Consider the following 57,671-nt stretch of genomic DNA (forward strand, 5'->3'; position numbering starts at 1 on the left):
CGTCACGGACCCCGTCCACGTCCCAGTCCGCACGGCGCAGCAACCGCTGCATCCCGTCCGGGGACCGTTCACCGGCCCGTTCCGCCAGCGTCCACCCGTTCTTGCGGTCCAAACCGGCGACCAGCCCGGACACATACTCACTGGCCCGCCGGCGTGGCTCCGCCCGACCGAACCGGCCCCCGATCCGCCCACACAGCCCGTCCAGCTCGCCAGCCCACGCCTCCACCACCACAACGCAGATCATCCACCACGACCACCAAGTGCCGTTGCAGTACTAGGTACTCCCCTGGATCGGGAGCGGCCTTGTGTCTCTCGTGTGTACCCGGGTCATCGGAGGTTGTTTCTGCTCGTATGGTCGACAGAAGTCTGGTCGATCATGTCAAGGAGGTGGCGGTGAGTGCTTCGCCAGGCGCGGGAGAGACGGCTAGGCTGATCTCCATGGAGCGAGCGGTGCGGCTGACGGCTGTCGTCACGCACGAGGGCGACTGGTACGTGGCGCGGGCTCTGGAGGTCGAGGTGACCAGCCAGGGAGTCAGCGTCGAGGAGTCGCTGGCGAATCTTCGTGAGGCGCTGGAGCTGTACTTCGAGGACCAGCCCTTCCCTGTGACCGCGGCGGACGGCCCCATCGTTGCCCCGCTGGACATCCGCCTCTCGGCGTGACGCCCGCGCTGCCTCGGGTTTCCGGGGCGAAGGTGGTGAAGGCTTTGGGGTGTGCCGGCTTCGAGGAGGTCGCCACGCGTGGCTCGCACTGCAAGCTGCGGCATAAGGAGAACGCTCGGGTCGTGATCGTCCCACTTCATCGGGAGCTGGCGACGGGCACCCTCGCCTCGGTCCTCCGTCAGGCGGGCATCGACGCGGAGGAGCTTAGGACGTTGCTCACCTGAGCCTGACGCGATCCCGGGTGCAAGCTGGACAGGTGACTCTGTCGAAGCGTGCGTCCTGGTTCCTGATCGCGGTGGGTGTGTGGACCTGGGCGATCTGGCCAAATTTGTAGAACATTCACCTATGACCTAGGTACTGGTCGGGTGTCGTAGCCACTGGACGCGGCGGCCCGGTCGGGGGATGAACCCCGGCCGGGGCACCCCCGGTCAGCTCGCGAAGCTGGCGGCCATGCCGGGTTCGTAGCCACCCGCTGGGTTGCGCACGATCACGTTCATCCGATTGGCCGCGTTGATCAGGCCGAGGAGGCAGACGAGGGCCGCGATCTGGTCGTCGTCGTAGTGCTTGCGGATCTGGGCCCAGGTCTCGTCGGATACGCCGAGGTGGGCGTCGGCGAGCCGGGTTCCCTCTTCGGCGAGTGCCAGCGCGGCTCGCTCGGCCTCGGTGAATACGTCTGCCTCGCGCCAGGCGGCGACCAGGTTGAGTCGGGTGGAGGTCTCACCGGCAGCCGCGGCCTCCTTGGTGTGCATGTCGACGCAGAAGCCGCAGCCGTTGATCTGGCTGGCCCGCAGCGACACCAGCTCCTGGGTGGGCTTTGGCAGCGACGACTGGTGGATCACCAGGCTGGCGCTCGCGAACCGCTTGCCGAACCTGGTGGCGAGCTCGTTGCCGAACATGTTGAATCGGGCGTCCATGATGTCGTCCTCACTCGTGGTGTTGCGTGCTGCCGCACTGGACGAACACCAGATGCCAGCGACCCCAGTCCCCGTGACGACGTGGCCTTATGACCTGGACCACATATCACTCCGACCGTCGGCTCGCGATCGGTGGATCAGCTGCCATCGGCCGCGGTCGCGACCGGCCCAGTCGGACGTCCATCGGCGATATCCGGCCCCGCTGTCCACGCTGCCGTCCCGTCGTCGCGTGACGGGGCAGCCGACGGCGGAAGGGCTGCCTGGGTGTCACAAACCGGCGGGGTCTGGCGTCTCATGGCTGGTCCAGCCGCGCGTGAATAGGAGTTGTCCATGGCCGGTACTTCGCCGATGACGCCCGACGCTGTGAGGCCCATGAAGGAGGACGCCTGTCCAGACCCCGCTACCGAGGTGTTCCTCGCCCACCGCAACCTGCTGTTCACGGTCGCCTACGAGATGCTCGGCTCGGCCGTGGACGCGGAGGACATCCTCCAGGAGAGCTGGCTGCGCTGGGCAGGCGTCGATCTCGCCACCGTGCGGGACCAGCGGGCGTACCTGGTGCAGATCACCACTCGTCAGGCGCTGAATCGACTGCGCACGCTTGGCCGGCGCAGGGAGTCCTACGTCGGCCCCTGGCTGCCAGAGCCATTGCTGACCGCGCCCGACGTGGCCGAGGATGTCGCGTTGGCCGACAGCGTCTCCATGGCGATGCTGCTGGTGCTGGAAACGCTTCGGCCGACCGAGCGGGCCGTGTTTGTGCTGCGCGAGGTGTTCGACTTCGGGTACGACGAGATCGCGGCAGCCGTCGACAAGAGCCCGGCCACGGTCCGCCAGATCGCTCACCGGGCGCGGGCGCATGTCGCCGCGCGCCGTCCTTGTGCGGTCGTCTCCGCAGCCGAGACCCGAGGCGCGCTCGACGCGTTCCAGCGGGCGGTCGAGACCGGCGATCTGCAGAACCTGCTGGACATCCTCGCCCCGGACATCGTCCTGCTGGGTGACGGCGGCGGGGTCAAACAGGCCGTGTTGCGCCCGGTCGTCGGAGCGGGCAAGGTAGCCCGGCTGCTAGCCGCCGGGCTGGGCAGGATCGACGCTGTTATGTCGCTGCAGCAGGTACAGGTCAACGGCTACCCGGCGCTGATCCTCCGGCTCGACGGCGAGATCGACAGCGTCGTGGCGGTACGCATCGACGACGGCCTCATCACCGGGCTCTATGCCGTCCGCAACCCCGAGAAGCTGTCGCGCATCGAGCGGGAAACCGCCCTTCGCCGCTGAACGCGGCCAGCGAGTGCGGACAGGTCCAGCCTCACGCGCACTCGGCTTCGGCTGCGGATCCACTGTTCGACACCGCCGTCGAGGTGCCCGGCGACACGCAGTAGATCATGGTGGACAACGTGTCCGAACTCGCGCCCCACACGGAGACCATGGCTGGCGGCCGGTGCGAGGCTGGTGGGGTGACTCTGTCGAAGCGTGCGTCCTGGTTCCTGATCGCGGTGGGTGTGTGGACGTGGGCCATCTGGCCGAATTTCCTCCGGAACATATGGAAGGACGATCGTTCCTGGGATGGCGGCCCGACCGGCTTTTTCACGGTCCATCTGATCTTGACGGTCGTATCCATCGGGATCGGGTCGGCTGTCGGCTGGCTCGGCATCCGAGGGGTGCGCGCGGGCCGTCCCGGTTCTACGGATGATGTTGCCTCCGCCGGCCGGCTGATCAGCCCCGGTCGCTGAGGTCGCTGGCATCTTCCGGATGATCCGGGGGAGACGTCATGCGATTTCGAAGCGTTGTCGCGGGCGGGGTCGTGCTGCTGTGGCTGGCCGGATGCGGCTCGGACGAGAACGGGAAGGTTCCGCCACCCGTGGGGCCGACGTCCGCGGCGGGCCCGTTCGAGACGTTTCAGCGGCGGGCCGCGGTGGGCGCTTTCGTCGCCGCGTTCCGTACGGCGTTCCCCGCCCTGGCCGACGGCCGGTCCGACGAGGCCATCGCCTCGGACGTGACCCACGTCTGTCTGGACGATCTGCGTGACCCGTCCACCGGCGCGGCCGCGACCGACGGGGACGCGGTCGCCCTGCGGCGCATACCGGGCAGGTTCGAGCGGAACGGGATCACCCCGGACCGGACCACGTCGCGGACGATCCTCGCGGTGGCCAGGGGAACGGCGTGCGGCCCGGTGGAGGTCAACGGGAGTCAGCGTCCCGAGCCGCCGGTCGGCCTCGCCCCCCGACAGTCTGATGAATTGCCCGCGACCCTAGCATCAGGGGCGTGACCAGGGCGGGCGCGCGGCCGGTGGCGGCTGAGCTGCTGCCGCACCTGTGCCGGGTCCGTGATCATATCGATCGGCACTACCGGGAGCCGCTCGACCTCGACGTGCTCGCCAGGGTCGGTCGGGTGTCGAAGTTCCATCTGGTTCGCAGCTTCGAGGCGGCCTACGGGGAGACCCCGATCCGCTACGTCACGCGGCGCCGGATCGAGCGCGCGCAGGACCTGCTGCGGCACGCGAACCTCACGGTCACCGAGATCTGCGTGCTGGTCGGGTTCGCGAGCCTCGGGTCCTTCTCGGCTCGTTTCACCCAGCTCGTCGGCGAGAGCCCCACCGCGTACCGCAACCGCTGGGCGGCCCGCGGCGGCCCGCACGTGCCGGGGTGCTACCTGTTCATGCGCGGCCCGATGGACCTGCGGTGCACCTCCGACACGACCTCGGACGGCGCAATCTGAGAGAAGCGACGCCGTGGCCGCGCGGCATACGGTTCTCGCATGATCACAAACATCTCGCTGGTCACGATCTACTGTCTCGACCAGGACAAGGCCCGGGACTTCTACGTCGACGTGCTCGGTTTCGAGCCGCGCGCGGACGTCTCGATGGGCGGCGAGTTCCGCTGGGTCACGATCGGCCATCCCGGTCAGCCCGAGCTCCAGGCGACCCTGATGGTCCCGGGGCCGCCGCTGGATCCGGACGCCGCCGACTTCGTCCGCCGGCAGCTCGGCAAGGGACAGATGGGCGGGCTCGGGCTGCGGGTCGACGACTGCCGCAAGACCTTCGAGGAGTTGAGCGCGAAGGGCGTCGAGTTCCTGCAGGAGCCCGCCGACCGCCCATACGGGGTGGAGGCCGTGTTGCGTGACAACTCCGGCAACTGGCTGGTCCTGGTCGAGCCGAAGACGTTCAGCCCGGAGGACTTCGACTGACGGGTCGCGGACGTCCCGCGCCCGCCGCCGGGCCCACCGCCGGGCCCGCGCCGTGAGTGGCTCCGGCGGCGGCGGGTCGGGAGCTGTCGGTGGGGTCAGGTAGACAGAGGGCATGGTGGATCAGGCGACGGTCGGTGGGACGCTGCGCGATCGGGCGGAGGAGCTGCTCCGGGCGCTGGCCGGGCCGGGCGCGGTTCTGCGTGACGACCAGTGGCAGGCGATCGACGCGCTCGTCAGCGGGCGGCGGCGGGTGCTGCTCGTCCAGCGCACCGGCTGGGGGAAGTCCGCGGTGTACTTCCTCGCCACCGCGCTGCTGCGCGGCCTCGGTGGCCTGGGCCCGGCTGATGCTCAGGCTGGTGCTCCGGTCGATGGGCCGGTCGCCGGCCCGGGCGGGCTCGGCGGCGGGCGCCGGCCCGGCGGCGCCCGGGTGGGGCCCACCGTCATCGTCTCCCCGCTGCTGGCGCTGATCCGCAACCAGGCGGCGGCGGCGTCCCGGGTGGGCATCCGGGCCGGGGAGATCCATTCGGGGAACCTCACCGAGTGGGACGAGGTCTACGCCGCGCTGCGGGCGGGGGAGCTGGACCTGCTGCTCGTCGGCCCCGAACGGTTGAACAACCCGACCTTCCGCGACGAGTACCTTCCGGAGCTCGCGGCCACGACGGGGCTGCTCGTCGTCGACGAGGCGCACTGCATCTCCGACTGGGGCCACGACTTCCGTCCCGACTACCGCCGGCTGCGGTCACTGATCGGTGGGCTGCGGCCGGACGTGCCCGTGCTCGCCACGACCGCCACGGCCAACGCGCGGGTGGTGGAGGACGTCAGCGAGCAGCTCGGCGCCGGCTCCACGAACACGCAGACCGTGGTCCTGCGGGGGGCTCTCGACCGGGAGAGCCTGCGGCTGGCGGTCGTGTCGCTCCCCGCGGCCGAGCAGCGGTTCGGCTGGCTGGCCGACCACCTCGTCGAGCTGCCCGGCTCCGGGATCATCTACACGCTCACCAAGCCGGGCGCGGAGGAGCTGACCGCGTTCCTGCGCGGCCAGGGCCATGAGGTGACGACCTACCACGGTGGCACGGAAGCGGCCGAGCGCATCGCCGCCGAGGAGGACCTGCTCGGCAACCGGGTGAAGGCGCTGGTGGCGACCAGCGCGCTCGGGATGGGCTTCGACAAGCCCGATCTCGGCTTCGTCGTCCACGTCGGCGCGCCGAACTCGCCGATCGCCTACTACCAGCAGATCGGGCGGGCCGGGCGCGCGGTGGACTCCGCCGAGGTCGTCCTGCTGCCCGCCGCCGAGGACCGCGACATCTGGCGGTACTTCGCCGACACGTCGTTCCCACCGGAGCCGGTCGCCCGGCAGGTGCTGGACGTCCTGGCCCGGGCCGGGCGGACGATGTCGACCCAGGCCCTGCTCGCCGCCGTCGACCTGGGGCACTCCCGGCTCGAGCAGATGCTGAAGGTGCTGGACGCGGACGGCGTCGTCCGGCGGGTCAAGGGCGGCTGGGAGGCGACGGGGGAGCCGTGGGTGTACGACGCGGAGCGCTTCCGGCGGGTCGCCGCCGCGCGGGCCCGTGAGCAGCAGGCGATGCTCGACTACATCGCGACGCCGTCCTGCCGGATGGAGTTCCTGCGCCACGCGCTCGACGACCCGTACGCGGTGCCGTGCGGCCGGTGCGACCGGTGCACCGGCCGGGTGTGGTCCACCGAGGTCTCCTCCCGCTCACGGGACAGCGCCCGTGCGGAACTGCGCCGGACGGGCGTGCCCGTCGAGCCGCGTCGGATGTGGCCGACGGGCATGCGCACGCTGGGGATCACCGCGTCCGGTCGGATTCCCGCGTCGGCCGCCGCGGAGCCCGGCCGCGTGGTCGCCCGGCTCAACGATCTGGGGTGGGGCAACCGGCTGCGCCAGTTGCTCGCCCCTCCTCCCGCCGCCCTGGACGGCCCCGTCCCCGACGACCTGTTCGAGGCGGTGGTGCGAACCCTGACCGAGTGGCGGTGGGAGCGGCGCCCGGCGGCGGTGGTGACGGTGGCGTCCCGGACCCGCCCGCGGCTGGTGGCGGATCTCGGCGAACGGATCGCGGGTGTCGGGCGGCTGCCGTTGTTGGGGCGGCTTCCCCGCGTGGCCGGCGGGCCGGCGGCGGGGCCGGTGCACAACAGCGCGCACCGCCTCGCCGGCCTGTGGTCGGCCTTCGAGGTGCCACCATCTCTCACCGGCCCGCTCGCCGAACTGGCCGGGCCGGTGCTGCTGGTCGACGACCTGATCGTCACGGGCTGGACGATGACCGTCGCGGCCAGGGCGCTACGGCAGGCCGGCGCGCCCGGCGTGCTGCCGTTCGCCCTCGCGGTGGAGACCGGTTGAGCCCTCGCGGTAGGTGGAGACCGGTTGAACGGTCGGCACGGTCGGCGTGACCGCGCCCGGCGCATCCCACCGGTCGGCGGCGGGCCGCCTCCCCGCGGGTGGGCGTCGGTGCGGATCAGCTCTGTGGCTGGGCGTTCGGCCGCGAGTTGAGATACCCGGAACCGGCGACCCCCGAGGGGACCGTGGCGAGGGGAACCTCCAGTTCCTGGCGGTCGAGGACCGACGTGAGGATCTCGCCGGCCCGCACGGAGATGTTCGACAGCAGAGACGAGGAGATTCCATGGGAATACTCGCTCGCGCCGGGTACGTAAATGCCCGCGGTGGTTCCCGCGACCGTGTCGACGCTGTAATCGCGGCCGACCTGGAGCTGACCGTCGTCCGCGGTGAGACAGGCTTCTCCCAGCCCGCCGAGCAGGCGCCGGGGATCACGGGCGTGATATCCGGTCGCGAGCACGACGGTGTCCGTGTCGACGGTGCGCTTCTCGCCGGTCGGCAGATACCGGATGTGCACCCGGACGCCGTCCGACAGCTTCTCGAAGGATTCGGCTCGGGACGCGCGCAGGAAGTGCAGCCGCCGGGGGCCGCGCACCTTTTCCTGGTAGGCGCGGCGGTACAGCTCGTCGATGAGGTCCATGTCCACGGCCGAGTAGTTCGTGCCACGGTGATAGCCGAGCAGCATGGCGCGGACGTTCTCGGGCGCGTGGTAGAACTCGTCGACCGCGTCCGGGTCGAAGATCTGGTTGACGAAGCCGCTGTTGTCCGCCGGGCTGAACCCGTAGCGGGAGAACACCGAGAAGACCTCGGCCTGCGGGAATCGCGTGTGCAGGTGCTCGGTCACCTCGGCGGCGCTCTGGCCGGCCCCGACCACGACGAACCGGCCGCGTGGCGTCGAGGGCATCCGCGCGAGGCGGTGCAGCAGCTCGTGGTTGTGCCAGGTCCGGTCGTCGATCTCGACACCGTCGGGCAGCCTGGGTTCCAGCCCGGCCGCGATGACGACGTTGCGGGCCCGGCGCACGACCGTCCGGTCCGGGTTTCCCCGGTGCCGGCTGATCACGTCGACGTAGGCGATCTCGCCTTCGTGGGTCACCGGCCGAAGGTCGACCACCTCGGTGTCGTACTCGACGAGGTCGTCGAGCCGGCCCGCGGCCCATTCCAGATAGTCGTGGTATTCGGAGCGCAGCGGATACATCGTCTTGTGGTTGATGAAGTCCACCAGGCGGTTCCTGGAATGGAGGAACGCGAGAAAGGTGAAGCTGCTCGACGGATTGCGCAGGGTTACCAGGTCCTTCAGGTAGGACACCTGCATGGTCGCTCCGTCGAGGAGCATCCCCCGGTGCCACCCGAAACGAACCTGGCGTTCGAGGAAGACGGCGCGTAGCGCCGCACCGGCGGAGACACTGCTGTTGTGTTCCTCGATTGCGATCGCCAGAGCGATGTTCGAGGGCCCGAACCCGACTCCGATGATGTCGTGCACACCGAGTTCCGCGGTCGGCGGACGGTCTCCCACGGCTGCCCCTCTGGTCGGTCAATGTAACCGGGCTTTATTAAGGTTAACTTAACTTATGTTCTGGGTGGCGCGTCGAGCTGTCAAGAAGTTCCCCGAGGTCGGGCGGTTGGTGGCGGCTTCGCGGGTTGATCGCGCCGGGTTTGGCGCGGGCCCCTCGGGCTGTTCTTCGGGGTGCCCGGCCCGGTCCTGGAGTGGGTCCGGCGGGCCGCCGTGGATCCCGGCCTGCCGTGAGGTCGTGGACTGCCTGGCGGGGTGTTCCCGCGATGATCTTCTTGTGGACGATGGGGCGATGGGGCGATGGGCTGCCTGGCTTCGCCGTGGATGGGGAGCAAGTTAAGTGAGGCTAACTTAGGTTGGTTGGGGTTGGTGGTCAAGTGGATCCGATGCGTCGGTTCTGGCGCTCGACCGGCCTTGACCCGAAAGTCCGTTGCCTGATAAGGCAAACCTAACCTAACGGTCTGGACGGTGGCAACAGGTGATCCAGGGCGTCCGGGCGTGGTGGTCCCAGGTGCTCGCCCGGGTGAGGTGCCGGGCGGGTGGATGGCCCGTGATCTCGCCGTTCGATCACGGAGCGTGGCAATGATCGAAATTCATCGGGGAATCAGGCTTATCCGTACTCAAGAGGTCACGGAGCGGGCGGGTGGCGAGTAATCGGTCGTAACGGCTGACAGCGTCGCTCTATTTAAGCTAGCCTTACTTAACCACCGACTTGAGTGGGTCTTACCTGTAGGCGCGATCCGAGGAGACGGCAGTCATGTCGACGAATCCCTTCGACGACGAGAACGGCACCTTTTTCGTGCTGGTCAACTCGGAAGGTCAACACTCGCTGTGGCCGAGTTTCGCCGTGGTGCCGGCGGGCTGGACCGTCGTCCACGGCGAGGAGACCCGTCAGTCGTGCCTCGACTACGTCGAGGCCAACTGGACCGATCTGCGTCCGCGCAGCCTGGTCGAGCAGATGGAGAGGGGCGCGTCCGCCTCCGGCGTCTCCGCGCCGCGGTGAGCGTCCGGGGGAGTTGCCGCAGCGGGTCCGTCCCGTTCGACCGGCCGCCGCGGACCGCCGCGAGTCTCGCGCGCGGGCTGGCCGCGCCGTTCGTGGTCTACGAGCGGGCCGGCGAGTGGTCCTGCGGTTCGGGAGCGCTCGCCGAGGTCGTGTGAGCGCCACCGGGGTGAGGCACCGGGGTGAGGCACCGGAAGGACGGCGGCGACTGGCGGTCCGAACCGACCGGTGTCACCCCGCTGCTGCGTGTGTTCGTGTCGCGGCGGGCGGTGCGGCTGACCGGCGGGGTCGCCGTCCCGCGTGCCCTCGACACCGCTGAGCTGGCGGAGCTCGCCGGGTTGCTCGCCGCGGAGCCGAGCGGTCCGTCGCCGGCCGAAGCCGCCCGTCCCGGGGAGCCCGTCCGGACGAGCCGGGTGACGCGCCGCGTGCGCGTCACCCGGCTCGTCAACGTTACGGCTGCCGGGTGAGGTAGCCGCCCATCTTGGTGAAGTACTCCGTCGCCGGCAGCTCCCGGCCGTCGTCGGTGCGCACCGTCCGGACCAGCAGCCCGTGGCTGCGGCCGCGGCGCGCCTCGGCGCCGGCCACGATGACGATCCCGTCCCCCTCCCGGATGAAGATCCGTCCCGGGGTGCCACCGTAGACGCCCTGCGACACCTCCGCGGAGATGATCCGCAGCCGCTCGCCGTCGCGGTACGTGAAGGCGTTGGGGTAGGGGTCGCACTGGGCGCGGACGAGCCGGTCGAGCTCCTCGGCGGTCCAGGTCCAGTCGATGAGGCTGTCCAGGTCCGACCGCTTGTGGAAGAAGCTCGCCTTCGAACGGTCCTGCTTCGCCCACTCGGTGCGCCCGGACGCCAGCAGCTCCAGGCCCTCCACGGCCAGCGGGCCGAACAGCGCCAGCGTGCGGTGGAACAGGTCGGCCGTCGTGTCGCGCGGGCCGACCGGCACCCGCCGCTGCAGCACGATGTCACCGGCGTCGAGGTCGTCGGTCATCATGTGCGCGGTCACGCCCACCTCGGGCTCGTTGTTGATGAGCGCCCAGATCAGCGGCGCGAACCCGGCGTAGGCCGGCAGCAGCGAGTCGTGGATGTTCAGCGTTCCCAGCCGGGGCAGGTTGAAGATCTGCGGCGGAATCCAGGTGCGCCAGTTAGTGGCGACGATGACGTCGGGGTCGGCCGCCTTGAGCAGCGAGATCAGTTCCTCGTCGTCGGGACGGTTCCGGATGGCCACCGGCACGCCGGCCTCGGTGGCGAGGTCGGCGACCGAGTCGTCCCAGATCTTCTCGTACGCGCCTTCGCCCTTCTCGTGGGTGACGACGAGAGTGACGTCATTGTCGGAGTTGAGGAGCGCCTGTAGCGTTCGATGTCCCCAGGTCTGATATCCGAACATTACAACGCGCATGTCAGCGTTTCTCCTCTGGTGGGCGCTTCGTGTGGTGGCTGTTGGACGGCGGGGACGCTGGCCGGAATGTGTGCCGCGGGCAGGCGGCCCCGGTGGGAGGTCGCGGAATTCGCCGACGGCTCCGGAGCTCGCCGGTGACACCGGGATCCGGTCACCGGTCTCTCCGGGTGTGCCGCTCCGCCGGCCCGGATGGACTCCGGTCGGAGGGCGGGCCGGCCAGCAAACTCCTCGTGCTTCGGGATTCACACGGACAGGGTGAGGGCTCGCTCGCGACCTGACCGTCAGCCTCTTAAGTGAGGCTTACTTATGCTGGGATGTCCGGTGTCGACTGTCAAGCGAATCGGACCGGTCGGACACGAACCGCGATGTCCGGGCACGCCCCGGCGACATGACATCCCACCCGGAGCGAACCGCGCCGCGACGGCAGCGGTCGTCAGCCTGTGCCGCCAGCCGGTTGAGGACAGGCCGAGCCGACCGGCCACCTGACTGGTGGCGGCCGGTCCCGGCCGTGATCAGCCGACGGGCGGCGTGGGGTCGGCTGGGGGAGTCGTGGGCCCGCCCGCCGGCGGTGTGGTCGCCGGCGGTGTGGTCGCCGGCGCCGACGACGCCGGCGCGGTGGTCATCGGCGGTGTCGTCGGCGCCGCCGTGGGAGTCACCTCGGGCGGATCGGTCTGAGCCGGCGAAGACGGTGGCACCGGAGCGGTCGTCCGCCGCGCCCGGGGCGTGTAGGCCGGGCGGTTCGGCGTCTGGACCGGCTCGGTGACCACCACGTCGACGGTCGGCAGCGGGTCCGGTGTCCGCGGGGCGAACGACGGCGAGGGAGACGTGCCCTCCGCGCTGGTGCCGTCGGAGCCGCCCCCGTTGCCGGTGAACAGCAGCGTGAGCGCGACGGCCAGACCCGCCAGCACCGCCACCGCCGCACCGGCGATGACCGCGACGGCCGGCGGGCGGCCCTTGCCGGCCGGTCCGTGGGGGGCGTCGCCGCGGTGGTCGCCGCGCCCCGCGGCCGGTGCCCGGTGCGAGGCGCCCGCGCGCCCGGCGCGTTCGCCGTCCCGGTCCAGCGAGAGCAGGCCGGCGGCCATGTTGGCGTCGTCCTGGTCGAACAGGTCGGCGGCCGCGGCGAGGGCGCCGATCTGGGTGATGTCGTCGTGCGGTCCCGTGCTCGCTGTGCTCGGCCCGGTCGCCGGCAGATGCCCGACGGCCGTCAGGTCGTCACCCGGGGGCGAGCCGTCCGCGCGTGGCGGCAGGGGCGTCATCTCCCGGCCCGGCAGCAGCCGGTCGGTCACCTCGACATCGCCGCTCGGCGCCGGCTGGCGGTCGGTGCGGGGCACCGACGGCGGCGGGGCCAGGTTCTCCAGACCGTCGTCCGAGGACGGTTCGTCCACGTCGGGCTCGGGCTGGCGCCCACGCGGATTCGTCACGACCGCGGGGACGGGCGTGGCGTTGCGCGCGATGGGCGTCAGGCGGCGGCGGATCTCGTCGACGTCCGGGCGCAGCTCGGCCGGGCGGTCGAGCAGGTCGGTGAGCAGCCCGCGCAGTGGTCCGGCGAGCCGGAACGGCCGCCGCCGGCCCTCCACCACGGCGCTCAGCACGGCGTAGGTCTCCGGGCCCTCGAAGGGCGGGCAGCCCTCGACCGCCGAGTAGAGCGTCGCGCCGAGCCCCCACAGGTCGCTCGCGGGCGTGCCAGAGGAGCCGCGCACCCGTTCCGGGGCGATGTAGGCCGGGGAGCCGACGAGCGCGCCCGTCCCGGTCAGGGTCACGTCGCCCTCGGTCGCGGCGATGCCGAAGTCGGTGAGGCGGACCCGGTTGTCCCGGCCCAGCAGCACGTTGCCCGGCTTCACGTCACGGTGCAGCACACCGGCCGAGTGGGCGGCGGCCAGCGCGTCCGCCAGCGCCAGCCCGATCGCGGCGACCTGGTCGAACGGCAGCGGGCCATGGTTCTTGATGGTGTCGCCGAGGCTGTCCGCGTCGACGAGCTCCATGACGATCCAGTGCCGCTCGTGCTCCTCGACGACGTCGAAGACCGAGACGATGGCCGGGCTGTGCAGCCGGGCCAGCGCCCGCGCCTCGCGCAGCACCCGGGCCCGGATGGCATCCCGCTCCGCCTGCGCGCCCGCCATCGGCACGAGGATTTCCTTGATTGCCACTGGCCGCTGGAGCAGCTCGTCCTCGCCGCACCACACAACGCCAGCGCCACCGCGCCCGATGGGTGTGTCGAGGCGGTAGCGCTGCGCTACGTAGCGGGGTGTGCCGTGCCGAGAGGTATCGGGGGGCACGCTCGCCGATCTGGCCATCGAGTCAAGTCTGACAGACGAATTGACTGGACCGGACGCAACCCCGCCGGCACTCGGATCCGTCAGGCCGGCAACCGGCCCCGAGGTTCCTCATGAGGCCGGCCTGAAGGTCGCGAAGAGCTGTCGCATGAGCGGCTGATCCGCCTCCCACAGCTCCTCGGCCGTGTACCAGTACAGAGCGTATCCATGCCCGTTTCGCACCGCGCCACGGTTGAGCACATGCACCGTCCCCCCACCGGAGGCGTAGGTGAACTCCCAGTCGGCCTGTGTCGCGCCGTCCGCCCCGTCACCTGGTTCGATCCGTACCCGCCGGTAGTCCCGCACTCGATCCCGGAAGCTGATTTCGTTCGTGCGCCAGTCCTCAACGGCGGAGGTGTTCGCACTCGCGATGCTCCCGATGCGCAAGAACGTACCAGTAGCCGGATCCACGAAGTCCGTATTCCCCTCGCCTCCGGGTCCGGGCCGTCGCTCCCAGCGCGACGGGTAGGCGATCGACCAGCCCGTCGGATCGACGTAGGAGACCCAGCCCGCAGGGGCCGTGGCCGGCTTCGAGTCGGCCGAGACCAGGTCCCCGGCCTGGACTGCCGCGTCTTCCCGGTCAGCCTGGACGGTCGGGCGCGCCCCGGCGGCGCCCGGCTCCGCGGCGTCCTCGCCCCCACCGAACACCAGGACGGCGGCGACGACCGCGAGCACGAGCGCGACGATGGACGCGACGAGGATCACAACCAGCCGACGCCCGCGGCCGGGCGTGACGGCGGTCGCGCCGTCCGGACGGCCCGGCGCCGCCCCGCCCGGGTGCCGCCCCGCCGGCTGCCGTTCGGAGGGCGGGCGGAACAGGTTCTGCCCACCCGTCCGCGGCTCCGGCTCCGGCCGTGGCTGGGCGGCGACGCGGGGTGCGATCGGCGGACCCGCTGAGATCCCAGGGCCCGCTGAGCCCTCCGGTTCGGAATCGCCGGAGGCCTTGGACCTGCCCGGCCGGGAGAACAGCGCCGCGGCCGCCGAGTACCGGTGCGCCGCAGTGGACGGCGGGTCCACGGCGGTGCCCGCGGCGTCGGGCGTACTGCCTGTCCCGGCCGTCCCGGTGTCCACGGCCGAGGGCGATCCGGTGCCTGCCGGGTAGGTCGGGCCCGGCCCGGTCCCGGTCCCGACGGACCGGCCGTCCGTGCCGGGCGTCGACAGACCGCCGGTCACCGGGTCGGTGCGGGCGGACGTCGGTCCGTCGGTGGGCGGCGCGTCCTGGGATGTCCGGGCCCGCGCCGGGATGCCACCGAGCGCCCGCATGCGGTCGACCGGCCGCAGCCGCTCGCTGCCCCGGGGACGCTCGACCGCCGCGCCGCGGCGCCGCTCCATCGCCCGGATCCGCTCCAGCCGACCGGTCAGCCGAGAGTGCACACCAGCCGTTCCCGACTGTCCCACCGGTGCCCCGGCATGGGCCGCTCCGAGCCGTCCCGCCGCTCCAGCCGGCTCGACTGTTCCAGCCCGCGCCGCCGGTTCCGCGGCTTCGGCCGGTTCCGCCGGTTCCGCGGGTTCGGCCGGTTCGGCGGGTTCGGCCGGTTCGGCCGAATCGGCGGGTGCCGGGTCGGCCGGACGCGCTTCGCTCCCCGCCGGGTCGGCCGCCCCGGCCCCGAGGGTGTCGTCCGGCGGCCTCCCGGTCAGCACGGTGTCGTCCGGCAGCGGGCCGGCTGGCAGCGGGTCGTCGGGCAGCGGGTCGTCGGGCAGGGTGTCGTCTGCGGGCAGGGTGTCGTCTGACAGTGTCTCGCCGGGCATCGTGTCGTCCGGTGCCGCCGGGCTGGCGAGCAGCACGGTCAGGTCCGCGCCGCCGTCCTCCGGGGCCGGGTGGTCGGACGTCACGTCGTCGTCGTCCGTCACGGCGCCGCGCGGCTCGGTGGCCGGCGCGCCGGCGGCCCCCGGTCCGCGTGGGGCGGACGCGCCGAGGACGGTGGTCTCGTCGGGCCCGGCGTACTGGCTGACGACGGTGTCCTGCTCGGCCGGGGACGCCCCGCCCACGGTGAACGCGTCACCGCCGTCCGCCGCGAACACGGCCGTGGTCGCGACCGGGGCCGCCGGGGCCGCGGGGACGGTCTCGGGGACCGCGGGCGTGCCCGACGTCGGAGTGACCGCGGTGACCGCCGGCCGGGACGGCCGGCCGCGGGTCCGGGAGGGCCGGGTGTCCCCGCCGCGTTCGAGGATGTCGCGCAGCCGCGAGCGAACCGTCGCCAGACTCGGCCGGCGGGCCTGGTGGGTGGCCATGAGATCGTCGATCACGGGCGCGAGTCGCCCGGCGGCGTGGAACGGCCGGCGGCGGCCCTGCACCACCGCGGCGAGAATGGAGATCGGGTCGTTCCCGGGGAACGGGGAGACCCCCTCGACGCTGGTGAACAGCGTCGCGCCCAGCCCCCACCGGTCGCTGGCGGCCGTACCGGCGTCGCCGCGGGCCCGCTCGGGGGCCAGGTAGGCCGGCGAGCCGAGGACCATCCCGGTGCTGGTCAGCCGGGGGTCACCATGGCTGACGGCGATCCCGAAGTCGGTGAGCCGCGCGCGCTCGTCCGTCGTCACCAGGACGTTGCTCGGCTTCACATCACGGTGCACGATGCCCAGGCGGTGGGCGGCCTCCAGCGCGTAGGCGAGGCTGATGCCGATGCGGCAGACCTCACCGACCCCGAGCCGGCCGCGCTCCTCGATGATCGCCGACAGGGACTTCCCGTCGACGAACTCCATCACGATCCAGGGCAGGTCGCCCTCGGCGATGACGTCCAGGACCGCGACCGCGCCGGGATGATGCAGCCGGCCGGCGGCGCGCGCCTCGCGCAGCACCCGCTCCCGCGCGAGCTCCCGTTCCCGTTCGCTGCCGTCGGTGGGGAGCCGGACCTCCTTGACGGCGACCTGCCGGCCGAGCAGCTCGTCGGTGGCCCGGTGCACGACACCGAAGCCGCCCTGGCCGATCACCCCGTCCAGCCGGTACCGACGCCCGACGAGAGCTCGTGGACCGGCTGGACCGGGTTCGCCCCGGCGCTCGCCTGACATCGGTTGTCCTCTCCGCTGCGCGTTGACGATTTCATGGGATCACATCCGGTCCGCTCACCGGCAGTGGGGCATGCTGGTCGGGGCCGGTGCCGACGGGCCGCGCGGGCCGGTCCGCCGAGCCCGCGTGACGTCCTGCATCCGGTCGGCGACCTGGCGTGTCCGGGCAGGCGGCCTGGAAGGAAGGCGAACCGTCCGGGAGGGAACGTGGACGACAGCGGCTGGGAGCACCTGCGCGACGCGGCGGTGCGGGTCGCTCGGCACGCCTACGCGCCGTACTCCGGCCTGCGGGTCGGCGCGGCGGCGCTGGTCGACGACGGCCGGGTCGTCGTCGGCTGCAATGTCGAGAACGCCTCCTACGGGCTCACTTTGTGCGCCGAATGTGGTCTGGTGTCGGCACTGCGGGCCAGCGGTGGTGGCCGGCTGGTGGCCTTCGTCTGCGTGGACGGCACGGGCGCGCCGCTCGCGCCGTGCGGTCGCTGCCGCCAGCTCCTCCACGAGCACGGCGGCCCCGGGCTCGAACTGGCGACCGCGGACGGTGTCCGCACCCTGGGTCAGCTTCTCCCGGGCGCCTTCGGCCCGGCGGACCTGCCGCCCGCCGCGGACCGGTCACCGACGGCGGAGCGTGGGGCGTGAGCGCCGAGGTCCCGGGCGGCGGGCCGGGCCGGCCCGCCGCCGCGTCCCACGACGTGGTCGATCTCATCCGGGCCAAGCGTGACGGAGCGGCGTTGCCGGCGGACGCGGTCGCCTGGCTCATCGACGCCTACACCCATGGCCGGGTCGCCGACGAGCAGATGTCCGCCTACCTGATGGCCGTGGTCTGGCGTGGCATGGCCCCCGACGAACTGGATCACTGGACGGCGGCGATGATCGCCAGCGGCGAACGGCTGGACCTGTCCGGCCTGACCCGCCCGACGGTCGACAAGCATTCCACCGGCGGGGTCGGGGACAAGGTCTCACTGGTCCTCGCCCCGCTGGTGGCCGCGTGCGGGGCGGCCGTCCCGCAGTTGTCCGGCCGGGGGCTCGGGCACACCGGCGGGACGCTCGACAAGATGGAGGCCATCCCCGGCTGGCGCGCGGATCTCGACCCGGACACCATGCGCGCCGTGTTGGCGGACGTCGGCGCGGTCATCTGCGCCGCCGGCCCCGGCCTGGCTCCCGCGGACCGCAGGCTGTACGCCCTGCGCGACGTCACCGGCACCGTCGAGTCCATCCCGCTGATCGCCTCCTCCATCATGAGCAAGAAGATCGCCGAGGGGACGTCCGCGCTGGTACTGGACGTCAAGGTCGGCGCCGGTGCCTTCATGACCTCCCGCGCCGACGCGCGCGAGCTCGCGCGGACGATGGTCGGTCTGGGCACCCGGGCCGGGGTCCGTACCGAGGCACTGCTCACCGCGATGGACACCCCGCTGGGCCGCACCGCGGGCAACGGGCCCGAGGTGACCGAGGCGGTCGAGACCCTGCGCGGGGCGGGCCCGCCGGACCTCGTCGAGGTCACCGTCGCCCTCGCCCGGGTGATGCTGGACCTCGTCGGCCTCGGCGGTGGCCCCGGTGCCGGGCGTCCGGGCGGTGGGCCCGGTGGGCCGGGTGGCGCGGGGCGCCCGGGTGGTGCGGGGCCGGACCCGGCGGAGGTCCTGGCCTCCGGGGCGGCCTACGACGTGTGGCGGGCGATGGTCGCCGCCCAGGGCGGCGACCCGGACGCCCCGCTGCCGACCGCGGCGTTCACCCGTACCGTCCCCGCTCCGGCGGACGGCTACCTGAGCCGCCTCGACGCCCGCGCCCTGGGGATCGCCGCCTGGCGGCTGGGCGCGGGGCGCGCGCGAAAGGAGGATCCCGTCTCGCCGGCGGCCGGACTGCGTTGGCTGGCGACGGTGGGGGAGCGGGTCCAGGCCGGCGCCCCCCTCATCGAGCTCCACTCCGACGACGAGGCGACGTTCCCCCGCGCCCTCGCCGCGCTCACGGACGCCGTCTCGATCACCGACGAACCGCCCCCTCCCGCCCCCCTGATCCTCGACCACATCCACTGACCCGATCCGAAGTGTGGCGGGTGAGCTGGTCCGTGGGTCCGAACGCCTGCCATGCTTTGTTTTGGTGTTCTTAAATTGTCTTAATTGGGATGTTTTTCGATTTGTTGGGTTTTCCGGGGGTGGGATTCGGGCGCGGGGTCTGCTCGTCGTCAGATGGCGGACGGCGAACTGTCGGTCCGGTGGCCTACCGTCAGGGAGGTGAGCGCGGACATCCCTGCTGGCCAGGCCAGTGAGAAGATCACCGAGGCGGCGATCCGCCGGGTCCCCAAGGTCCTGCTGCATGATCATCTTGATGGTGGCCTGCGGCCCGAGACCATCGTCGAGCTGGCGGACGCCACCGGGTACACCGGTCTGCCGACGACCGACGTCGACAAGCTCGGCACCTGGTTCCGCGGCGGTGCGCACACCGGGTCGCTCGTGCGGTACCTGGAGACGTTCAGCCACACGGTCGGCGTCATGCAGACCCCCGAGGCCGTGGCCCGGGTGGCCCGCGAGTGCGCCGAGGACCTGGCCGCCGACGGGGTCGTCTACGCCGAGGTCCGGTTCGCCCCGGAGCTGCACGTCGAGCAGGGCATGTCCCTCGACGAGGTGGTCGAGGCCGCGCTGGACGGCTTCCGGGCCGGCTCGGCCGGAACCGGCCTGCACGTGCGAGCGCTGCTGACCGCCATGCGTCACCAGGCCCGTTCACTGGAGATCGCGGAGCTGGCCGTCCGGTGGAGGGAGGCCGGGGTGGTCGGGTTCGACATCGCGGGGGCGGAGGCGGGCAACCCGCCGACCCGCCACCTCGACGCGTTCCAGTACATCCAGCGGGCGAACGGGCACTTCACGATCCACGCCGGCGAGGCCTTCGGTCTGCCGTCGATCTGGGAGGCGCTGCAGTGGTGCAACGCCGACCGGCTCGGGCACGGCGTGCGCATCGTCGACGACATCACGGTCGACCCGGACGGAAACGCCACCCTCGGCGATCTGGCGGACTACGTGCGTGACGTCCGCGTCCCGCTGGAGATGTGCCCGTCGTCGAACGTGCACACCGGTGCGGCGCCGAGCCTGGAGCGGCACCCGATCGGCCTGCTGCGCCGGCTGCACTTCCGGGTCACGGTGAACACCGACAACCGGCTGATGAGCGGGGTGACGCTGTCCAGCGAGTTCGCGACCCTGGTCGAGACGTTCGGCTACGGCTGGTCCGACATCCGCTGGCTGACCGTGAACGCGATGAAGTCGGCGTTCCTCCCGTTCGACCAGCGTCTCGCGCTGATCAACGAGGTCATCAAGCCCGGCTTCGAGGGGTTCGTCCCGTGACCGGGTCGGCCGACCTGGCCGTGGGGGCGGACGGGTGGCCACGGTGCCCCTGGGGGCTGTCGACGCCGCTGTACGTCGAGTACCACGACACCGAGTGGGGCCGGCCGGTGCGGGACACCGTCGGCCTGTTCGAACGGATGACGCTGGAGGCGTTCCAGTCCGGGCTGTCGTGGCTGACCATCCTGCGCAAGCGCCCGGCGTTCCGGGCGGCGTTCGCCGGGTTCGACCCGGCCGCCGTCGCCGCGTTCGGCGCAGGCACGGTCGAGACACTTCTCCTGGACGCCGGCATCGTCCGCAACCGGCGCAAGATCGAGGCGACGATCGCGAACGCCCGCGCCGTGCTCGCCCTGACCGAGCCGTTGGCGGAGCTGGTCTGGTCGTTCGCGCCGCCGCCCCACCCGGCCCCGGTCCGGCTCGCCGACGTCCCGGCGGTGACCGCCGAGTCCAAGGCGCTGGCGAAGGCGCTGCGGGGGCACGGCTTCGTCTTCGTCGGCCCGACCACCGCGTATGCGCTCATGCAGGCGTGCGGGCTGGTGAACGACCACCTCGCCGGCTGCGCGGCGCGGGACGCGCCCGTCGCGCCGCCCGCCACCCCGGCCGCCGGGCTGACCGCGCCCGCGGGCTGACCGCGCCCCCGGTGGGCCGGCCCGCCCACCGGGGTCAGGTCATCCAGCTGCGGGGGCCGAAGGTCAGCACGGAGCGGGCGGCGACCCGGGACGCCTCGCCGAGCGCTCCGACCAGCTCGTCGGTCGCGAGCGCGCCGTGGGCCATCATCCAGGCGAACGCGCCGTGGAAGACGTCGCCGGCGCCCAGGGTGTCGCGGGCGGCCACCACCGGGGGCAGCACGTGGCCGCGCCGTTCCGCCGTGGCCCAGCGGATGGGCCCGGGGCCGTCCGTGACGGCGACGAAGAACGGGCCGTAGCGCAGCAGCAGGCCGAGGATGTCCGCGCCGGGGTCGAAGCCCGGGGGGCGGAACGCGGTGGAGCAGATCACGACATCGACGAACGGCAGGATCTGCTCGGTGCCGGGCTTCCAGCTGCCGCCGTCGAGCAGGACCGGCGGGCCCGCGCCCCGCAGGGTGCGCAGCAGGCCGATGGCCGCGTCGACCTGGTGGCCGTCGAGCACAACCACGTCGGCGTCGGCGACCGCGGCCGCGGCGGAGGTGTTGGCGGTGCACCGGGGGACCATGCCGTGGGTCGAGGTCACCGCACGCTCGCCGGTCCGCGAGGTCACCATGACCGCTGACATCGGGAGGGCGTAGGACATCGCCGACTGGCCGGCCAGGTGGCCGGCGGCCGCCGCGTTCGGACCGGCCTGGACGGCGCCGGCCAGGCCGGCCATCCCGCCGAGGGTGCCGGCCCCACCGAGCCCGGCCCCGCCCTGGCCGCCGGCCCCGCCGTGGCCGCCCTGGCCGCCGACTCCGCCGTGGCCGCCGATCCCGCTGTGGGGGGCGCCACCGGCCGGGCCGAGCACGTGGCCGGCCGGCCTGACCGCCCCGGCGGGGCTGTGGGCCGCGCCGCCGGGCAGGCCGGGTCCGCCCCGGCCGCGCATGTGCGGATACCCGGTGAGCGGGCCGGTCGGGCCGTACCCGGAGCGGGTGCCGCCGGTGCGCGGTCCCACGGGCTTCCCCGGCGGGCCGTGCTGGCCGGAGGGGCCGGCCATCCCCTGGGCGGGAAGGGCGCCGTAGGGACCGGCGGTGCCGTCGCCGGACTGCTCCGGCACCAGCTCGATGTGCCGGACCCGGTAGCGCGCGAGATCCGCGTGCACGAGCGCCGCGGCCGGGGACGTGCCGATGGCGCTGACCAGGCAGGCCCGTCCGCCGAGGTAGGCGAACGTCACCGCGGCGTTCGTCGCGGGACCGCCCGCATTCATGGCGAAATCGCGCGCCACACACTTCTCGTCGGCACCTGGAAGCCGATCCACGAGGTAGACCGAATCAAGCGTCGTCAGGCCGACGAAGACGCCTTTCATGGGCCCATTATCCGGCCTGGGCCGGAGTGGCAGGCCTGTTCAGGCGGGGGTGTCGAAGCCGGCGAACAGGTCGCGCGGCCGCAGGACACGGGCCGCCTCGGTGATGGAACCGGACAAGGAGGGATAGATCGAGAAGGTGTGCGCGATCTGGTCGACCGTCAGGCCGTTCTCCACCGCGAGCGAAATTGAGAGGATCAGTTCACTTGCACGCGGAGCAACGATGACGCCACCCAGGACGCTGCCACTTCCGGGCCGACAGAACAACTTGACGAAACCATCCGCAATCCCCATCATTTTCGCCCGCGGATTGCGCATCAGGGGCACTGTGGTGACCTCGGCGGCGATCGCGCCGGAGTCCTTCATCCGCTGGGTCACCCCGACGGTGGCGATCTCCGGCTCGGTGAAGATGTTCGACGAGACCGTGCCGAGGCGCAGCGGGGTCACCGCCTCGCCGAGGGCGTGCCACATCGCGATCCGGCCCTGCATCGCGGCGACGGACGCCAGCGGGAGCACGCCGGTGCAGTCGCCGGCCGCGTACACGCCGGGAACCGACGTCCGGGACATGCGGTCGACGACGACGTGGCCGCCGGAGCCGAGCCGGACGCCGACCTCGGTCAGGCCGAGGCCCTTCGTCCGCGGTACGGAACCCACCGCCATCAGTGCGTGGCTGCCTGTCACCGTCCGGCCGTCGGTGAGCTCGACGAGGACACCGTCGCCGATCCGGCGCGCCGCGGCGGCCCGGGAGCGGTTGAGCACCTCGATGCCGCGGCGGACGAAGACGTCCTCGATCACCCGGGCGGCGTCCGGGTCCTCGCCGGGCAGCACCCGCTCACGCGAGGAGACAAGTGTCACCTCGGCGCCGAGGGCCCGGTAGGCGCTGGCGAACTCGGCGCCGGTGACCCCGGAACCGACCACGACCAGGTGCTCGGGGATCTCCTTGAGGTCGTACAGGTGGCGCCAGGTCAGGATGCGCTCGCCGTCCGGCTCGCAGCCGGAGATCTCCCGCGGCGACGCGCCCGTGGCGACCAGGACGATGTCGCCGACGAACGTCTCGCCGTCGGACGTCTCCACCGCGTGCGGGCCGACCAGGCGCCCGGTGCCGTGCACCACCTCGACCCGCTCCCGCTCCAGGCGGCGCTCGATGTCGGCGGACTGGGCCCGGGCCAGCGCCCGCACCCGTTCGTTGACCTGCTCCGGGTCGACCGTGACCACGTCCGGTGGCGTCAGGTGGGGCAGGCCGGTCAGCTCCCAGCTGCCGACCTCGGCCGCCGGGTCGCCGTGCGGGCGCACGCCCAGCGCCGGCGCCATCGCGAAGTTCGTCATCGTCTCCGACGTCGCGATGAGGGTCTTGGACGGCACGCAGTCGGTCAGGACGCACGCGCCACCGATGCCGTCCGAGTCGATGACGGTCACGGTCGCGCCGAGGGAGGCGGCGACCAGGGCCGCCTCGTAGCCGCCGGGCCCGCCGCCAAGGATGACGATGCGCGTCACGTGGGATCCTCCAGAGCTCGTCGTACCTCCCTAGTTTGCCCCTCTTCAGATGTCCCTCTCGTCCCGGTGCGGCGGGCTCCGTAGTATCTTCCACCGACGTCGGACGCCCCCCGTGACGTCGGCCCACCCCGTGACGCCGGTGGCCGCACCCGGCTGGAAGCAACCCCGCGCTCTCGCACCGGGCGGGGAGATCGGAAGAGACCCCGACGATGACGAAGTACGCCGCCTACGCGAGCAACCTCGATCCGGCGCACATGAAGCAGCGCGCGCCACACTCCCCGGTGATCGGCACCGGGTGGATCAGGGGCTGGCGCCTGACCTTCGGCGGTGAGAACGTCGGCTGGGACGGAGCGCTGGCGACCATCGTCGAGTCGCCCGGCGCGGACGTGTACGTCCTGCTGTACGATCTCGACCGCTACGACCTGGAGCGCCTGGACATCTGGGAGGGCGCCGACACCGGCCTCTACACCCGCATCAGGGTGCGGGTGTCGACGCTGGACGGCGAGAGCCTGGCCTGGACGTACATCCTGAACACCTACGAGGGCGGGCTGCCGTCACGCAACTCCCTCGACCTGATCGCGGACGCGGCCGAGAAGGCCGGCGCCCCCTCCGACTACGTCACCGAGCTCCGCGGACGCCCGATCGCCTGATCCCGGGCGCCCGACCCACCCGGCCCGCCCAGGTGGGCCGGGTGGCACCGGACGACCTGGCCTAGGCCAGGTCGTCCGGGCCCGCCGGGTCGGCCGAGCGGTCGAGCAGCTCACAGGCGGCGGCGGAGAGGAACCTCACACCCACGCCGACCGCGCGCTCGTCGACGTCGAAACTGCCCTGGTGCAGGTCGTAGGTGGGGCCGCCCGGCGTGCGGGTGCCCAGCCGGGCCAGCCCCCCGGGCACGTGGGTGAGATACCAGCCGAAGTCCTCGCCGCCGAGGGACTGGGCGACCGAGGTGGCCGCCTCGTGCCCGAACACCGCGTCGACCACCGCGCCGAACGCGTCGACGACGTCGGCGTGGTTGACCACCGGCGGGACGCCGCGCACGTAGTCGACGGCGAGCTGCGCGCCGTAGGGGGCGACGAGCTGCTCGGCGAGGCGCTCGACCAGCTCCGGCGCCGCCTCCCAGGTCTCCCGGGACAGCGTGCGGACCGTCCCGCGCAGCTTGCCGGTGCGTGGGATGGCGTTCGTCACGGTGCCGGACTGGATCTGGCCCCAGACCAGCGAGAGCGCGGAGCGCGGGTCGACCCGCCGGGACAGCGCGGCCGGCAGGTCCACCGCCAGCCGGGCGAGGGCGTAGACCAGGTCGACGGTGTTCTGCGGCCGCGAGGTGTGCCCGCCCGGCCCGGCCAGGGTGATCTCCACCGCGTCGGCGGCCGAGGTGATCGGGCCGGAACGCAGCCCGATGGTGCCCACGTCGAGCGCGGGGTCGCAGTGCACGGTGATCGCCGAGGTCACCGGCTTGAGCACGCCGGCGTCGATCACGTCGAGCGAGCCGCCGGGCATGGTCTCCTCGGCCGGCTGGAAGAGCAGCCGCACGGTACCCGGCAACGGGTGGGCCCGGGCGTGCTCGGCGAGCGCCAGGCCGGCGCCGAGGGCCACGGTGGTGTGCACGTCGTGCCCGCAGGCGTGCGCGACACCCGGCACCGTCGACCGGTACGGGACGTCCTTGACGTCGGCGAGCGGCAGCGCGTCCATGTCGGCGCGCAGCATCACCACGGGGCCGCCCGAGTCGACCCCCGCGCCGATGTCGCACCACAGGCCGGGCACGTCGGGCAGGCGCTGCGGGCTCAGCCCGGCGGCCAGCAGCCGTTCCTCCAGGACACGCGCCGTGCGGTGCTCCTGGCGGCCCAGTTCTGGGTGGGCGTGCAGGTCACGCCGCAGCGCGATCAGCTCGTCCTCGTGCTCCGCGAGCCAGGCCGCCGTGATCGGCATGCCCGCCGCGGCGGTCCTGTGCGTCATGTCCACTGTCATCTGCCGGGCCGGGCCCTCCGCTGTCGCTCCGGCTGGCCGGCTACCCGTGGGTGACCGGTCGCCCCGCGTTCATCTCCGCCAGCAGCGTATCGACCACGGCGGTGAGGTCTCCGCCGGCCCGCCGAGCGGCGAGCTCCTGTCGGGTGTAGCTCGCCCCGGAGGCGAGGATCCGGTTGACGTCGGTCAGCTCGGTCTCACAGCCGAGCCGGCGGGCGACGGGGAGCAGATCCTCGACGAGGTCGGCGATGTCGGCGCGTACCGGGCGCACCGTGCCGCGGTCGTCCACCATGATCTTCGCGTCGAGGCCGTAGCGGGCGGCCCGCCACTTGTTCTCCTGCACCACCCAGCGGTGCGGGGCCGGCAGCTTGTAACCCCGGTCGAGCTGGGTGTTCATCCGGTCGACGATGCACTGCGCGAGCGCCGCGACCGCGCCGACCTCGAGCAGCGTCGGCAGGCCGTCGCAGATCCGCAGCTCGACGGTGCCGAAGTTGGGGTGGGGACGGATGTCCCACCACACCTCGCGGATCGTCTCGATGGTGCCGGCCGTCACCAGGGTCTCCATGAACCCCTCGAACGCCGCCCAGTCCTCCAGGGGGTAGGGCAGGCCGGCGGTCGGCAGACTCTCGAACACCCGCGACCGCGACGACGCGAGCCCCGTGTGCGCGCCGAGCCAGTAGGGCGAGGAGGCCGAGAGCGCCAGGAAGTGCGGGATGTAGGACATCAGCGCGTTCACGATGGGCATCGCCTTCTCCGGCGAGCGCACACCCACGTGGACGTGCACCCCGAAGATGAGCAGCCGCCGGGCCAGCCACTGCATCCGGCCGACCAGGCGGTCGTAGCGGTCGTCCGCGGTGATCTTCTGGGTGGAGTACTCGCTGATCGGATGGGTGCCGGAGCACATCAGGCCGATGCCGCGGCGTTCGGCGAGGTCCCGCAGCACCTCGACCGTGCCGAGCAGGTCGGCGGTGGCCTCGGGCACGGTCTGACACACCCCGGTGATCACTTCGATGGTCGACTCGAAGAGTTCGTGCTTGGCCTTGGCGGCGCCCTCCTCGCCGACCTTGCACCGCAGGTCCTCGAGGATCTCGGACGCGTCGCCGCGCAGGTGCCGGCTCTGCAGGTCGACGAGTTCCAGCTCCCATTCGATCCCAAGGCTGGAACTCGGGGACGACGAGAAGGGAATGTGCACCGCGGCTCCTCCGGGTGAGCGGGCCCGCCAGCGCGCGGGCCCGGAACTCGGGCAGCGAGCTCTCCGGGCTGGTTACCCAGATCACGCGGCCGTACCCCCGGAAGGGACGAAGAGACACCCCTGACGGGTCATTGGCCACGCGTGCCTCAGTGTCCGGATTAGCTCCGACTGAGAGCTATCTTAGTTTGACTTTTCGTGGCCGTGCGTACTTCAGCGCGACTGGGCGGGCTCGGCCTTCACAGGTGCCGCCGGGCCGGGAACGGCGGGAGCGACCACGCGGATGCCGAGCTCGCGCAGCTGTCGCTCGTCGATCGCCGTGGGAGCGCCGGTCAGCGGGTCCAGCCCGGACTGGGTCTTCGGGAAGGCGATGACCTCACGGATGTTGTCCTCACCCGCGAGGATGGCGACCAGCCGGTCGATACCGAACGCGAAGCCACCGTGCGGCGGGGCGCCGTACCCGAACGGGGTGAGGAAGAACCCGAACCGGGCCTTCGCCTCCTCCGGCGAGATCCCCAGCAGGCCGAAGACGCGCTGCTGCAGCTCGCTCTCGTGGATCCGGATCGACCCCGAGCCCAGCTCCCACCCGTTGAGCACCAGGTCGTAGGCCAGACTGCGCACCGCCAGCGGCTCGGACTCCATCTTCTCGACGTCGTCGGGGTGCGGCCGGGTGAACGGGTGGTGCCCCGGCTTCGGCCGCCCGGTGGCCGCGTCCACCCCGACGAACAGGGGGAAGTCCACCACCCAGGCGAAGCGCAGCTCGCCCGAGCCGGCCGGCGGGCGCCCGAGGTCGTTGCGCAGCTGGCCGAGCACCTCGCAGGTGGTCTCCCACTCGTCCGCCACCAGCAGCAGCAGGTCACCCTCCTCGGCCGCGGTCGCCGTGACGATCCCGGTGAGCTCCGCGGGGGAGAGGAACTTCGCGACCGGCGACTCCAGCGCCCCGGCGGCGGCGACGCGCATCCACACCAGGCCCTTCGCGCCCAGCTTCTTGGCGCGGTCGGTGAGGGTGTCGAGCGCCTTGCGGTTGTGGGTGGCCGACCCGCCCGGCACCCGGATGCCCTTGACCGCCGGGGCGCCGGCGAACGCCTTGAAACCGCTGTCGGCGAAGATCGCGGTGAGCTCGACGAGCTCCATCCCGAACCGCAGGTCCGGCTTGTCGACCCCGAACCGGTTCATCGCGTCATGCCAGGTCAGCCGCTCGATCTCCGGCACGGCGCGCCCGGAGCCCGCCACGGCCGTGGCGGCGGCGGAGAGCACCGCCGCGGAGACCACGTCGAGGATGTCGTCGACCCCGACGAAGCTCATCTCCAGGTCCAGCTGGGTGAACTCGTACTGCCGGTCGGCGCGCAGGTCCTCGTCGCGCAGGCAGCGCGCGAGCTGGAAGTAGCGGTCCATCCCGCCGACCATCAGCAGCTGCTTGAACAGCTGCGGCGACTGCGGCAGCGCGTAGAAGCTTCCCGGGAACTGCCGGGACGGGACGACGAACTCGCGCGCGCCCTCCGGCGTCGACGGCATCAGCAGCGGCGTCTCCACCTCGACGAACCCACGGTCGGCGAACGCGGTGCGCAGCGCGCCGAGCACCGCCGAGCGGGTGCGCAGGTTGCGCTGCATCCGCTCGCGGCGCAGGTCGAGGTACCGGTAGGTGAGCCGGGTGCTCTCCTCGACCGAGTCGGCCCGGTCGTCGAGCGGGAACGGCGGCGGCGCGGCGACCGAGAGCACCTCGACGGCGCAGTCCGTCAGCTCGATCCCGCCGGTGGCCAGCGCCGGGTTCGCGGTGCCCTCCGGACGGGTGGTGACGGTGCCGGTGATCCGCAGGACGTACTCGGAGCGGGCGTCGACCGAGCCGTCGACGACGCACTGCACCAGGCCCGAGTGGTCGCGCAGGTCGACGAACATCAGCGACTGGCCGTGCTGGCGGCGGTGCGCGACCCAGCCGCAGACCGTCACCCGCTGGCCGGCGTTGCCGAGCCCCAGATCACCGCACAGGTGGGTACGCATCACGGTGCTGTGCGTTCCGGGCGTGCTGGCGGCTGTCGACATGGCCATCCGTCCTGTGTCACCACTTGCTGATGTCACCGATTTGACTTGCTGATATCGCCTTGACTTGCTGATATCGCCGATTTGCTGATGTCCATCGGTAGCTGATCCGACTGACGCGGCTGCTGAGGGGCCGTGTCAGGTCGCTGTCGACCCTATCGGACGGCTCCACCGATGATCGCCGCGTGGGCCGGGGTGGCGGCCGCGCCGCCGGCGCTCAGGTCCGGCGGGGGCCTGAGTTCGGCGGGGCCTGAGTTCGGCGGGGGCTCGGGTTCGGCGGGCGCTCAGGGCCGGCGGGGAGTGGGCTCGGCTGGGCGCAGGGCCCGGATGAGGCGCGCCGCCTCGGACCGGGTGCGATTCGGCAGCCGCAGGATCTGCCGCCCGCCGGGGGTCTTCAGCTCGACCACGATCACCTCGCCGTGCCGCAGGCCCCGGGAGGCGGAGACGTCCCGGCGGTCGTAGGAGACGTCGAACCAGTCGCCCTCGCGCGGGAAGGGCGCGACCACCAGCAGCCGCCGCGTGGTCAACATGATCCAGCGGGACGTGCCGAGGCGATGCCCGACGAACCGCTCGGCCTTCGCGGTGACGCGCCCGCCACCGGTCGGGTCCGTCATCCGCCCGCGCAGCACGACCTCGATGAGCTCTCCGTCCTCAAGCGGCACCCGCGGGGGCTTCCGGACGGAGGGGACCAGGGACACCCCACCAGTGTGCTCCCGGAACGCCACGCGGTGCCGGGTCGGGGCCACGCGAGAGTGGTATGCCGCGGGCCGTACAGTCGCCTCGTGGCGGACAGCGGCATCATCAGCGCCCCCGACGCCGTCGCGTCGGCGGCGCGCCTGGTCGAGCGCACCGGAGTGGACCGGCACGACGTCGCGATCGTCCTCGGGTCCGGTTGGCGGCCCGCGGCGGACGTCCTGGCCGGTCTCGGTACCGACGTCGTCGACGTCGACTTCGCCGACCTGGGCGGCTTTCCCGCCACGGATGTCCCCGGCCACGCGCCCACGGCCCGTTCCATCCTGCTCGGCGGGCGGCGGCTGCTGGTCTTCCTCGGCCGGGTGCACGCCTACGAGGGCCACGACCTCTCCCTGGTCGTGCACACCGTGCGCACCGCGCACGCCGCCGGCGCGGGCACCGTCGTCCTGACGAACGCGGCCGGCGGGCTGCGGTCCGACATGTACGTGGGCCAGCCGGTGCTGGTCGCCGACCACCTCAACCTCACGGGCCGCTCGCCGCTGGTCGGCCCGCTGTTCACCGACCTCACCGACGCCTACTCGCCCCGGCTGCGCGCGCTCGCCCGCACCGTGGAACCGAGCCTGGTCGAAGGGGTCTACGCGGCGCTGCCCGGCCCGCACTTCGAGACACCGGCCGAGATCCGGATGCTGCGCGGGCTCGGCGCCGACCTCGTCGGCATGTCGACGGTGCACGAGACGATCGCCGCCCGCGCGCTCGGGGTCGACGTGCTCGCGCTCTCGCTGGTCACGAACCTGGCCGCCGGGATGACCGGCGCCCCGCTGGACCACACCGAGGTCCTCGCCGCCGGCGCCGCGGCGGCCGGCCGGATGGGCTCGATGCTCGCCGGGGTCATCGCCGCGCTTTGACCACCGAGGAGGGTGCCGTGACGGCGAAGGGTGCCGTGACGGCGGAGGCCGGCGGGCTGCCGGAGCCGCTGGCGTCGCGGGTCACCTCCTGGCTGGCGGCCGATCCCGACCCCGGCGACCGGGCCGAGCTCACCGGGCTGGTGGCCGCGGGTGACGTCCGCGCCCTCACCGGGCGTTTCGCCGGGCCGCTCGTCTTCGGCACCGCCGGGCTGCGCGGGCCGCTGCGGGCCGGGCCGGCCGGGATGAACACCGCCGTGGTGCGGCGGACCACCGCCGGTCTCGGCTCCTGGCTACGGCGCCGGGCGACCGGCCCGCCGGTGGTGGTGATCGGCTACGACGCGCGCCGGCGCAGCGACCACTTCGCCCTGGACGCCGCCCGGGTCCTGGCGGGGCAGGGCGCCCGGGCACTGCTGCTCCCCGGACCGACGCCGACCCCGGTGCTGGCGTTCGCCGTCCGCCACCTGGACGCGACTGCCGGGATCATGATCACGGCCAGTCACAATCCGGCGTCCGACAACGGCTACAAGGTCTATCTGGGTGGTCCCGCGCGCCTTGGCGATCCTCCCGCGGGCCCCGACGGTTCCGCGGAACCGCCCGGTGCCGTGGGCGCCGTGGGCGCGGCGGGGCGGGGCGCTCAGCTCGTCGCCCCGGCCGACACCGAGGTCGAGGGCGAGATCGCCGCGGTCGGCCCGGCAGCGGAGATCCCGCTCGGCGACGGGTGGACACGCCTCGACGCCTCGGTCGTCACCGCGTACGTCGAGGGCGCGGTGCGCGCGGTCGACAGCGTCACACCGGTCGACACCGCCGCGCCGGTGGCCGGGCCGCCGCCGCGGATCGCCTACACGCCGCTGCACGGCGTCGGCGCGGACGTCCTGGCGGCGGTGTTCACCCGGGCCGGCCTGCCCGTGCCGGTGACGGTCGCCGGCCAGCGCGAGCCCGATCCCGACTTCCCGACGGCGCCGTTCCCGAACCCGGAGGAGCCGGGAGTGCTCGACGCCGTGCTCGCCCTGGGTGAGCACGTCGGCGCCGACCTGGTGCTCGCGAACGACCCGGACGCCGACCGGTGCGCCGCGGCCGTCGGCGGCCGGGTGCTGACCGGGGACGAGATCGGGCTGCTGCTGGCCGACCACGTCCTGCGGGCGCGGCCCGGACCGGTCGCGACGACCGTGGTCAGCTCCTCGGCCCTGGTGGAGCTCGCCCGCGACCACGGCGTGCCGTGTACCCGGACCCTGACCGGCTTCAAGTGGATCATGCGTGCCGATCCCGGCCTCGTGTTCGGCTACGAGGAGGCCCTCGGCTACGCCGTGGCCCCCGACCTGGTGCGGGACAAGGACGGCATCACCGCCGCGCTGGCCCTCGCCCGGGCCGCCCAACGCGAGAAGCGCGCCGGTCGGACCCTGCTGGACGTCCTCGACGACCTGCACCGCCGCATCGGCGTGTTCGCCACCGGCCAGGTGTCCGTCCGCCTCGACGATCTCGCGGCCGTCGGCGCGGCGATGCGCCGGCTGCGGACGTCCCCGCCCGGCCGCGTCGCCGGCCGTCCCGTGACCGCCGTCCGCGACCTGCTCACCGGCGACCCGCCCACCGGCGCGGCGGACGGCCTTCCACCCGCGGACGTCCTGATCCTCGACCTGGACGGCGGGGCGCGGCTCGTGGCCCGGCCGAGCGGCACCGAGCCGAAGCTCAAGATCTATCTGCAGGCCGTCGCGGATCGGGCGGCCGTGGCGGCGATCGGCCCGGCCGCCGCGCGCCGCCGTGCCCACACCGAGCTGGACGCGCTGCGCGCCGGCGCCACGGCCCTGATCGACTTCGGCCCGGGTCAGACGGCGCCGTAGATCCGGTCGCCGGCGTCGCCGAGCCCCGGCACGATGTAGGCGGTGTCGTTCAGTTTCTCGTCCACCACGGCGGTGACCACGCTGATGTCGAGGCCGCTGCCCTCCAGCGCGGCGATCCCCTCCGGCGCGGCGACGACGGAGACCACGACGATGCCGGTGGTACCACGCGCCGTGAGCAGCCGCAGCGCGTGCAGCGCGGAGCCGCCGGTCGCCAGCATCGGGTCGAGCAGGAACACCGGCCGCCCCGCCAGCTCCGCCGGCACCGACTCCAGGTAGACCCGGGGCTCGAAGGTCGTCTCGTCGCGGGAGAGGCCGATGAACGCCGTGCGCGCGTCCGGCATCAGCGTCAGCGCGGCCGGCAGCATGCCGAGACCGGCCCGCAGCACGGGCGCCACCACCGGCTCGGCCGCGAGCACCACCCCGGCGGTGGTCGCCAGCGGCGTCGTCACCGAGACCGGCATCGTCGGCAGGTCCCGGGTCGCCTCGTAGACCAGCATCGTCGCCAGGTCGTGCAGGGCGGCGCGGAAGGCGGCGCGCGCCGTGCGCTCGTCCCGCAGGACGGTGAGCGCGGCCGCTGCCAGCGGATGATCGACGACCTGAACCTGCACGGTTGGCTCCTACCGGGACACTCGAGAACCCACACTGCCCATGGGCGATGATGCAAGGTATGACAACGGCTCCCGCCGGACCCGACCGTCCCGCGCCGGGGTCCGGCTCCGGCTCCGACGCCGGTTCAGGCTCCGCCGCCGCCGGGCCTCGGCCCGCGCCCCGGCGCGCCGAGCTCGCGCGCATGATCGATCACACTCTGCTGCGCCCCGAGGCTACCGGTGAGGAGATCGTCAACCTCTGCGCGGACGCGGCGAAGCTCGGCGTCGGCACCGTCTGCGTCGCCCCGACCCATGTCTTCCTCGCCGCCGCCAGCGCCCGCCAGGACGGCAAGGACGCCGATCCGTCCTTCGCGGTCGCCTCGGTCGTCGGCTTCCCGCACGGGACGCATCTCACGGTGATCAAGGCCGAGGAGGCCCGGCGCGCGGTGGCCGACGGCGCGACCGAGATCGACATGGTCGTCGACATCGCGAACATCATGGACGAGAACTGGCGTGCCATCGAGACCGAGATCACCGAGGTCCGGCTGTCGGTCCCGCCATACGTGATCCTCAAGGTGATCCTCGAGACGGCCCTGCTCCCGGACGGGAGCATCGCGGCGGCCTGCCGGGCCGCGGAGGACGGCGGCGCCGAGTTCGTGAAGACCTCGACCGGCTTCAGCCCGGCCGGCGGGGCCTCGCTGCGCGCGGTGCGGGCGATGGTCGCCGCGGTCGGCGGCCGGCTGGGCGTCAAGGCCTCCGGCGGCATCCGCACCGCCGAGCAGGCCCTGGCCTTCGTCGACGCCGGCGCCACCCGCCTGGGCCTCTCCGCGACCAAGGACATCCTCGCCGACATCCCGGCTTGAGCCCCGGAGCTAGTCCTCGGAGACGGTGAACACGGGCGGGAAGCCGTGCTGCTCCAGACGGCGGTTGCGGAAGAAACCGCTGGTGGCGAAGCCGAGGCCGATCCCCGAGAGCAGCAGGAACACGACGAGGGTGAGCCGCACGCTCAGCTGGCCGGGCAGCAGCGCGAACACGATCGCGAACGGCACCATGAGCAGGAACGGGCGCAGCGCCTGGCGGATCCGCCAGCCCGGGCCGGTCAGGTCGTTCGAGACCCAGTCGTTGTAGCGGGGCGGGAGCGTCCCGCCGATCAGGTAGTGCAGCCGCCCCGCCAGCGGGGGAGTCTCCCGGTCACGGGGCGGGGGGACCGCCCCGGCGCCGGCGGGCTCCTGCTCCGGGCCGCCGGGCCGGGCCTGGGCCGCGTCCCCGGCGGATGGGGTCTCGGTTGCGGGGTGCTCTCCCTGGCCGTCCATGGGCTAGAGCCTACGGACGGCCCGGTGGCCGCCGTACGTCACGGCGGGTCCGGACGGCGGGCTCGACGTCCCGGTCGAACAGGCTGTGGGCCAGATGCGCGGTGGAGTTGTGCCACACCAGATGCCACCGGGGCGGGCCGGTCTCCGAGGTGCGGTGCGACCACCAGGTGATGGACGCGTGCGCCAGCACGAACGCGGCCCGCGGGTCGGGGTCGTTCGGCAGCCCGAGCATCGTGGCGTGCGCCACCTCGACGGTCGCCGCGTGCGTGACGACCAGGGCTCGTTGGCCGCGGTGGCGTTCCACCATGTGCCGCAGCCCGGCGGCGGCCCGGTCGACGAAGTGGTTCCAGCTCTCCGCGCCGGGGGCGACCGGGTCGTCGGGCCGGTCCGCGGGGGTGCCGCCGAACGTGGTCCGGATGTCGGTCCAGGACTGGCCGTCGGCGCTGCCGTGGCCGGCCTCGGCCAGCCGGGGCTCGAGGATCACCGGCATCCGCAGCCGGCCCGCGATGATCTCCGCGGTCTCCCGGACCCGGCGGCGTGGGTCGGCGTACACCGCGTCCACCCGGCGTTCCATGGTGTGCATGACTGTCAGCCGGCGGGCGGCCCGTTCCGCCTGGGAACGGCCCCGCCTGGTCAGGCCGGTGCAGCCGAGATCTCCGCCGGCGATGCCCGCGGTGTCACAGTGGGCCTCGCCGTGTCGGATCAGCAGCAGATCGGTGTCGGGCATGCGCGTCTCCTCGCGCCAGGGCGGCGGAACCCGCGGCCATGACAACGGCCCGGACCGTCGCGCGCGAACCCTCCGGCGCCTCGCGACGTCGCTGATCGGACGGCATCGTCCTCACCTGGACCTGTGCCTAGAGTGTGGCGGAGCTTCGCCGCCCCGAACCGCGCGCCGCCACCGTGCGGCCCACCCGATCGGAGTACTCCGCCGGGACCGTTCCGCACCGCGGCCGGTGCGCCGCGTACCGCCGTCGGATCGTCACCCAGCGGGGTTTATGCGGTTCTCACCGTCACCACGATGTGCCGGGAGCGACATCGGGAGCGACGTCGGGCGTGGCCGTGCCGGGAACGACGAACGGCGGCGGCGCTCCCCGGGTGGGGAACGCCGCCGCCGGTGCGTGCGGCTCGGTCAGCCCGTCGCGTGCCGCCGGTGCCGCCTGGTCAGTCCTTGATCTCGCACAGGACCGCACCGCTGGTCACGACAGCCCCGACCGCTGCCGCGAGCCCGCCGACGGTCCCGGCACGGTGCGCGTTGATGGGCTGCTCCATCTTCATCGCCTCGAGCACGACGATCAGATCGCCGGCCTCGACGGTGTCGCCGTCGCTGACCGCGACCTTGACGATGGTGCCCTGCATCGGGCTGGTCAGCGCGTCGCCGGTGACCTTGGCCGCGGCTTTGCTCGCCGAGCGCCGCTTGGGCGCCGTGGCACCGGCGGAGGCCACCGCGCCGCCGCCCGCGCCGAACCCGGCGGGCAGGACGACCTCCAGCCGCTTGCCGCCGACCTCGACGACCACGGTCTCCCGCGGTTCGGTGTCGGTGCCGGCGTCGGCGCCGCCGGCGAACGGCGGGATGGTGTTGTCGAACTCGGTCTCGATCCAGCGGTTGTGCACCCGGAACGGCTCGTCCGCCGCCTCCGGGGCGAACGCCAGGTCGCGCACGACCGCGCGGTGGAACGGCAGCGCCGTGGCCATGCCCTCGACGACCATCTCGTCGAGCGCGCGCCGGGCCCGTTCCAGGGCTTCCTGGCGGGTCGCCCCGGTGACGATGAGCTTGGCGAGCAGCGAGTCGAACGCCCCGCCGATGACGCTGCCGCTCTCGACGCCGGTGTCCAGGCGGACGCCGGGACCGGCCGGAGCCGTGAACGTGGTGACGGTGCCCGGCGCCGGGAGGAAGTTGCGGCCCGGGTCCTCGCCGTTGATGCGGAACTCGATCGAGTGGCCGCGCGGGGTCGGGTCGACCGGGTCGAGGGCCTCGCCCTCGGCGATGCGGAACTGGGCCCGCACCAGGTCGACGCCGGAGGTCTCCTCGGTCACCGGGTGCTCGACCTGCAGCCGGGTGTTGACCTCGAGGAAGCTGATCATCCCGTCCTTGGCGACGAGGAACTCCACCGTGCCGGCGCCGACGTAGCCGGCCTCGTGGATGATCGACTTGGACGCCTCGTACAGCGCGGTGTTCTGCGCCTCGGTGAGGAACGGCGCGGGGGCCTCCTCGACGAGTTTCTGGTAGCGCCGCTGGAGAGAGCAGTCGCGGGTGCCGACGACGACGACGTTGCCGTGCGTGTCGGCCAGGATCTGCGTCTCGACGTGGCGGGGCTGGTCGAGGTAGCGCTCGACGAAGCACTCGCCGCGACCGAAGGCCGCGACGGCCTCGCGCACCGCGCTCTCGAACAGCTCGGGCAGCTCCTCGGCGTTCCAGGCGACCTTGAGCCCGCGGCCGCCGCCGCCGAAGGCGGCCTTGATGGCGACCGGCAGGCCGTGCTCGTTCGCGAACGCGACCACCTCGTCCACCCCGGCGACCGGGTCGGCGGTGCCCGGGGCGAGCGGGGCGCCGACGGCCAGCGCGATGTGGCGGGCGGCGGTCTTGTCACCGAGCCGGCGGATGGCTTCGGGCGGCGGGCCGATCCAGGTCAGCCCGGCGGAGATCACGGCCTCGGCGAAATCCGCGTTCTCGGAGAGGAAACCGTAGCCGGGGTGTACCGCGTCCGCGCCGGACAGCTCGCACGCCTGGAGAATCTTGTCAATTCTCAGGTACGAGTCGCCGGGCGTTGTGCCGCCCAGTGCGAATGCCTCGTCCGTGACCCGGACATGCATGGCGTCGATGTCGGGCTCCGCATACACGGCGACGCTTGAATATCCCGCGTCGCGGCAGGCCCGCGCCACCCGGACGGCAATTTCCCCCCGGTTGGCGATGAGGATCTTACGCACGTTCCTCCCGTCCTCGTCCGGCCTGAGTCTAGGCGAGTCGGGCCGCACCATATTTCTTCTTTGCGATTCCTGCCCACCGGCGGGGCGGAAAGGTCCGCCCCGCCGCCGATGCCATGATCGGTTGTGTCTCGTCACCCGCTCGCGGGGAAGCGTATGCCGCCGGTGCGGGCCGACCGGGCCCAACCGCCTGGCCCGGCGGAGACCCCGCCGCGCAGGGCGAACACCGGGTCGGCCCAGGTGGACCTGACCCGCGCGGGCGGCGCGGCCGGGGCCGACCGCGCGGCCAGGACGGCCACGAGCGCGGCGATCTCCTCCGGGGTCGCGTCCCCGCGGACCAGCCGCAGGTGCGCCCGGCCGGGAAGCTCGTCGGGACTGTCGGCCACCGGCCGTTCCTCCTCGGTCCTCGGTCGTTCGGTGGTCCTGCTACGGCGGGGCGTTCTACAGCGGGATGTTGCCGTGCTTCTTCGGCGGGAGTGTCGCGCGCTTGGTGCGCAGCAGACGCAGTGCTCGGATGACCTCGCGCCGCGTCACCGACGGCGGAATGACGGCGTCCAGGTAGCCGCGCTCCGCGGCGATGTACGGCGTCGCGAAATGGTCGGTGTAGTCCTGGATCAGCTCGCTGCGGCGCTGCTCAGGCTCTTCCGAGCCGGCGAGCTCGCGGCGATAGATGATGTTCACCGCGCCGCGGGCGCCCATCACGGCGATCTCGGCCGTCGGCCAGGCCAGGTTGATGTCGGCGCGCAGGTGCTTCGAACCCATGACGTCGTACGCGCCGCCGTAGGCCTTCCGCGTGATGATCGTCACCTTGGGAACGGTCGCCTCGGCGTAGGCGTAGATGAGCTTGGCGCCCCGCCGGATGATGCCGTTCCATTCCTGCGACGTGCCCGGCAGGAAGCCGGGGACGTCCACGAACGTCAGCACCGGGATGTTGAACGCGTCGCAGGTGCGCACGAAGCGCGCGGCCTTCTCGCTGGCGTCGATGTCCAGGGTGCCGGCGAACTGCATCGGCTGGTTGGCGACGACACCGACCGAGCGGCCGTCGATGCGCCCGAAGCCGACGATCATGTTCTGCGCGAACTGGGCGTGGACCTCGAGGAAGTCCTCCTCGTCCAGGATCCGCTCGATCACATGATGCATGTCGTACGGGGTGTTCGGTGAATCCGGGATGAACGTGTCGAGCTCCGGGTCGACCTCGGCCTCGACGTCGGCGACCTCGGTGTAGGTCGGCACCTCGTCCATGTTGTTCGACGGCAGGTAGGACAGCAGGGCGCGGGCCAGCTCCAGGCAGTCGGCCTCGTCCGCGGCCTGGAAGTGCGCGACGCCGCTGCGGGAGTTGTGGGTGGTGGCGCCGCCCAGCTCCTCCATGCCGACGTCCTCGCCGGTGACCTCTTTGATCACGTCCGGGCCGGTGATGAACATGTGGCTGGTCTGGTCGACCATGAGCGTGAAGTCGGTGATCGCGGGTGAGTACACCGCGCCGCCCGCGCACGGGCCCATGATCAGCGAAAGCTGCGGCACGACGCCGGACGCCATCACGTTGCGGTAGAAGATCTCCCCGTACAGGCCGAGCGAGACGACGCCCTCCTGGATCCGCGCGCCGCCGGAGTCGTTGATCCCGACGACCGGCACTCCCGTCCTGAGCGCGAGATCCATGATCTTGACGATCTTCTCCCCGAAGACCTCACCAAGGCTGCCGCCGAAGACGGTGAAGTCCTGGCTGAAGACGCAGACCTGACGGCCGTCCACCGTGCCGTAGCCGGTGACGACGCCGTCGCCGTAGGGGCGGTTGCGGTCCATCGCGAAGTCGTGTGAGCGGTGCCGCGCGAACGCGTCCGTCTCCACGAACGAACCGGGGTCGAGGAACGCCTCGATCCGCTCCCGGGCCGTCATCTTTCCCTTGGCGTGCTGCGCGTCCACCGCGCGCTGCGAACCAGCGTGGACGGCCTCGTCGGTCACCGCTTGCAGCCGGGCGAGGCGGCCGGCTGTGCTGTGCGGTTCGGGCGACGGTTCTTGCGGGGAAGCCGGGAGAGCCATACCGCGAAGCGTACGGCGGTCGGTGGTCCACGTGCTCGATTGATGTGGAGACCGTCTCACCCGACCTCTGGGAAGGTGGTCCCGTGCCAGTGCATCCCGCCGAGTCCCCCGGGCGGCGAACGGCCCCCGCCGCGCCGGCCGTCTCGCCCCCCGCCACAGGTCACAGCCCCGACCCGGCGGTGCCGCCGGGCGCACCGGCGGTGCCGCCGGGATCACGACGTCCGCTGGACGTCGACGCCCTGCGCCCGCTCGCCGCCCGCCTCGGCCTGGCGCTCGCCGTCGTCGACGAGATCGACTCGACCAACGCCGAGCTCGGACGGATCGCCCGCGGCCTGCCCGGCACGACCGGCCTGCCCGGCCTGCCCGGCCTGCCCGGCACGACTGTCGCCACTGGCACGACCGGCCTGCCCGGGGTGGCCGGGGCGGCTGCGGTGCCGGGCGGCGCCCCGGCTGGGCTCGTGCTCGCCGCCGAACGGCAGAGCGCGGGCCGCGGGCGGCTCGACCGTTCCTGGGAGTCCGCGGCCGGCGCCGGGCTCATGGTGTCCGTGCTCGTGCGCCCGGAGACCGGGGCCCGGTGGCTCGGCTGGCTGCCGATGGTCGTCGGTACCTCGCTCGTGCGCACGCTGCGCGGGTACGCGGGCGTGCCGGCGGTGCTGAAATGGCCGAACGACGTGCAGGTCGACGGGGCGAAGCTCGCCGGCATCCTGGTGGAGCTGGCCCCGAGCCCGGCCGTGCCGCCGGCGGCCGTCATCGGGTTCGGGCTGAACGTCACCGCCCGCGCCGCCGAACTGCCACCGCGTTCCACCAGCCTGCTGCTGCTCGGCGCCGACCCCGCCCGGCTGGACCGCTCCGCCCTGCTCGGGGCCCTGCTGACCGACCTCGTCGAGGCGTTGGGCCGCTGGGAGGATGCGCCCGAGCGGGCCCGCGGTGAGTACCGCGACGCGTGCGCCACGCTGGGCCGGCGGGTCCGCGTCGAGCTCCCGGACGGGACGTCCACGCTCGGCACCGCGACCGACGTCGACGAGCTCGGCCGGCTCATCGTCGACGGTCGGGCGTTCAGCGCCGCCGACATCGTCCATCTGCGCTGACCGCGGTCGCGCTGGCCGCGGTCGCGCCGACCGCGACACCGTTGACCACGGCCACCGTTGACCGCGGTCGCGCTGATTACAGCGTGTTGTGCCAGCTGGGGCGGCCCACCGGTGTGCCACGGTCGTCCGGGATGCGACGATCAGGTGGTGGCGTTTCCCGACGACGTTCTGACCGACGACGAAGAGGTGGTCCTCCACCTGCACCCGCACTGGGGCAGCCTGGTGGCGCCGGTGCTCTCCGTCGTCGCCGCGCTCGGCCTCACGACCCTCGGCGTGTTCTTCGTTCCGGACGGCTTCCTGCGCGAGGCGGTCCAGTACCTGATCCTCGCCCTGGGGCTGACGGCCATCGGGTACTTCGGAGTGGCCCCGTGGCTGCGCTGGATCACCACCCACTACGTGATCACCACCGAGCGGCTGATGATCCGCGAGGGGATCGTGACCCGCTCCGGGCGCGACATCCCGCTCGTCTGGCTCAACGACGTCTCCTACGAGCAGAGCCTGCTCGACCGCCTGCTCGGCGCGGGGACGCTTTCCATCGAGAGCGCGGGCGAACGCGGGCGGATGGTCCTCTCGCACGTCCCGCGGGTCGAGGAGATACACGCCACCCTGTACGAGCTGGCCGAGGCGGCGGACGTCCGCCGCCGCTCCGGCGGCTGACCGGACCGCCGCCCGCCCTGGAAGGGGCCTGACCTGGTTTTTCGGGCCTCGGGCCTCGGGCTTCGAGGGCCGGCAGATTCGAGGGCAGGCAGAGGCGAACGCCCCGGGCCGCGCGGGCCGCGCGGCCCGCGGGCCGGGAGCTGGGGCCGGAAGCTGGGAGCCGACCCGGTCCCGCTCGCACGAGCGGCGAAGCCACGGCCCGCGCCACCATCACGGCACGGCGCAACCGTGATCTAGTGGACAAATCCCTCGCATGTCGGGGTGGCCTGCTCGCCGTTTGGCAGCCTCCTCGCCCTTTCGGAGCCGATTTCCCTGGGAATGCTGTCGGAAACGGCGAGAAAGAAATCAAACGGCGAGTAGTCGAGTACCAGAAACGGACCCGGAGCCTCCACCATCAGCTCGAAGCCCCGCCAACAGGCCCACCGAAAAGGCCCACCGACAGTCGGGGCCTCGTCGCCGGGCGATGTGTGGCCAGCGAGTGAGTCCAGGCTGCCCCGCAACCGCAACCGCAACCGCAACCCCAACCCCAACCGCCACGGTTCCGCGGCGCCGCGCAGGGCGGCCGGGCCGCGCGAATACTTGTCGCGCCGCGCCGCGCCCAGGGCCCCCAAGGGCCGGCGGCGTCGGGACCCTGGGCAGGCGACCGCGCGGCTTCGGGGCCCGGAGCGACGCGGCCCTGGAGCCACGCGGCGGCCTCGGGGGGCGATTCCCGGTGGTCGATCAATTCTCGCGGAACGGGCTGTCAGGCGATCATGCTGTGACAACCTGTCAGAGCGGGTCGAAGTCGCGCCACCAGGTGATCAGCCCAGCCGGGTCGGCGCCCTGCGCGATGAAGGCCACCCGCTCGCTGTCGATCGTCCAGTAGGCGGCGAAGCGGTCGGGAGTGGCCTGGCAGACGAACGTGCCCGTGCGCCGGGACGGCAGCAGGTACGCCTCGGTGCTGGTCTGGCCCGCCTCGCAGGAACCGACGTCCACGATCGTCGCCGCGCGCCGGGCCGCGTCGGAGGCCACGGCCGCCTCGTCGACGTAGCCGAGCACGAGGACGCCGGCCGGCGGTGTCCCGGACGCGGCCACCCCCGGCACACACCGCAGCGCGGCCTGGACCCCGGCCGCCCGTGGGTCGGTCGGGTCGCCCGATTCGCCCGGGGCGCCGGTCTCGGCGGTGGCTCCCCGGCAGTTGGTGAGCTCGAACGAGGACAGCCGTGCCACCAGCTCGCGCTCGGGGCCGTCCAGGTCCGCTGGTTCGGGCGAGGTGCCCGTGGTCGTGGTCGGGAGAACAGGGGACGCGGAGACCGTCGGTGGCTGTGATCTCCCGGTGTCCGGTTCAGCCGAGGTGGACGGCCCGCCGGCCGCGAGGGCGATCAGCACCCCGGCTGTGACGACGGCGGCCAGGGCCAGCCCGCCGGGGATCAGGACGCGCGCCCGCGCGTCCGCCGGCAGGAGCCGTCTCATCGGCGGACTGGGTCAAACGTCTGCCACCAGGTGACCAGCCGCTTCGGGTCGGGGTCCGACGCGGAGAACGCGACCAGGTCGTCGTTGATGCTCCAGAACGTGATGAAGCGTTCGGCGAACAGGTAGCACAGCCGGGATCCGCCGTTGGGCTCCAGTGGCGAGTTCCAGTCCTCGGAGCTCTGCTGGCCGTCGTCGCAGTTGCCGAGATCGGTGTAGTAGGTCTCGCGTGCCCCGATCTGGCGGTCGAGCGCGGAGCGGTCCGGGAAGTGGTAAGCCATCACCGTCACGCCTCCGGCACCCACGCACTGCAGGGTGGCGTCCGCGTAGGCGCTGTCGCTCTCCTGCGGTGTCTCGCAGCCCGTCATCGTGACCGGGTTGAGCAGCGAGCGCAGGGTGTCCTCGGGACTGCTGGTCGCCGGTGTCGGCTGCTCCTGCCCCGCCGGGGTGTCACCGGGGACGTTCGTCGGGACGGCCGCGGCCGCGGGCGGGGCCGAGGTGGCCGTCGTCTCGGCGCTGTCGTCTCCGCGGGTGGCCAGCACGATGCCGATGACCGCGCCGATCACGATCACGGCGGCCACGGCGGCGATCATGATCACACCGCGGCCCGGCCGCCCGGCCGGCCGGGGCACCTCACCGGCGCCGCCGGCGGGCGGGAACCCTGATCCGGCCGGGTACTCCGAACCGGTCTGGTAGTCGGAGCCGGCCGGGAACTCGGAGGAGAACTCGGGCGCGGGTGAACGACCGGACCCCGGCGGGAGGTCGCCGGCCGGGCCGTCACCGGCCATCGTGATGTCGGGCGGGATCGCCGGCAGCAGACCGCCACCGGACGGCGAGTCGAGGTAGCTGGGCGGCGGCACCGGCCAGACGGGCCCGTCCGAGATGCGGCCGGGCGGCGGCAGCGTCGGGCGCCGCACGGTGAACGACTCCCTGGGCGGCGGCGGCAACGGGTGTGGCCCGGTCAGGGGTGGGAACCCGGACGCCCGGTCGTCGTGGTCCCCGCCATCGGCCGCGGCCGACGGCGCGGGCGCGGCCGGCTCGGGTCGGGGGGTCCGCGTGGTACCGGCCTCGGCCGCGTCGATCTCGTCGGCCCCGGGGCCGTCCCCGGCGTGGGAGACCGCCCGGTCCGGGACGGCGGGGGGAGGCCCCGGCGGGGCGAGCCGATAGGTCAGCTCGTCGCCCGGCGGCTCGTTCTGGGCCTCGGCGGGCGTCGGCGCCGTGCCGGGCCCGGGGCCGTCCGCGGCACCGGGATCACTGGGGGAGACATCCTCCCTGGCGGAGCCCGGCGGGCCGAACGCCCCGGACGGCCCGGGTGGGAAGTGCGGTCCGGGTGGGTTTCCCCGCCCCGGCGGGATCGGCGGGAGGTCCGGTCCGGGCCTGCCGTGCGGCCCTGGCTGCCCGTACGGAGTCGGCTGCCGGTACAGCGGCTGGCCCGGCGGCACCTGCCCGTAGGCCGGCTGCCCGGGCGCCGGCTGGCCATACGGGGCTTGGCCGTACGGAGCCTGGCCATACGGGGCTTGGCCGTACGGGGCTTGGCCGTACGGAGCCTGCCCGGGCGCCGGCGGCTGGCCCGGCGGCACCGGTTGGCCGTACGGCAGCGGCTGGCCGGGTGCCGGGGGTTGGCCGGGCGGCGGCTGGCCGTAGGGGGTGTGGGATCCGGCTGGCGCGGGCTGGCCGTAGGGCGCGTGCGGTGCCGGTGGTCCGAACTGCCCGGGTGGCACAGCGGGGCCCGGGGACCCGGGCCCGCGGGGCGGCCCGGGCTGGCCGGGTGGCCCCGGTGGCGGGGGTGGGAAGCCACGGTCACCGGGGTGGGGTGGATAGCCGCCTCCGCCCGGGGGCGGCGGATAGCCGGCGCCCGGCGCGGCGCCGGGGGGCGACCATCCCGGCCCGCTCGGGCCGCCCGGCGCGGGCGGCTGGCCCGGCGCCGGCGGCTGCGGACCCGTGTGCGGACCAGGGTGCAGACCTGGGAAGCCACCGGGCGCGGGACCGCCGCTGAACGACACCGGACCGCGCGGAGACGCCGCAGGGGGTGCGGGGGGTCCGCTCCACCCCTGGCCGCCGGGCGGCGGGGCATTGAGCGACAGGCCGGACTGGGCGGTGTCCGGCCGCAGGATCTGCGTGCTGTCCAGCTCGTCCTCGATGTCCGCGGCGGTCTGCGCGTCGTCACGCGACGAGAGCGGGCCTGCCGGCGGCTCAGGGACGGGCGACACGCCGTCGTCGCCGGGGCCATGGCTGGGCACGATTCCTCCCGAGAGGGGATCTGGCCGGAATGGAGGCTGCCTGGACGGATGATGGCACCACGTTGATGATGCCGCGCGTCACAGGGTAGGCACATGGTTCCGCCGGATCGTCCCGTGCTGCCCTGGTCAGCGCCCTGTTGCGCCCGTGACGGGCCGTCCCCGGCGGGCGCTGGGCATCCGGCGGGAGCGCGGCGGGGAGCCGGGCGCCACCGCCGGATGCCGGCGGTCGCTCAGCTTCGCGGGATCGGGTCGAACTTGGTCCACCACTCGTAGAGAGCGCTGGCGTTGTCGTTCAGCGCCATGAACGAGACCTGGTCGCTGTCGTAGCTCCAGAAGATGAAGAAACTGTTCTCGTAGTAGTAGCAAAGGGCCGTGCCCTCGGTCTGACCTTCGTGGAAGTTCCAGGTGAAGATGTCGGGGTCCCCGTTTTGACAGTCGCCCTTGTCCTCGACCTGGGTCTTGCGGAACTCGACGTCGTTGTCGAGGTGCGCGGCGTCCACATAGTGGTAGGCGGCGACAAGCTGGCCGTTGTCGGCGGTGCAGAACAGCGAGGCGTCGATGTCCTCGTCCTCGCCGCCGGGGTTCGCCTCGCAGTCGGTCATCGTCGTCGGGTCGAGCTTCGCGAGCAGTGCCGACTGCGCCGCCGTGAGCGGGCCGCCGCTCGCTGACGGGGACGCCGACGGCGACGGAGACGCGCTGGTCGGAACCGCTGACGGGGTGGCGCTGGGGCTCGCGGAGGCGGACGGGGTCGACGATCCCGCGGCGACGGGCGGCGTCGGCTTGTCGTCGGAGCCACCCGTCGCGACCAGCGCGACCGGGATCGCGATGGCCAGTGCCACGGCCGCGGCCACGGCGATGATGATGATGTTGCGGCGCTTGTTCGGGTCGGGCGCGCCGGGGCCGCCCGGGCCGCCCTGGTAGCCGCCGGGCGGGTAGCCCTCGTAGCCCGACGGCGGGTAGCCGGGCTGCTGGTAGCCCTCGGTCTGGTAGCCCTGCTGGCCGTAGTCGCCGTAGCCGGGCTGCTGGCTCGTCTGGCCGTAGCCCTCCGCGCCCGGCGTGGCGCCGTAGCCGGGCGGGAAGGCCTGGGTCTGCTGGTAGCCCTGCTGGCCGGGTGGGTTCTGCTGGCCGTAGCCCTCGTACCCCGGCTGGCCGTAGCCGGGCTGCTGGTAGCCCTGCTGGCCCGACTGGGGCTGGCCGTAGCCCGAGTCGGTGCCCGGCTGCTGCGGGTAGCCGCCGGTGGACCCGTAGCCGGGCTGCTGGTAACCGCCGGTCTGCTGGTAACCGCCCTGCTGGTAGCCGCCCTGCTGGTAGCCGCCCGCCGCGCCGCCGTCGACGCGCCGGGTCGCCTCGTCACCGGGGTGCGCCGCGTAGCCGCCGTCGTTCGCGAGCCGGGTCTCGGCGTCGTCGCCGTAACCCTGGCCACCGCTGTCGACCCGCCGGGTCTCGGCGTCCGGGTCCTGCGGACCCGGGTTCGGTGGCTGCATGACGTTCCTCCTGATGTGCCTATGTCGCCCGCGTCGACGGTCGGCGTGGACCGTGGCCGGCGGTGGAACGGCGGTACCTGAGACCGCCCCGCGCGACGGCGCCGGATGAGCTGGGCGTCGAGGTGCCGGGCGTTTGCGGGCGCCAGGTCGCCCCTCACCCCCGGAGGGCGTCGTGCGGGTGCCCGCGGAGGGTCTGGTGAGGGTTCGACACCAGGTGCCTGCCCAAGCGTAGGAGTTCCGTGTTGATTACGAAGGCGCGGGTCGTATTTCGGACATGACTGATCGGTTCTGGTTCCCATACCGTCACAACACGGAGCGGATGCGTCGCCGGTCCACCGTGGTGGTGTCCCGTCGTTGTCTCGCCGCCGTGTCCGTTGTGGGGTGGCGGTGAAAGCGCGGTGACCGGGCGCCCGTGCCCGTGTTCTCCGGGTGGCCCGCCGGCGCCGGGATCGGCTCAGGCCTGCCGGGATTGGTGCGGACCGGCCGGGATCGGCTCAGGCCTGCCGGGCCTCGCGGTCGGCCGGGGCGCGGTCGCCGCGGCGGGCGTAGGCGATGATCACGTCGTCCACGACGTGCGCGATGAAGGCGGGGTCGACCGGGTCCCCGGTGATGAGCAGCCGCTGCAGGATCAGCGCGGTGCCGACTTCCATCAGGATGTTCGGATCGGCCGTCGGCGTTATCTCGCCGCGTGCGATCCCACGGGTGATGATGACCTCGGACATCGACTTGCGCTGGCTCCACATGCGCTCGCGCACGGCGGCGCGCAGTTCCGGGTTGCGCGGCATCTCGGAGACCATCTCGGCCATGATCCGGCCCTGCTCGCTGCCGACCAGTTCGTGGAACACGGTCAGGAAGGCGATCATTTCGGCCCGCAGCGAGCCGCTGTCGGGGACCTGCAGGGTCTGCTCGGTGAACTGGGTGATCGAATCCATCACCAGCGCGACCTTGGACGGCCAGCGCCGGTAGATGGTGGCCTTCCCGGCCTTGGCGCGGGTGGCGACCCGGTCCATGGTCACGCCGTCGTAGCCGTGCTCCGCGAGCAGTTCGAGGGTCGCCTGGCGGATCGCGCCGTCGCGGCTGTCGTCGCGCGGGCGACCGCCCGGCCGGGGCGATGCGAGCGTCGGCCGCGTCACGGCGCACCCTCCTGGACCTCGAACCGGCTGCGCGGCGGTCCCGGTGAGTGGGTCACCACTGGTGGAGAACCGGGCACGCTGTGCATGGGCTGGCCTCGAGAGCCTAGCGCAGCCGGGCGTCAGGAGAACTGATCGGTACCGGAACCCCATGGTTCCCTTGGAGTCCCGACGGGATGAGAACGGGACAGGGCACCGGTCGACTCCGGGTCACGAAGGACCCGAAGCCTCGCGGCGCCCCGGGTGGATCAGGCCTGGCCGGCGGGCTCGGGGACCCGGTCGCTCTTCGCCGGAGGTACCACCACCTTCGGGTGGTCCGGGTGCAGGAAGACGTATTTCTTGTACGCCCAGAACCGGAAGACCGTGCCCAGCCCCGTGCCCAGGACGTTCCCGAACAGGTTGAACGCGAGCACGCCCTCGAAGTGCAGCACGTACTTCGCGAAGCCCAGGCAGGCCAGCGCGATGGCCAGCCCCACCGCGTTCAGGATCACGAAGAGCGTGTACTCCCGGCGCAGGCCCGTCCGGGCCCGATGGTTGAACGACCATTGCCGGTTGCCGACGTAGGAGCAGGTCGCCGCGACCACCGTCGACACGGTCTTCGCGCTGAGCGGGCCCATCCCGAGAAGGGTGTGACACAGGTTCGAGACGGCGAAGTCGATCGCGTAGCAGGCCGCGCCGACGATGCCGAACTTGCCCACCTCATGGATGAGTACCTGAAGTGGTGAACGTGGAACCCGATGGCTCACCACGGGCGGCGCCGATCGACTTCGAGAACATCGATTTTGACCACCAGGAGAGACTACCGACGACCTGTGCGGCGCCATCTGCCACCCCCGAATGCGCACTCCGTCGACGACTGTCCGGTCGCCGTCCCGAATCGTCCGTTTACCGGCCGGCGTCCGTTCCTTGAGGAGAACCACGCCCGCCGCCCGGGTGCTCCGCCGGGCCCCGGTGGTGCGGCGTCTGCCATCGTGCCCCGGCCGGGGCGGGCGCGCCGGCCGGGAGCGGCGCCTCGGCGTGGCCGGGGTACGGACGGCGTCGAGTGACAAGTCACTGCCTTAGTGTTCCCAGCTGTGCGCTGCGTGATACGTCGGCACTCCTGGGGGGGTGCCGTGATCCGACGCACCTGCCCGATTGCGGCAGATGGGTGGCGGTGGACGTCCCGTCCACTGCATCCTTGTCAGAGTGGCAGGCCTCCGCGGCGGTGACGCCGTGTGAGCGACGTAACCGACGGAGGTGACCCCCCGGTCATGAGCGCGCCCGAAGACCTCGGACACGCCCAGGGCACGACCGACATCCTGCTGGGACGCGCGGCGAGCTTCGCCGCCCGGCGCCGTGCGGCGGGCGGCGGCGGCCCGGCCCGGCCGGCCAGCCCGGCCACCGGCGTGGCCATCGTGGCCTGCATGGACGCCCGCATCAACCTCGAGGCGATCTTCGGTCTCGCGGAGGGCGACGCGCACATCCTGCGTAACGCCGGCGGGGTGGTGACCGAGGACATCGAGCGGTCGCTGGCCGTCAGCCAGCACGCGCTCGGGACCACCGAGATCATCCTCGTCCACCACACCAGGTGCGGCATGGAGACGCTCACCGACGAGGGCTTCCGCGCCTCGCTGGCGGAGCGGACAGGCGTGCGCCCGGCGTGGCGGCTCCAGGCGTTCACCAGCGCCGCACAGGACGTGTGGCGGTCGATCACCGTGCTGCGCTCGTCACCGTTCCTGCGCGCCTCGACCTCGGTGCGCGGTTTCGTGTACGACGTCGAGACCGGTGAGCTCGATGAGATCACCGAGATCCCACGGTCGGCCGCGGCGGAGCCCACCCAGGCGACCGCCTGACCCGCGCGTCCGACGGCCCGGTGGCCGTCGGTGGCCGTCAGCGGTGGCCGGGTGGTCAGACGGGCCGCTGGTCAGGCCGGCGGACGGCCGAGCGCGTGGTACGCCCACCCGGCCCGGCGCCAGGTCGGGCCGTCCAGCGCGTGTCGGCCGTCGACGACGACCCGCCCCGCCACCCGCGGGGTGAGCGCGTCCGGGTCCAGGTCACGGAACTCGGTCCATTCGGTGAGCACCGCCAGCGCGTCCGCGCCGGTCGCCGCCTCGTGCGCGGACGGCGCGTACTCCAGCTCGGGGAAGCGCCGCCGGGCGTTGGCCATCGCGGCCGGGTCGTACACGACCACCCGCGCGCCGGCCCGGTGCAGCTCGGCGGAGATCTCCAGGGCCGGTGAGTCGCGGATGTCGTCCGAGTTCGGCTTGAACGCCGCGCCGAGCACCGTGATCCGCCGGCCCGCCACCTGCCCCCCGAGGGTCCGGGTGATCAGACTGACGGTCCGCTGCCGGGCCCGCAGGTTGATCCGGTCGACCTCGGTCAGGAAGCCCAGCGCCGGGCCGGCCCCGATCTCGGCCGCCCGCGCGTGGAAGGCGCGGATGTCCTTGGGCAGGCAGCCGCCGCCGAAGCCGATCCCCGGCCGCAGGAACCGCCCGCCGATCCTGGCGTCGTGGGACAGCGCCCGCGCCAGGCTCGTCACGTCCCCGCCGGCGGCGTCGCAGACCTCCGACATCGCGTTGATGAAGGAGATCTTGGTGGCCAGGAAGGCGTTCGCCGCGACCTTCACCAGCTCGGCGGTGGCGTAGTCGGTGACGATCACGGGTGTGCCGGCCTCGATCGTCGCCGCGTAGACGGCCCGCAGCACGGCCTCTCCGCGCCCACCCGGCCGGACCCCGAAGACCAGCCTGTCCGGACGCAGCGTGTCGTCGACGGCGAACCCCTCGCGCAGGAACTCCGGATTCCAGGCCAGCTCGGCCCCGCCGCCAGCCGCGGCCTCGCCGGCGTCGGCCTCGCCAGCCCGGGCCTCGCCAGGCCCGGTGCCGCCGGTGCCCGCTGCCAGCCGGCGCGCGAGCCGCTCGGCGCTGCCCGCCGGCACGGTCGACTTGCCGACGACGAGCGCGTCCGGCCGCAGGCCGGCACGGATCAGTGTCTCGACGGCGGCGTCCACGTAGGTCATGTCGGCGGCGCCGTCACCGGCGCGCTGCGGCGTGCCGACGCAGATGAAGTGGACGTCGGCCCACCCGGCGACCTCGGCGGGGTCGCCGGTGAACGACAGCCGACCCGCCTCCAGGTGCTTGCGCAGCAGCTCCTCGAGCCCCGGCTCGAAGAACGGCACCTCGCCCGCGCCGAGCCGGCGGACCTTGTCGGCGTCCGTGTCGAGCCCCATCACCTCGTAGCCCAGCTCGGCCATGCAGACCGCGTGGGTGGCACCGAGATAGCCCGTCCCGACCACACCGATGCGACGGACGGCTGGCGGGCCGCCCGTCGTGGGCGGCCCGGGGGACCGCGGGTCGCCCGCCATGGCTTCGCTACCGCTGCCGGGCGCGGGCGTCGACGGGGCTGACAGAGTCGACGGGGCTGACAGAGTCGACGGGGCTGACAGGGCCGTCGGGGCTGATGGGACGGATCCCGGCCGGCAGGGCCGCGGCGAGCGGCCCCGGGACGGACCAGTCCACCACGGTGATCCGCTCACTGTCGGCCCGGCGGGCCAGCGCCGCCGGTTCGAGGCCGTCCAGATTGCGGCACAGCACGACCGAGGCGCCGCTGACCAGCGGCAGGAGGATCGCGCTGAGCAGGCCGGCGGGGGTGGCGGGGCCGGCCGCGGTGAGGATCCGGTCGTCCGGACCCAGCCCGGCGCGCCGCGCGACGTTCTCGGCGACGCGGATCAGCTCCGCCTGGCCCGCGGGCGGCGGCGGCGCCGCGTAGCGGTCGCCGTGCGGCGGCACCTCGACGGCGTAGTCGAGCACACCGGGCACCGGACGGCGCAGCCGCCCACCGAGCGGGCGCAGCGACAGCGCGACGATCTCGTCGACGCCCAGGCCGGTGGCGATCTCGACCCGGTCCTCGCTGACGAAGACCACGCCGAGCTCGTCCGGCGCGGTGCCGGTGCCGGTGCCCGGCGCCGCCGGGTCGACGGCCACCCGCACCTCCAGCCCCGCCGACCAGGCCGCCAGCAGGATGACGCAGGTCGTCCAGTGCGCCGGCAGGTCGACGCCCACCGCGTCCCCGGGGACCAGGCCGACCGTGTCACCGAGCAGGTTCGCGGTCTTCGCCACCCAGTTGTCCAACGTCGTGGTGGAGAACTCCACCCGCTCGCCGGTGGCGTCGTCGTAGAAAGTGATCATCGGGCGCGCCGGATCGCGGGCGAGCCGCGCGGCGAGCGCGGCGGCCACCCCGGGGAACCGCGCGGGCGGCGCGTCGGGCGGCACGGAGCCGCCGGCAGGAACGGAGCCGCCGGTGAGGATCGACGGTGCTGGGACGAACCGGACGTCCAACTGTTCCGGTCTCCAATCCGGTCGTTCGTCGGCGGGCGGGCCCGGCGGTGGTCGGGTTCCGGCGAGCTGAGTGCCGGCGATCCGCCGCGGACGGTAACGCTACCGACTCCCGCCCTCACCTCGGACATTCACCGGCACGACACGGCGTGGACGCCGCTCGCGCCCCGCGGTCCGGGTCCCCTCGGTCGGGCTCGACGGTCAGGGGGTGCAGGAGGTGTCGGCGGGTAGCGGCGTCGTCCCCGTGGCGGTGCCGCCGGCCGGCGTCGTGCCCGGGACCGCGGTGCGGTCGGACAGTGTGTCGGGGCCCGTCGTACCGGGAGGCGCGGCGCCGGGGAGCGCGGCGCCGGGGCCTGTCGTGCCGGGGAGGGTGCCGGCTGTCGCGGCGACGTCCGGTGCCGTGGGCGATCCGGGGGTGCCGCCGTTCTCGGCCGTGGCCCGCATCGGGCCCACGATCGCCTCCAGGCCGGCCGGGTCGTGCAGCAGGACCATGCCGTGCGGCGGGATCGTGCCCATCTCGTCGACGGCTCCGTCCGAGGGCAGCGGGACGTACGTCGGGATCGTGATGAACCGCAGGCCACCCGGGCCGAGCTCGCTGACCCGCTTCGCCAGCCGGAGCATCTCGGTCTGGGTCAGGCTGTCACTGATCTGCAGCGCCCCGCCGACCGCGCCGAGCAGGCTGGTGATCCGCGCGGGGTTGGTGAGCACACCGGTGCTCGTCGCCGCGTCGAGCAGCCGGGAGAGGAACTGCTGCTGGCGCAGGATGCGCAGCCGCTCCTCGCCCAGGGCCTTGCGGGTGCGTACGAACGCCAGCGCCTGGTCGCCGTCGAGCCGGTTCTCGCCGAGCTGGCCCCGCCACCCCGACTCCCGGTCGCGCAGGTTGCGGGTACTGCCGTCGGGCAGTGGCCGGACGCACACCGTGACGCCGCCGACGGCGTCCGTCATGGCGCGGAAGCCGGCGAGGTTGATCGAGACGGTGTAGTTGATCTTGAGCCCGGTGAAGGCCTCGAGGGTCGAGATCAGGCCGGGTACCCCCGCGAGCGGGATGATGTCCGCGATCTTCGATCGGCCGTCCGGGGCGGTGGCGGCGGCCGCGGGCACGACGGGCACGAGCGTGTCGCGCGGGAAGGACACCAGTGTGACGGAGCGGTCCGCGTCGAAGTGGGCGATGATCGTCGTGTCCGACCGGCTGCCGCCCGGGTCGCCGAACTCGCCGTGGGTGCCCTCCCGGCTGTCGTTGCCGAGCAGCAGGACGTTCAGGTCGCCCGGGACCTCCGCGGGCCGGGCCCCGGCGACGGGCGTCCAGTCCTGACGGTCGATCGCGTTGTCGAAGTGCCGGTACGCGGCCCACCCGACCGAGGTGGCCCCCAGGACGCACAGCGAGACCATCGCGACCAGCGTGACGGACAGCCGGCGCAGCGTGGAACGCCGCCGGCGGACGAGCCGCGGGCTCAGCTCGGGCGGCAGCGCGGTGGGCGGCCCGAGCGCCGGCGCCGGCTCCCCGACGCCCGTTCCGGGAACATGCGGCTCCGGGGCGTCCGGCTCCGGGGCATACGGCCCCGGGCGTGGCTCCGGGAAGTGCGGCTCCGCGGGACGCACCTGCGGGAGGCGCGGCTCGCGTGGGCTCGGTGGACGCCAGGTCGCGGGCGCGAGCGGTTCGGCCGGATCCGACCAGATCAGGTCGGATCTTTCTCCTGAAAGCGCGTTTATCGGGCGTCTCATCGCAGGCTTGAGACGTCCGGCGCCGTCCGGCGGTTGCTTCAGGTAGTCCAAGGGTGGGGTGTGACGCCCCACACATACGCGCCGTTCGTAAGCGCCGCGGGCGGCCCGCGGATACGGGCGGCCCGCCGCAGGTCAGTACGTGCAGCCGGTGGTCAGCTCGGTCGCCGTCACCGGGGCGGTCGGCCTGGTGGGCACTCCGGGCCCGGTTGGCCCGGTGGATCCCGTCGACCCCGCGGACCCGGCCGGGGCGCCGCCCGGTGCCGACGGGCGTGGGCCGGAGACCGCCCGGGCCCCGGCGGCGGGGACACCGGAGGGGTCCACCTTCTCGAACGACCTGCCCAGCACCAGGGAGACCCGGTCGGCCAGGTCGTCGTCGGGGACGAGCCTGGCGTCGGGCACGACGGCCCGCACCGCGCGCGCCGCCGCCTCCTGGCCGGGCCCGTACCGCACCTCGCTGGTCTGGAGCCCGCCGCCGGGCCAGTCCCGCGGGGTTCCGACGTGGAACCCGAGATCGGCGAGGTCACCGCGCACAGTCGTCGCGAGCCCCCCGACCCGCGCGGCGTTGAACACGTCGACGGAGACCTCGCCCGGCGGCGACGCCGGCGGGCCGGGGGCGACCGTCGGGTCTGTGTTGTCCCGGGGGCGCAGCGGCGCCAGGAAGGCGTCGAGCTGGGCCTGGTCGTACAGCTGCACGGAGCCGAACCGGGGCAGCTCACCGAGCGCGTTCCCGCCCTCGGCCGGCGACGGCGCGTGCACGGGGATCGTCACGAACCTGATCTGGTCGGAGCTCATCGAGCCCATCCGCTTCGCGAGCAGCCGGAGATCCTCGATGTCCGTCCCGTCGTCGATGGTCAGGGCGCGGGTCACCGCGCTGATCAGGTTCTCCAGCCGGGCCGGGTTCGTCAGCACGCCGTCGCCGGTGGCCTTGCGGAAGACCGCCCCGATGAACTGCTGCTGCCGGCGGATGCGGTCGAAGTCGTTGTCGGGCAGGCCGTGGCGCTGGCGGACGAACGCGAGGGCCTGGTCGCCGTTGAGGTGGTTCTCGCCGACCTGCCCCCGCCACTGGGACCACTCGTCGCGCAGGTTGCTCCGCCGCCCGTCCGGCAGCGCCTTCACGCAGACCGTCACCCCGCCGATCGCGTCGGTCATCTCGCGGAAGCCGGCGAGGTCCACGGACACGTAGTGGTCGACGCGGATGTCGGTGAGGTCCTCGATGGTCCGCACCAGCAGCCCCGGGCCGCCGATGGAGATCGCCTGGGTCAGCTTGTCCCGGCCGTGCCCGGGGATGCGCACGAGGGTGTCGCGGGGGAACGACACAAGCGTCGTCGTCCCGTTCGCGTCGAGGTGGGCGAGGATCGTGGTGTCCGAGCGCTGGCCGGCGACCTCGCCGCCGCGCTGGAACTCACCGCCGGTGCCGGCCCGGCTGTCCGAGCCCACCAGCAGGAAGTTGGTCGTCCCCTCGACGGGGCCCGCCGGGCGTTCGCCGTCCAGGCTCAGCCGTAGCCGGTTGATCTGGCGGTCGAAGTGCTCGTAGACGGCGAACCCGCCGACGGCGAAGGCGAAGATCAGGCAGGACAGGATGGCGGAGAGGACGACGGCGACCCGCGACGCCACCCCACGCGGCCGGCCGGCCGGCGGCGGAAGCCGCCGTGACCCGTGGCCGCCGTGGCCGCCGGCGCCGCTGTCGTCGCCGTGGCCGTTCGCGTCGCCGGGATCGAGATCGGTGTCGCCGTCGCCGTGCTGGTGGCTGTGGCTGTGGCTGTGCTGGTGGTCGTGGTGGGCGCCGTGGTCGTGGTCGGCCTGGTTCGGCCCCGGCCCCCGCCCCGGCTCGGTGAGTCCGGTGAGCTCGGCGTCCGACCCGTCCTGGCCCGTGTGGGTGACCTCGCGCCGGAGTGAACGTGCGCGCGGCCGCCGCCTGGGCCTGCGCCGCCAGCCCACCGCCGGGTCGGAACCGGTGCGGGGCGGCTCAGGCCCCTGCCGGGACCCTGCCGAGGTGCGCGGTCCAGCGCCGGTCACCGCGTCCCCCCTCTGTGGTGTGCCGGGAATGTCGGCGTGCCTGTCGGTCGACCGGCCGGCCCGTCGGACGGCTGGCAGCCCGGTCCGCGGCGGCGTCGGAGACCCGCACCCCTTGGTTACTCAACGTACCCGGAAGGTGACGGCGTAAGCGCTCGCGGGTCGGCGTCCGCGTGAACTTGTCGCAAGGAAAGGTTGGACGGGAGATCTGACTGTGGCGTGCATCACGTTTTGGTTACCTTCCGTCAGTGCCTGTCTCCCGGAACGGCCCACGATAGGGTTTCGGATCATGAAGGCACTCGTGCTCGCCGGTGGCTCCGGGACCCGTCTTCGGCCGATCACCCACACCTCCGCCAAGCAACTCGTGCCGGTCGCCAACAAGCCGGTGCTGTTCTACGGGCTCGAGGCGATCCGCGGCGCCGGGATCACCGACGTCGGGATCATCGTCGGTGAGACGGCTGCCGAGATCGAGAGCGCGGTCGGCGACGGATCTCAGTTCGGCATCACGGTCACCTACATCCGCCAGGAAGCGCCCCTCGGTCTGGCGCACGCCGTCCTCATCGCGCGGGACTTCCTCGCCGACGAGCCGTTCGTGATGTACCTCGGCGACAACATGATCATCGGAGGGATCTCCGGGCTGGTCGAGGAGTTCCGGCGCGCCACCTCCGACGCGCTCATCCTGCTCACCAAGGTCGACAACCCCTCGGCGTTCGGCGTCGCCGAGCTCGGCGCGGACGGCCGGATCATCCGGCTCGTCGAGAAGCCCGCCGACCCGCCGAGCGACCTCGCGCTCGTCGGTGTCTACATGTTCGGCCTCGCGATCCACGAGGCCGTCCGCTCGATCAAGCCCTCGGGGCGCGGCGAGCTCGAGATCACCGAAGCGATCCAGTGGCTCGTGGACGGCGGCTACGAGGTCGCGCCGCACCTCGTCGAGGGCTACTGGAAGGACACCGGCCGGCTCGACGACATGCTGGAGACCAACCGGCACATCCTCGAGTCGATCGAGCCCGCCATCCACGGCACCGTGGACGAGCACAGCACCATCGTCGGTCGGGTGGTGATCGAGGAGGGCGCCTCCCTGGTGCGCTCGACGGTGCGCGGCCCGGCGATCATCGGCCGGGGCACCCGGCTGGTCGACACCTACGTAGGTCCCTTCACCTCGATCTACCACTCGTGCGTCGTCGAACAGACCGAGATCGAGTACTCGATCGTGCTCGAGCGGGCCACCATCCGCGGCATCGGCCGCATCGAGGATTCCCTCATCGGGCGGGACGCCGAGGTCGTACCGTCGAGCGCGCTCCCCAGGGCGCACCGTCTGATGATCGGCGACCACTCCCGGGTCTCGGTCGCGACGACCTGAACGAGCCTCGATCCGACGGTGGCGGGCCCGGTCGGCTCGGTCGGGCTTGGGCGGGTCCTGTCGATTCTGGCTCGGCCCGGTCGGGCTTGGCGGGTCCTGTCGGCTCTGGCTCGGCCCGGTCGGGTTTGTCCGGCCCTGGCTCTCGGGCTCGGGCTGGCCCTGGCGATTCTGGCGGGTTCGGTCGGGCCTGGCCGACCCCGGTCGATCCGTTTCGGGCGCTCGGCTACTCGCCGTTTGATCTCCTTCTCGCCGTTTCGGGTGGCATTCCGGGCGAATCCGCTCTGGAGCGGCGAGAAGGATGCCAAACGGCGAGCAGGCCACCCCCAGGGGTGGGGGTTTTGTCCAATAGATAGCGATCTGGTGGGTGCTGCGGTGCTGTGATGCTGCGGATCAGCCGGTTCGGCCTGCCCTGACGGGCGGCGGTCAGCCTGCGGGCGTGCCGACGGGGGCGCCGTCGGGCGTGCCGGCGATGCCGATGCCGATGTCGGCGGGCGTGCCGGTGGTGCCGTCGGGCGTGCCGGTGCCGGTACCGGCGGTGGTGCGGTGGCGCAGGGCCGGAATGAGGGCGAACGTGAGGGCGATGATCCACAGCAGCGCCATCCCGACGATGACGGTGATGGTGACGCCGGCGGGGAGCGGGGCCCAGCGGGAGATCGCGGTCACGACGTCCGGGACACGGGCGGGAGTGAAGGAGACCTGGCGCGGCAGCCAGTAGTAGCTGCACACGGCGAGCAGGGCGAGGGCCTGCATGACGAGCCCGCCGGCCAGCACGATCACCGGTGCCCACCGGGCCCGGGCGCCCAGCAGCCGGCCGAGCCCGGCAACCGTGACGACCGCGAGCCCGACGATTCCCAGGTACAGGTAGCGGCCCTGCACGGCGATGCCGCGGGTGTACCGCTCGTACTCGGCCCAGCTGCGCTGCCCGACCATCAGGTACGCGAAGGCCACCGGGGCGAGCAGTACCAGCGGCGCCGCCAGCCGAGCCGGCCAACCGAGGCTCCCGGCAGATGCCCCGGCGGGCGACGAGGCTGGTGTTCCGGCGGGCGGCGGGGCGGGGGCCGGGGCCCGCCGGGCAGCGGTGATCACGGCGAGGGCGCACAGGACGGTCGTGACCGCCGTCGCGGCGACGATCGCGACCGGGGAGAGCTGCGGCGGCTCGAACATGCCGAGACCGCCCCAGAACCTGCTGATCATCGTCCGGACGAAGTACCAGAACCAGGTGAGGAAGGAGTCGGGGAGCAGGAGGGCCTCGCGGCGCGGCGGGTTCGTGGCCCACCCGTTCGGCTGGACAGCGTCGTACAGCAGGTAGTTGCGGATCCACCACCAGCCGCCGATGACCAGCCCGAGCCCGACCGCGATCGCCGCCGGCGGCAGCGGCAGCCGGACCCGGCCCTCGCCCCGAGCAGGCTCGGCGCCGGACGCGGCCCCGATCTCGGCGCTGGCCTGGGCTCGCCGGGCGTGCAGCCAGCCGACCAGGTAGGCGGCGGCGATCGTGAAGGGGAGGGCGAAGGCGAAGGCCTTGGACAGCATGGCCACGCCGAACCAGAGGCCGGCCCACCCCGCGGTCCGCCGGCGCAGGTCACCGCGGACGACGCCGGCCAGGACCACGGTGAGGGCACCGGTCGCCAG

The 57,671-nt window shown here is 73.0% G+C and carries 50 protein-coding genes and 1 pseudogene (1 of these 51 running past the window's edge); 23 read left to right on the plus strand and 28 right to left on the minus strand.

The genetic code is table 11. The features are described from left to right. A pseudogene (locus tag B056_RS35820) lies at positions 1 to 244 on the minus strand (IS701 family transposase); the annotation flags it as partial. Between the two features lie 194 nt (positions 245 to 438). Between B056_RS35820 and B056_RS35825 the strand changes: the two are divergent. Further along, on the plus strand, positions 439 to 660 hold the full coding sequence (locus B056_RS35825; RefSeq protein ID WP_026239465.1) for a type II toxin-antitoxin system HicB family antitoxin: 222 nt from the start codon (positions 439 to 441) through the stop codon (positions 658 to 660). After that, positions 657 to 884 (plus strand): type II toxin-antitoxin system HicA family toxin, encoded by a 228-nt coding sequence (locus B056_RS0108415; protein WP_018501428.1) that lies wholly within the window; start codon positions 657 to 659, stop codon positions 882 to 884. The genes B056_RS35825 and B056_RS0108415 overlap by 4 nt, the downstream gene beginning before the upstream one ends. Before the next feature lie 204 nt (positions 885 to 1,088). Here B056_RS0108415 and B056_RS0108420 read toward each other — a convergent pair whose 3' ends face one another. Then, positions 1,089 to 1,574, minus strand: coding sequence for a carboxymuconolactone decarboxylase family protein (locus tag B056_RS0108420; protein ID WP_018501429.1), 486 nt, complete (start codon positions 1,572 to 1,574; stop codon positions 1,089 to 1,091). A 330-nt stretch (positions 1,575 to 1,904) separates the two neighbouring features. Between B056_RS0108420 and B056_RS0108425 the strand changes: the two genes are divergently transcribed. The 6 genes from B056_RS0108425 to B056_RS0108450 all read left to right on the plus strand — a co-directional run bounded on the left by B056_RS0108425 (position 1,905) and on the right by B056_RS0108450 (position 7,104). Beyond that, positions 1,905 to 2,843 carry an RNA polymerase sigma-70 factor gene (locus tag B056_RS0108425; protein ID WP_026239466.1) on the plus strand — a complete coding sequence of 313 codons (939 nt, stop codon included), beginning with the start codon at positions 1,905 to 1,907 and terminating at the stop codon, positions 2,841 to 2,843. Between the two features lie 107 nt (positions 2,844 to 2,950). Next, on the plus strand, positions 2,951 to 3,298 hold the full coding sequence (locus tag B056_RS35830; protein ID WP_018501431.1) for an SCO4848 family membrane protein: 348 nt from the start codon (positions 2,951 to 2,953) through the stop codon (positions 3,296 to 3,298). A gap of 38 nt (positions 3,299 to 3,336) precedes the next feature. After that, positions 3,337 to 3,834 carry a hypothetical protein gene (locus B056_RS0108435; protein ID WP_154676922.1) on the plus strand — a complete coding sequence of 166 codons (498 nt, stop codon included), beginning with the start codon at positions 3,337 to 3,339 and terminating at the stop codon, positions 3,832 to 3,834. Continuing rightward, the gene (locus tag B056_RS0108440; protein WP_018501433.1) at positions 3,831 to 4,283 is read left to right on the plus strand and encodes a helix-turn-helix transcriptional regulator; all 453 of its coding nucleotides are present in this window, start codon (positions 3,831 to 3,833) and stop codon (positions 4,281 to 4,283) included. Before B056_RS0108435 ends, B056_RS0108440 begins: the two co-directional genes overlap by 4 nt. A 39-nt stretch (positions 4,284 to 4,322) precedes the next feature. After that, positions 4,323 to 4,751, plus strand: a complete 429-nt coding sequence (locus B056_RS0108445; protein ID WP_018501434.1) for a VOC family protein — start codon at positions 4,323 to 4,325, stop codon at positions 4,749 to 4,751. A gap of 112 nt (positions 4,752 to 4,863) precedes the next feature. Beyond that, positions 4,864 to 7,104, plus strand: coding sequence for a RecQ family ATP-dependent DNA helicase (locus B056_RS0108450; protein ID WP_018501435.1), 2,241 nt, complete (start codon positions 4,864 to 4,866; stop codon positions 7,102 to 7,104). Between the two features lie 115 nt (positions 7,105 to 7,219). On the opposite strand, the gene B056_RS0108455 is transcribed toward B056_RS0108450, so the two are convergent. After that, positions 7,220 to 8,611 (minus strand): lysine N(6)-hydroxylase/L-ornithine N(5)-oxygenase family protein, encoded by a 1,392-nt coding sequence (locus B056_RS0108455; protein WP_018501436.1) that lies wholly within the window; start codon positions 8,609 to 8,611, stop codon positions 7,220 to 7,222. Between the two features lie 754 nt (positions 8,612 to 9,365). Between B056_RS0108455 and B056_RS0108460 the strand changes: the two genes are divergently transcribed. Genes B056_RS0108460 through B056_RS0108470 form a run of 3 tightly spaced genes read left to right on the plus strand, consistent with a single transcriptional unit; the run spans position 9,366 to position 10,075 of the window. Further along, entirely contained in the window at positions 9,366 to 9,611 is a 246-nt protein-coding gene (locus tag B056_RS0108460) for an MbtH family protein (protein ID WP_018501437.1), read from the plus strand. Beyond that, the gene (locus B056_RS42570) at positions 9,608 to 9,766 is read left to right on the plus strand and encodes a hypothetical protein (protein WP_018501438.1); all 159 of its coding nucleotides are present in this window, start codon (positions 9,608 to 9,610) and stop codon (positions 9,764 to 9,766) included. The genes B056_RS0108460 and B056_RS42570 overlap by 4 nt, the downstream gene beginning before the upstream one ends. Before the next feature lie 24 nt (positions 9,767 to 9,790). After that, positions 9,791 to 10,075: a hypothetical protein gene (locus tag B056_RS0108470; RefSeq protein ID WP_018501439.1), complete on the plus strand. Its 285-nt coding sequence runs from the start codon at positions 9,791 to 9,793 to the stop codon at positions 10,073 to 10,075. Here B056_RS0108470 and B056_RS0108475 read toward each other — a convergent pair. From B056_RS0108475 to B056_RS0108485, 3 genes are all read right to left on the minus strand, one after another. Then, positions 10,059 to 11,006, minus strand: a complete 948-nt coding sequence (locus tag B056_RS0108475; protein ID WP_026239467.1) for a methionyl-tRNA formyltransferase — start codon at positions 11,004 to 11,006, stop codon at positions 10,059 to 10,061. The two genes, B056_RS0108470 and B056_RS0108475, sit on opposite strands and share 17 nt — an antisense overlap. Before the next feature lie 512 nt (positions 11,007 to 11,518). Further along, a complete protein-coding gene (locus B056_RS0108480) occupies positions 11,519 to 13,300 on the minus strand; it encodes a serine/threonine-protein kinase (protein WP_026239468.1) in 1,782 nt (593 codons plus the stop codon). A gap of 90 nt (positions 13,301 to 13,390) precedes the next feature. After that, positions 13,391 to 16,324, minus strand: a complete 2,934-nt coding sequence (locus B056_RS0108485; protein ID WP_026239469.1) for a serine/threonine-protein kinase — start codon at positions 16,322 to 16,324, stop codon at positions 13,391 to 13,393. 204 nt (positions 16,325 to 16,528) lie between these two features. Here B056_RS0108485 and B056_RS35835 point away from each other — a divergent pair, with 204 nt between their 5' ends. The 4 genes from B056_RS35835 to B056_RS35840 all read left to right on the plus strand — a co-directional run bounded on the left by B056_RS35835 (position 16,529) and on the right by B056_RS35840 (position 20,273). Continuing rightward, positions 16,529 to 16,957, plus strand: a complete 429-nt coding sequence (locus tag B056_RS35835) for a cytidine deaminase (RefSeq protein ID WP_018501444.1) — start codon at positions 16,529 to 16,531, stop codon at positions 16,955 to 16,957. After that, positions 16,954 to 18,348, plus strand: coding sequence for a thymidine phosphorylase (locus B056_RS0108495; protein WP_018501445.1), 1,395 nt, complete (start codon positions 16,954 to 16,956; stop codon positions 18,346 to 18,348). The genes B056_RS35835 and B056_RS0108495 overlap by 4 nt, the downstream gene beginning before the upstream one ends. Before the next feature lie 153 nt (positions 18,349 to 18,501). Then, complete coding sequence (locus B056_RS0108500) at positions 18,502 to 19,647, plus strand: adenosine deaminase (protein ID WP_018501446.1); 1,146 nt, start codon at positions 18,502 to 18,504, stop codon at positions 19,645 to 19,647. After that, positions 19,644 to 20,273, plus strand: coding sequence for a DNA-3-methyladenine glycosylase I (locus B056_RS35840; protein ID WP_018501447.1), 630 nt, complete (start codon positions 19,644 to 19,646; stop codon positions 20,271 to 20,273). The genes B056_RS0108500 and B056_RS35840 overlap by 4 nt, the downstream gene beginning before the upstream one ends. Before the next feature lie 34 nt (positions 20,274 to 20,307). Here the strand turns inward: B056_RS35840 and B056_RS0108510 are convergent, their stop codons facing one another. Next, entirely contained in the window at positions 20,308 to 21,618 is a 1,311-nt protein-coding gene (locus tag B056_RS0108510) for a PfkB family carbohydrate kinase (protein ID WP_018501448.1), read from the minus strand. A gap of 39 nt (positions 21,619 to 21,657) precedes the next feature. Further along, on the minus strand, positions 21,658 to 23,109 hold the full coding sequence (locus B056_RS0108515) for an NAD(P)H-quinone dehydrogenase (protein ID WP_018501449.1): 1,452 nt from the start codon (positions 23,107 to 23,109) through the stop codon (positions 21,658 to 21,660). A gap of 209 nt (positions 23,110 to 23,318) precedes the next feature. Here B056_RS0108515 and B056_RS0108520 point away from each other — a divergent pair, with 209 nt between their 5' ends. Further along, positions 23,319 to 23,759 (plus strand): gamma-glutamylcyclotransferase, encoded by a 441-nt coding sequence (locus B056_RS0108520; RefSeq protein WP_018501450.1) that lies wholly within the window; start codon positions 23,319 to 23,321, stop codon positions 23,757 to 23,759. 61 nt (positions 23,760 to 23,820) lie between these two features. Here B056_RS0108520 and B056_RS0108525 read toward each other — a convergent pair whose 3' ends face one another. The 4 genes from B056_RS0108525 to B056_RS0108540 form a co-directional block, all read right to left on the minus strand. Continuing rightward, entirely contained in the window at positions 23,821 to 25,062 is a 1,242-nt protein-coding gene (locus tag B056_RS0108525) for an amidohydrolase (RefSeq protein WP_230202899.1), read from the minus strand. 52 nt (positions 25,063 to 25,114) lie between these two features. Next, positions 25,115 to 26,263, minus strand: coding sequence for a glutamate--cysteine ligase (locus B056_RS0108530; protein ID WP_018501452.1), 1,149 nt, complete (start codon positions 26,261 to 26,263; stop codon positions 25,115 to 25,117). A 210-nt stretch (positions 26,264 to 26,473) separates the two neighbouring features. Next, positions 26,474 to 28,300, minus strand: a complete 1,827-nt coding sequence (gene aspS, locus B056_RS0108535) for an aspartate--tRNA ligase (protein WP_018501453.1) — start codon at positions 28,298 to 28,300, stop codon at positions 26,474 to 26,476. Positions 28,301 to 28,581: 281 nt separating this feature from the next. Further along, complete coding sequence (locus tag B056_RS0108540; protein ID WP_035750824.1) at positions 28,582 to 28,995, minus strand: PH domain-containing protein; 414 nt, start codon at positions 28,993 to 28,995, stop codon at positions 28,582 to 28,584. Positions 28,996 to 29,079: 84 nt separating this feature from the next. On the opposite strand from B056_RS0108540, the gene B056_RS0108545 reads away from it, so the two are divergent. Both B056_RS0108545 and B056_RS0108550 read left to right on the plus strand, forming a co-directional pair. Then, positions 29,080 to 29,895: a purine-nucleoside phosphorylase gene (locus B056_RS0108545; protein WP_018501455.1), complete on the plus strand. Its 816-nt coding sequence runs from the start codon at positions 29,080 to 29,082 to the stop codon at positions 29,893 to 29,895. Positions 29,896 to 29,912: 17 nt separating this feature from the next. After that, a complete protein-coding gene (locus tag B056_RS0108550; RefSeq protein ID WP_230202900.1) occupies positions 29,913 to 31,730 on the plus strand; it encodes a phospho-sugar mutase in 1,818 nt (605 codons plus the stop codon). On the opposite strand, the gene upp is transcribed toward B056_RS0108550, so the two are convergent. After that, a complete protein-coding gene (upp, locus tag B056_RS0108555) occupies positions 31,715 to 32,338 on the minus strand; it encodes a uracil phosphoribosyltransferase (protein WP_018501457.1) in 624 nt (207 codons plus the stop codon). The genes B056_RS0108550 and upp overlap by 16 nt on opposite strands. A gap of 50 nt (positions 32,339 to 32,388) precedes the next feature. Between upp and deoC the strand changes: the two genes are divergently transcribed. Further along, positions 32,389 to 33,180 carry a deoxyribose-phosphate aldolase gene (gene deoC, locus B056_RS0108560; protein ID WP_230202904.1) on the plus strand — a complete coding sequence of 264 codons (792 nt, stop codon included), beginning with the start codon at positions 32,389 to 32,391 and terminating at the stop codon, positions 33,178 to 33,180. A 9-nt stretch (positions 33,181 to 33,189) separates the two neighbouring features. Here deoC and B056_RS39365 read toward each other — a convergent pair whose 3' ends face one another. The 5 genes from B056_RS39365 to B056_RS0108585 form a co-directional block, all read right to left on the minus strand. Further along, the gene (locus tag B056_RS39365) at positions 33,190 to 33,630 is read right to left on the minus strand and encodes a DUF5313 family protein (protein WP_018501459.1); all 441 of its coding nucleotides are present in this window, start codon (positions 33,628 to 33,630) and stop codon (positions 33,190 to 33,192) included. A 10-nt stretch (positions 33,631 to 33,640) separates the two neighbouring features. Continuing rightward, positions 33,641 to 34,357, minus strand: coding sequence for a histidine phosphatase family protein (locus B056_RS0108570; protein ID WP_018501460.1), 717 nt, complete (start codon positions 34,355 to 34,357; stop codon positions 33,641 to 33,643). A gap of 434 nt (positions 34,358 to 34,791) precedes the next feature. Next, a complete protein-coding gene (locus tag B056_RS0108575; RefSeq protein WP_018501461.1) occupies positions 34,792 to 36,555 on the minus strand; it encodes an acetyl/propionyl/methylcrotonyl-CoA carboxylase subunit alpha in 1,764 nt (587 codons plus the stop codon). Positions 36,556 to 36,686: 131 nt separating this feature from the next. Next, the gene (locus B056_RS0108580) at positions 36,687 to 36,938 is read right to left on the minus strand and encodes an acyl-CoA carboxylase epsilon subunit (protein ID WP_018501462.1); all 252 of its coding nucleotides are present in this window, start codon (positions 36,936 to 36,938) and stop codon (positions 36,687 to 36,689) included. Between the two features lie 55 nt (positions 36,939 to 36,993). Next, entirely contained in the window at positions 36,994 to 38,589 is a 1,596-nt protein-coding gene (locus B056_RS0108585; RefSeq protein WP_026239473.1) for an acyl-CoA carboxylase subunit beta, read from the minus strand. Positions 38,590 to 38,672: 83 nt separating this feature from the next. Between B056_RS0108585 and B056_RS0108590 the strand changes: the two genes are divergently transcribed. Both B056_RS0108590 and B056_RS0108595 read left to right on the plus strand, forming a co-directional pair. After that, a complete protein-coding gene (locus tag B056_RS0108590; protein WP_154676924.1) occupies positions 38,673 to 39,677 on the plus strand; it encodes a biotin--[acetyl-CoA-carboxylase] ligase in 1,005 nt (334 codons plus the stop codon). A gap of 147 nt (positions 39,678 to 39,824) precedes the next feature. Beyond that, on the plus strand, positions 39,825 to 40,334 hold the full coding sequence (locus tag B056_RS0108595; protein WP_026239474.1) for a PH domain-containing protein: 510 nt from the start codon (positions 39,825 to 39,827) through the stop codon (positions 40,332 to 40,334). A gap of 768 nt (positions 40,335 to 41,102) precedes the next feature. On the opposite strand, the gene B056_RS0108605 is transcribed toward B056_RS0108595, so the two are convergent. The 5 genes from B056_RS0108605 to B056_RS0108625 form a co-directional block, all read right to left on the minus strand. Continuing rightward, positions 41,103 to 41,786: a hypothetical protein gene (locus B056_RS0108605; protein ID WP_018501467.1), complete on the minus strand. Its 684-nt coding sequence runs from the start codon at positions 41,784 to 41,786 to the stop codon at positions 41,103 to 41,105. Beyond that, positions 41,783 to 44,023 (minus strand): hypothetical protein, encoded by a 2,241-nt coding sequence (locus tag B056_RS42575; RefSeq protein WP_154676925.1) that lies wholly within the window; start codon positions 44,021 to 44,023, stop codon positions 41,783 to 41,785. The genes B056_RS0108605 and B056_RS42575 overlap by 4 nt, the downstream gene beginning before the upstream one ends. 230 nt (positions 44,024 to 44,253) lie before the next feature. Next, positions 44,254 to 45,507: a hypothetical protein gene (locus B056_RS0108615; protein ID WP_018501468.1), complete on the minus strand. Its 1,254-nt coding sequence runs from the start codon at positions 45,505 to 45,507 to the stop codon at positions 44,254 to 44,256. 494 nt (positions 45,508 to 46,001) lie between these two features. Continuing rightward, entirely contained in the window at positions 46,002 to 46,640 is a 639-nt protein-coding gene (locus B056_RS0108620) for a TetR/AcrR family transcriptional regulator (protein WP_018501469.1), read from the minus strand. A gap of 245 nt (positions 46,641 to 46,885) precedes the next feature. Further along, a complete protein-coding gene (locus B056_RS0108625; protein WP_026239476.1) occupies positions 46,886 to 47,461 on the minus strand; it encodes a GtrA family protein in 576 nt (191 codons plus the stop codon). A 426-nt stretch (positions 47,462 to 47,887) separates the two neighbouring features. Between B056_RS0108625 and B056_RS35850 the strand changes: the two genes are divergently transcribed. Next, the gene (locus B056_RS35850; RefSeq protein WP_018501471.1) at positions 47,888 to 48,469 is read left to right on the plus strand and encodes a beta-class carbonic anhydrase; all 582 of its coding nucleotides are present in this window, start codon (positions 47,888 to 47,890) and stop codon (positions 48,467 to 48,469) included. Between the two features lie 71 nt (positions 48,470 to 48,540). On the opposite strand, the gene B056_RS0108635 is transcribed toward B056_RS35850, so the two are convergent. The 4 genes from B056_RS0108635 to B056_RS0108650 all read right to left on the minus strand — a co-directional run bounded on the left by B056_RS0108635 (position 48,541) and on the right by B056_RS0108650 (position 54,685). After that, entirely contained in the window at positions 48,541 to 49,977 is a 1,437-nt protein-coding gene (locus tag B056_RS0108635; protein WP_051105578.1) for a UDP-glucose dehydrogenase family protein, read from the minus strand. A 7-nt stretch (positions 49,978 to 49,984) separates the two neighbouring features. Beyond that, positions 49,985 to 50,950: a TIGR03089 family protein gene (locus tag B056_RS35855; RefSeq protein ID WP_018501473.1), complete on the minus strand. Its 966-nt coding sequence runs from the start codon at positions 50,948 to 50,950 to the stop codon at positions 49,985 to 49,987. 198 nt (positions 50,951 to 51,148) lie between these two features. Continuing rightward, positions 51,149 to 52,546 (minus strand): LCP family protein, encoded by a 1,398-nt coding sequence (locus B056_RS0108645; RefSeq protein ID WP_018501474.1) that lies wholly within the window; start codon positions 52,544 to 52,546, stop codon positions 51,149 to 51,151. 255 nt (positions 52,547 to 52,801) lie between these two features. Next, positions 52,802 to 54,685, minus strand: a complete 1,884-nt coding sequence (locus B056_RS0108650; protein ID WP_063826609.1) for an LCP family protein — start codon at positions 54,683 to 54,685, stop codon at positions 52,802 to 52,804. Between the two features lie 286 nt (positions 54,686 to 54,971). On the opposite strand from B056_RS0108650, the gene B056_RS0108655 reads away from it, so the two are divergent. After that, the gene (locus tag B056_RS0108655; RefSeq protein ID WP_026239479.1) at positions 54,972 to 56,042 is read left to right on the plus strand and encodes a glucose-1-phosphate thymidylyltransferase; all 1,071 of its coding nucleotides are present in this window, start codon (positions 54,972 to 54,974) and stop codon (positions 56,040 to 56,042) included. A gap of 423 nt (positions 56,043 to 56,465) precedes the next feature. On the opposite strand, the gene B056_RS0108660 is transcribed toward B056_RS0108655, so the two are convergent. Beyond that, on the minus strand, positions 56,466 to 57,671 hold the 3' portion of the coding sequence (locus B056_RS0108660) for a hypothetical protein (protein WP_018501478.1). 969 nt of this gene lie beyond the right edge of the window; 1,206 of the gene's 2,175 nt are visible here — the last part of the coding sequence; its start codon lies beyond the right edge, outside the window; its stop codon occupies positions 56,466 to 56,468.

It is taken from the genome of Parafrankia discariae (genome assembly GCF_000373365.1).
Taxonomy (GTDB): Bacteria; Actinomycetota; Actinomycetes; order Frankiales; family Frankiaceae; genus Parafrankia; species Parafrankia discariae.

Bases quoted from the DNA above. Each gene is read 5' to 3' on its own strand.
- B056_RS35825 (WP_026239465.1), top strand. From the start codon at position 439: ATGGAGCGAGCGGTGCGGCTGACGGCTGTCGTCACGCACGAGGGCGAC.
- B056_RS0108420 (WP_018501429.1), bottom strand. From the start codon at position 1,574: ATGGACGCCCGATTCAACATGTTCGGCAACGAGCTCGCCACCAGGTTC.
- B056_RS0108425 (WP_026239466.1), top strand. From the start codon at position 1,905: ATGGCCGGTACTTCGCCGATGACGCCCGACGCTGTGAGGCCCATGAAG.
- B056_RS35830 (WP_018501431.1), top strand. From the start codon at position 2,951: ATGGTGGACAACGTGTCCGAACTCGCGCCCCACACGGAGACCATGGCT.
- B056_RS0108435 (WP_154676922.1), top strand. From the start codon at position 3,337: ATGCGATTTCGAAGCGTTGTCGCGGGCGGGGTCGTGCTGCTGTGGCTG.
- B056_RS0108445 (WP_018501434.1), top strand. From the start codon at position 4,323: ATGATCACAAACATCTCGCTGGTCACGATCTACTGTCTCGACCAGGAC.
- B056_RS0108450 (WP_018501435.1), top strand. From the start codon at position 4,864: ATGGTGGATCAGGCGACGGTCGGTGGGACGCTGCGCGATCGGGCGGAG.
- B056_RS0108460 (WP_018501437.1), top strand. From the start codon at position 9,366: ATGTCGACGAATCCCTTCGACGACGAGAACGGCACCTTTTTCGTGCTG.
- B056_RS0108475 (WP_026239467.1), bottom strand. From the start codon at position 11,006: ATGCGCGTTGTAATGTTCGGATATCAGACCTGGGGACATCGAACGCTA.
- B056_RS0108480 (WP_026239468.1), bottom strand. From the start codon at position 13,300: ATGGCCAGATCGGCGAGCGTGCCCCCCGATACCTCTCGGCACGGCACA.
- B056_RS0108485 (WP_026239469.1), bottom strand. From the start codon at position 16,324: ATGTCAGGCGAGCGCCGGGGCGAACCCGGTCCAGCCGGTCCACGAGCT.
- B056_RS0108500 (WP_018501446.1), top strand. From the start codon at position 18,502: ATGGCGGACGGCGAACTGTCGGTCCGGTGGCCTACCGTCAGGGAGGTG.
- B056_RS0108510 (WP_018501448.1), bottom strand. From the start codon at position 21,618: ATGAAAGGCGTCTTCGTCGGCCTGACGACGCTTGATTCGGTCTACCTC.
- B056_RS0108520 (WP_018501450.1), top strand. From the start codon at position 23,319: ATGACGAAGTACGCCGCCTACGCGAGCAACCTCGATCCGGCGCACATG.
- B056_RS0108525 (WP_230202899.1), bottom strand. From the start codon at position 25,062: ATGACGCACAGGACCGCCGCGGCGGGCATGCCGATCACGGCGGCCTGG.
- aspS (WP_018501453.1), bottom strand. From the start codon at position 28,300: ATGTCGACAGCCGCCAGCACGCCCGGAACGCACAGCACCGTGATGCGT.
- deoC (WP_230202904.1), top strand. From the start codon at position 32,389: ATGCAAGGTATGACAACGGCTCCCGCCGGACCCGACCGTCCCGCGCCG.
- B056_RS39365 (WP_018501459.1), bottom strand. From the start codon at position 33,630: ATGGACGGCCAGGGAGAGCACCCCGCAACCGAGACCCCATCCGCCGGG.
- B056_RS0108570 (WP_018501460.1), bottom strand. From the start codon at position 34,357: ATGCCCGACACCGATCTGCTGCTGATCCGACACGGCGAGGCCCACTGT.
- B056_RS0108585 (WP_026239473.1), bottom strand. From the start codon at position 38,589: ATGGCTCTCCCGGCTTCCCCGCAAGAACCGTCGCCCGAACCGCACAGC.
- B056_RS0108605 (WP_018501467.1), bottom strand. From the start codon at position 41,786: ATGAGACGGCTCCTGCCGGCGGACGCGCGGGCGCGCGTCCTGATCCCC.
- B056_RS0108615 (WP_018501468.1), bottom strand. From the start codon at position 45,507: ATGCAGCCACCGAACCCGGGTCCGCAGGACCCGGACGCCGAGACCCGG.
- B056_RS0108625 (WP_026239476.1), bottom strand. From the start codon at position 47,461: ATGGCGCCGCACAGGTCGTCGGTAGTCTCTCCTGGTGGTCAAAATCGA.
- B056_RS35850 (WP_018501471.1), top strand. From the start codon at position 47,888: ATGAGCGCGCCCGAAGACCTCGGACACGCCCAGGGCACGACCGACATC.
- B056_RS0108635 (WP_051105578.1), bottom strand. From the start codon at position 49,977: ATGGCGGGCGACCCGCGGTCCCCCGGGCCGCCCACGACGGGCGGCCCG.
- B056_RS0108655 (WP_026239479.1), top strand. From the start codon at position 54,972: ATGAAGGCACTCGTGCTCGCCGGTGGCTCCGGGACCCGTCTTCGGCCG.